The organism is Streptomyces sp. NBC_00078 (assembly GCF_026343335.1).
Classification (GTDB): domain Bacteria; phylum Actinomycetota; class Actinomycetes; order Streptomycetales; family Streptomycetaceae; genus Streptomyces.
Window position 1 is genome coordinate 5,988,718 of the sequence record NZ_JAPELX010000001.1, and the last position, 55,021, is coordinate 6,043,738.

The window sequence follows — 55,021 nt, forward strand, 5'->3', positions numbered from 1 at the left end:
TTGCTTGATGTGCCGACGTACGAATGCTATGCGAGTGGATAATTGGACTGCAAGACATTTGATCAAGGTTTGAGGTGCCGCACGGCGAAAGGCTCTCGATGCTTTGCCCGTACTGTCGGGGAGCATTGCGGGGGCTGTTCCGGGTTTGTGTCCATGCTGTGTTCGAGAGACGGTGCGAGTTATTTCAGGACCACATTGAACTCTGGGTCCCCGACCTGCCCTGCGACACCACAGAATGAGCCCCCGCCAACCTCATTTCCGCTGGTCAACGGGGCTGGTGTGCTGTCTCGGTGAGGTGCTCGCGCTGGTCCGGCCGGAGATCGTTAGCACGTGATCGTCTGCCATGGGCGGCTTCTGGCGTTCGCGGACCGGGACAGCGGACCGCTGCGTAGCCTCCCGGCGGGAGGGATACGCATGACGGACGTGCTGACATGGACGGTCCAGCAACGGCTTGAGTTGGAAGAACGGGCTGAGCTGCTCCGCAAGGAACTGGCCGGAATCGAGTCGCAGTTGACCCGGCTGGAGGCCGCCGAGGTGGTGTTCGGGCAGTGGGCCGAGGCGACCGACGGCGGGCGGCGGTCGCCAGGCATCGTGGAGCCGGAGCCGGAGCCGGAGCCGGAGCCGGAGCGGGTAGCCGCTGGTCCGGGTGCGGGTGGGATGCGGTTGGTCCCGGACCGGGCCGAGGGCATGGGGGCGGAGGTCCTGACCTCGGAGTATCGGCGGATCATGGAGATCGTGGCCGACGCGGACGGTCCGGTGATGGCCAAGGACGTGGCGATCGCGCTGGGCCGTGAGACGACGCCGGGGAAGGTCGAGCCGGTCCGCGGGCAACTGCGCAAGCTGTCCGACCGAGGCTGGCTCGCCCGGACCGGAGCGGGCCGTTACCTGCTGCGCTGACCGGCCGGCATGGCGGCGGACCGGCCGATTCCTGCCGTAACAAGAGGACCCCCGGCGGAAGTTGGGGTGTTTGTGAAGACAACCAGCCCCGCCGAGGACCCTCAGCATGCTGTCTACCAGGTTCAGCTTCCCGTGTCGAAGCGGACTCTCGACCTCGTCGGCAATCTGATACGCCGCGAACGCAACCGGCTGGGCACCCGGTGGCGCAAGGCCGAGCCCGGCACCCAGGCCCTGATCGTGCTCGCCGTCCTCCGCCACGACCAGCGCCTTTCCGACATGGCCGGCGGCAACCAGATCTCCGCCTCCACCGTGCGCCGCTGGGTGCAGGAGGTCCTGCGCCTGCTCGCCGCCCGCGCCCCGCGCCTGGACCGAGCTCTGAAGGAGATCGCCAAGAAGGGAGGAGTCGTCGTCCTGCTCGACGGCACCCTGATCCGCACCCGACGCCGCACCGGGACGGAGAACCGCAAGAACTACAGCGGGAAACATAAGGCCCATGGCCTGCTGTTTCTCGCGCTGACCGACGAGAAGGGCAACCTGATCTGGATCTCCTCGGCCCGGCCCGGCCGGTCCAGCGAGATCACCACCGCCCGCCACGACAAACTCACCAAGCATCTCCGCGAGGCCGGCCTCGGCGCCCTGGCCGACCTCGGGTTCGTCGGCCTGGACGACGAACCCGACGACCACCCCGTGATCATCACCGGCCGCAAGGCCACCCGGAACCACAAGCTCACCGACGCGGAGAAAGAGGCGAACCGCCTGCTCAGCCGCGAACGCGCCGCTGTCGAGCATGGCTTCGCGAACTTGAAATCCTGGCGCATCTTCACCAAGGTCCGCATGAACACCCGCCACGCGACCACCCTCCTGCGGGCCCTGCTCATCCTCGCGAACACCGAGGTCCAGAGGTGACCGACGATCTCCCAATGCCTCGAAGTTAGGGGCTTGAGGTCGCCGTCAAGGTCTCCGGGAGGGTGATCTTGTAGGTGCTGGGGGCGGTGCGGGTCAAGCGGCCGGCTCGGGTCCAGTAACCGAGTTGTGTGCTCAGGCTGTTGAAGGGTTTCCGTCCGGTGATGCCGAGTGCGTGAGCGATCTCCTTGGCCTGCCAGGTGCGGTGGGCGTCGGCGGCCATGATCTGGGAGACCTGTGTCCAGCGGTCCGGTCTCCCTGGCGCTCGCGTCCGGGCCGGCGCGAGGGCCGGTGGCCGGACGGACAGCGTGAGGGCGGTGATCGGGGTGCTGGCGAGGGGCCGGCCATCATGGTTCCAGGTGTGATAGCGGGAGATGCCGCGCTTGACGATGCGGGCGGAGATCCGGGGGCGGCGGGCCGGCAGGGGATGGTGCAGGACGGTGGCGCCGATGTGTCCAGTCAGGTCCGGGCGGCCGTCGGGGCCGGGGAACGGGATGATGCCGTGGGCACGGATGACGGTGTCGCGGGCGGCTTCGAGGGCGATGGTGAAGCCGGCCCGGTCGGGGTCCATGGCGCCCTGGGCCTCGACGGCGGTGACCATGACCGAGCGCAGAGCCTGGTAGAGCACGAGCAGCCCCCAGAGTTCCTGGGTGATGCCCGCGGGGTCCTTCGAGCGCAGGACACGCCCTTTGAGTAAGGTGTGGCGCAGGGCGAGAAAGGCGCATTCGACTTCCCACCGCTCGTGGTAGAGCTTGATCAGCGCGGTTGCGGGGTCGGTGCGGTGGTCGGTCAGGGTGGTGAGCAGCCGGTAGGTGCCGGTGGTGCGGCTGCCGTCGGCGGCGTGCACGATGATGTCCGCTTCGATCACGCGGACGGCCAGGTCACCGAGCCGGGTCAGGTAGGAGCCGTCGGGGAGCAGGGCCAGGACCGGCGGGCGTCGCCTGGACGAGCTGCGGACGAGGAACTGGGCGCCCCGCGCGGCGACGTCGCAGAGCAGGCCGTTGCTGTCGAAGGCCCGGTCGGCCAGGACGAGCATGCTCTCGGTGAGGCGTCCCACCAGTTGCCGGGCGTAGGCGAGTTCGCCCTCGGCAGCGGGCCCGAAGACCGCACCGATCAAGCCTCGGGTCCCCGTCTCGCACAGTGCCATCAGCATCACCCGGGGATAGCTGTTGTCCCCGAACCGGCTGGCGATCCGGCCCAGCCAGGAGCGGTTGCGCTCATGGTCGGGGGCCGAGAGGCTGCTGCAGCCGTCGAAGGCCACGGTCCGCCAGCGCCGGTAGCACACCCCAGGGGTGGAGGGCTGCCCGAGCGGCCCGGCCAGCACCTCGAACAGCCGCTCCAGCGGAGCGGACCCCAAGCGGCGCCGCAGGTCGCGCAAGCCCTTCTCCGACGGCCGTGGCGTCGTGCTGTCCAGGCCCACGATCAGCTTCTCCCAGACCAGCCGGGACCCCAGATGCTCGAACAGACCCAGCGTCAGTACGAAGTACACCCCCACCCGTGACGGCAGATTACGCAGCCGGCGCTCACGCGTACGGGTCTCCTCCAGCACCGCGTCCACCAACTCGACCGGTACAACCTGTGTCAACTCCCCTATATGACCTGGGGCGAAGACATCGACAACGGCTGGAACACCAGCCATGACACACTTGGACACGCGGGGCCTCTGCTTCGGGAAGATCTTGGTCGATCCCCTGAACAGCAGAGGCCCCGCCTCTATGCCCCCACTCCCGTTGACAACGTCGCCGAGCCCCTAACTTCGAGGCATTGGACGATCTCCCCGGAACGATCACGCTCTCGACCGGGGCGAGTACGTCACTCAAGCCCCACACCAGCCCCCTGACCTGCGAAATCAGGATGAAACTCTCTCAATGGGGCTGGCTCCTCGGCTATCGGTCGTACCATGAGGGAGAGCATGGGCGCAGCTGGTGTCTGGATGGCAGGCGCCCCGTCGACGAGGTATCACTTCAGAACTTCGACGGGTTCGAGGTCGAGTTGGTGGCCCGGGAGGTCAGGTAGCGAGCCGAGCCCGCGCCCAGTGACACGCCACCTGCCCCCCCCGCCGCCCTCGTCCAGCACCTCCAGGTCCTCGTTGCGGCACGCCTCCGCCACTCCCGCCGGCTCCGCCTCTCCGCCCACCAGCCCGCGTGCGGTCGGTCGCCATGGTGACCGGTGCATCGATCAACTCGTCGTCCGGAAGACGATGAGCACAGGCGCCTTCATCTTCACCGGAACCGGTCAGGCCAGGTCAGTTTCCCTGCGTCCCGCCGGATTCCTTCACCACCGAGAGCCATCGGTCGCCGTACTCGACAACGATCCGCGCCTGGCGGTGGTCAATGGTGCCCGTGTACCTGTCGACGGTTTGGCCCTCGGGGCCCGTGGAGGCACCCTGTGACGTTAGGCCGCAGCCGGAGAGCGCCTCGCGCAAGCCCGAGAGGGTGGTGGAGAGATCGCTGGGGCCGTCGTATTCGGTGTACCTGTGACTTGCCTTGGCTCCCCGGTCTCCCTGGAAGTACCTGTCGTAGCTCCACCCGCTCGACCGCTGCAGAACCTGGTCCACCGTCGAGCAACCTCCAACCGGCCCGAGGGCCGGGCCATTGCTCTCATGCCAGTGCCACTGCCCGTACAGAGGCAGCGCCTTGGGCGTCTTCAGATCCACCACCCCGTTCTTCTTGTACGGCGTGTTTCCCACCTCGGCCGACTGCGAGGCGGTCGGCGCCTTCGCCGGACGCGTCTCCTGCGCATCGTTCCCCGGCAGGACGGCCAAGGTCACCGCCCCCGCCACAGCAACAACGGCCATGGCCACGGCGCCGGACCGCCGACGGGCGAGCCGCCGGTCACCCCGAGCGCGCAGCTGAGCCGCGGACGGCATGCGCACCGTGACCTCGTCCAACAGTTCCTCGACCTCAGCCATGACTGGCCACCCCCTCGGCGATGAAAGTGGAATCGCTCTCGGCGAGCCTCTCGCCGAGGATCTTGCGGGCACGGCTGAGCCGGGCACGTACGGCACCATTGGAGGCGCCGACCTCCCGTGCGACCTGCTCCACCGGCAGGTCGAGGAGATGGTGCAGGACGACTGCCTGCCGCTGGTCGGGGGTCAGTTCGCGCAGTGCGGCCACCAACGCCACACGGTCGCCCGAGAGTTCGGGCACATCCGTCTGCGGGCCGTGCCGGAAGTGCGCGCGCAGCCGCCCCTTGGTCCGCCGCCAGGTGCTGATCGCCAGCCGCATCGCCACCGTGCGCACCCACGGCAGTGGATCACCCTCCCGCGTGAGCTTCGCCCAGCGCTGCCATGCGCGTACGTATGCCTCCTGCACCGCGTCCTCCGCCTCCCCCAGGTCACCGGTCATCGCATAGACCACGGCAACCATGCGTTTGGCGGTGGCGGAGTAGAACGCATCGAATTCCTCCGGCTGCGCCAGCATCCCCGTCCCCCGTCTGTCGAGCACGTACCCGTGCTGCCTGCTTGCTTCTGCCTTGAACACGCTCGGGGCCGGTGGGATGTTACGCGGAATCCGAACGCATCTGAGTCCGCGTTCGGCTCACAGGCTCGCCGTGACCAGCTCCACCTCGAACCCATCCGTTTTCTCCAGGTACGTGGCGCAGCGGTCAAGGCCGTCGGCGTGTGGGTGGTGATCCGGGAACGGGACGGTCCAGCCGTGTGCGGGGGCCTGCGCCACCAGAGCGTCGAGTTCCATGCGGCCACCAGGGGCGTGGAACGCCAGACGATTCAACCCGGCCTCATCGGGTCGTAGCGCTCACCACCGGCAGCGCCGGTGACTGCTCCACGACGATGTACGTGGCCCCCTGCCACCAGCTGTGTCCCTCCGCCCGGCTCTGGTACGTCACGTATCAGAACCGGGCCGGCAACCATCCCCGCCCCTCGGCCGCCTCCCCGAATCGGGGCACCCACAGCTCGACGTAATGCAGTAACTCCCGTACTGATCCCGCCACTTGAAAGGCCCGATCCTGTCCCGCATCTCCCCAAGGGAACGAGGGTCCGTGCCTCCCCAGGGATGGACCCTCGGCGCTTTTCTCTCGGGTTCACGAGCACGCGCGGATCATGGTGCTCATGGGCTGAGGTCGAGGACCCGCACCGGGCGCCCCTTCCATGTCTCGGGGGTGATCGTGACGATGACAGCCCCGTCCGGCCGCTCGGGCGTCGGCCGGGCGACGTGCTCGACATGTGCTGCGGCCCAGGTGGCGTCACGGGCGACAGCGAGCGCGGCGGACAGATCCAGGTCGAGGACGATGACATTGGGCAGTGCGACGATGTGCTCGGCCGTACCGGACCGTGTCCGGTCGGCCTCCACCAGCGCGCAGGTCGGCGCGTACAGAAACCAACCCTGAGTTGCGTGCGCGCGATGGATCAAGCGCGAGGCCAGAACGTTGCCTGATCCGGCGGCGACCATGGCCGTGTCGTCGAGGATCACGTGGAGAACATTGGTCACGGGGCGGCCGCCTCAGCCAGTCGGCGATCGAGCTCCGCGTCCAAGCCTGCCTGTTCATCGGCGTCGGGGTCGTAGCCATTCCAGTCCTGCAGTACGGCACGAGCGCGTTCGGCACGTTCGGCACGTTCGGCCGGAGTGAGCAGCGAGTCCGCGAGCCGGGCCAGGTAGGAACGCAGCGACAACCCCTCGCCGGCCGCTATTTCGGCAAGCCGGTCACGGGCCTCGGCAGGGATACGGATGTTGGCGTCGGGCATGGTGAGACTCCTTTCACTCACCCGCAGGATACGGGTACGCACCCGTACCCGTACGCACTATCCGTCGAATGATCGCTGAGACCCGCTCCCACACCTTCGCGCTTCTGCCCCTGGTGGGCCGAAGCCCTCGCCGGAGGCGGCACCTCGCGGGACGGCGCCTTGTCGGGGCGCCGACGCTGCCGAGGGAGCGTACCTGCGGCGCACACAAGGCCGCCGTGGTGGCCACGACGAGCAGAGCCGTGCGGCGGCGCGGGCCATTTCACGCCCCCTTCATGGCGAGCCGACCGGCGTCAGGCATCAGTCCGCGCCCGCGCCCAGTGGTAGGCCACCTGCCCCCGGCCGCCCCCGTCCAGCACCTCCAGGTCCTGGTTGCGGCAGGCGTCCGCGACCCCCGCCCGCCCCGCCTCCCCGCTGGCCGGCACCTGACAGCGGGCATGGAAATGGCGCCCGGAAGGAATGGTGTAGGGGTGCGTCGGGTGCTCGTAGCCTGCGATCCGCGGCTGGTCATCGCCGACGAGCCGACCACGGCCCTGGTGCCGCTTCCGCACCCACTGCTGGAAGGCCCAGGACAAGTATGCCGAGGAGTCCCGCTGCTTGCGATTCCGGAGCGCTTCAGGGGCTCGGACTCTCCGGCTGCGCACGAGTCGGCCTGTCACTTCGCGGAGGAGAGGACGTCGTGGGCGCGGCTTGATCCCGTACAGGTACGTCCCTTGGTTCCCGGCGCCGAATCACAGGCACCGGGAACCGGTCTTTCCGGCGGTCCACAGGGATCCTGCGCCCTGGCAGAATCGTTAGCGGTTCAGGTCGACGACACGGACGAACCGCTTCTCGTACAGTTCCGGCCGGACTGTCGCAATGAATGGGGCCTCGTACTCCTCGCCCACCCGATGGGCCGCTTCGATCGCCGCCGCCGTACCGAACGGCACGCCGTCGGCTCGGAGTTGGCAGCAAGAGAGGGCAGCCGGGTAATCGAGGTCGACGGTCGCGATACCGAGCTGCCCGACATGCATCGCAATACCCGCCCTCTCGCGCTCGGCCTCGATGACCGAGAGCACCGGCGTGTGGAGGAACACACCCGGTTCGAGCTGGGCCGCGTGGACGAGGCCGGAGACCTGACGGTGCCCCCCCAGGGCGAGCAGTGTGTCGGAGTCGAGGATGTAGTGCTCCCGGATCACGCGGCACTCTGATCGGCCGCGTGGTGTGCCACAACCTGGCTGCGCACCGCGCGCAGAACCTCGGCGCTGCTCTCGTCCGTGACGGTCACACCGAAGTGCTCGGCGAGGTAGACGGCGGTGTGATCAGCGCGCTCCTTCAGCTCGGCGGGGGTGAGCGTGCTCTCGGCGAACTCCTCGATGAGGGCGCGCATGGTCGTACGATGGGCCTCCGCGAGGACGGCGAGGCGGTCGCGGGTCTTGGAGTCGACCTTGATCGTGGTGTCCATTCGGCGAGTATACCGAGGGGAATACCCCCGGTGAGGGTGCAACTGAAACGTCATGCCGTGAGATTCGCGCCGGTCCGCCCAACGACCTGGGTCCGGGCCCAGTGGCAGGCGACCTGCGCCTCGTCTCCGCCGTGCAGCACCTCCAGGTCCTGGCTCCGGCACTTGTCCGCAACCCCCACCCGCTCCGCCTCCCCACTCGCCAGCACCTGGCAGCGGGTGTGGAAGCGGCAGCCCGAGGGAATGCGGGACGGGTCCGGGGGCTCGCCCGTCAGGACCACCGGGGCGCCCGGGGCCTCCGGGAGGACCGACAACAGGGCCTGGGTGTAGGGGTGTCGGGGCGACGTCAGCACCTGCTCCACGTCGCCCGTCTCGACGATCCGGCCCAGGTACATCACCGCGACCCGGTCGGCGATGTTCCAGGCCAGGCCCAGGTCGTGGGTGACCACCAGCGCGGACAGGCCCAGTTCGGTGCGCAGGCGCAGCAGCAGGGCCAGGATCTCGCCGCGTACGGAGGCGTCCAGCGAGGCCACCGGCTCGTCGGCGACGATGAGTTCGGGTTCGAGGACCAGTGCGCCCGCGATGACGACGCGCTGGCGCTGGCCGCCGGACAGCTCGTGCGGGTAGCGCAGGAAGAAGCGCTCCGGGGGGCGCAGGCCCGCACGGGACAGCGCCTCGGCGACCGCCGCCCGCTCGTCCCCCGCGTGCCCGTGGATCCGCAGCCCCTCGGCCACCGCTTCGTACACGGTGTGCCGCGGATTCAGCGACCCGCTCGGATCCTGCAGCACCAGCTGGACCCGCCTGCGGTACGCCTTCAGGGCCCGGGAGGAGTAGTGCAGTGGCTTTCCGGCGAAGCCGACCCGTCCCTCGGTCGGCTCCACCAGGCCGAGCAGCGCCCGCGCCAGCGTCGTCTTGCCGCAGCCCGACTCGCCGACGAGCGCCACGATCTCGCCGGCCCGGATGTCCAGCTCGACGCCGTCCACGGCCCGTACCGGCGCGGCGCCGTGCCGTCCGGGGAAGGTCACATGCAGTCCCTGGGCGCTGAGCAGCGGCGCTTGCGGGGGTGCTGTCGTCATGTCGCGCTCCTCGCGTCCTCGGCCGCCACGGCCGGTCCGGGGACCGTGGGACCCACGTGCACGCAGGCCGCCTGCCGTCCGGGGCCGGCGTCCCGCAGTGCCTGGTCCTGGGTGGCGCACACGGCCAGCGCCTGCGGACAGCGCGGATGGAAGGCGCAGCCGGACGGCACTGCGGACGGGTCGGGCGGATCGCCGGCCAGGCCGCGCGGGGCGAACCGGGAGGCCGGGTCGCCGATTCTCGGGAACGCCGCCGACAGGGCGCCCGCGTAGGGGTGCCGGGCGTCCTCGTAGACCTGCCGGGCGGGGCCCTCCTCGACGACTCGGCCCGCGTACATCACCGCGAGACGGTCGCAGGTGTCGGCGAGGACCGCGAGGTCGTGGCTGATCATGATCAGACCTACGTCCTGCTCTGCGACGAGCTGTTCGATCAGCCGCAGGATCTGCGCCTGGATCATCACGTCCAGCGCCGTCGTCGGCTCGTCGGCGATGATCAGCCGCGGGTCGCAGGCGAGCGCCATGGCGATCATGACGCGCTGGCGCTGGCCACCGGAGAGTTCGTGCGGATACGCGGAGGCCCGGGACACCGGCAGGCCCACCTGTTCCAGCAGCTCGCCGGTCCTCGTCCGCGCCGCTGCCGCCGTCGCCCGGCGGTGCAACAGGATCGGCTCGGCGATCTGGTCGCCGATCCGGTGCACCGGGTTGAGCGAGTGCATCGCCCCCTGGAAGACGATCGAGGCGCCCGCCCAGCGCACCGCCCGCACCTGCCCCCAGCGCATCGTCAGGACGTCCTCGCCGTCCAGCAGGATCTCCCCGGACACCCGGGCCCGGGCCGGCAGCAGCCTGAGCAGCGAGAGAGCCAGCGTGGACTTGCCGCAGCCCGACTCGCCCGCGACACCGAGCTTGCGGCCGGCGTCGAGGGACAGGTCCACGCCCCGTACGGCCGCCACCCCGCCCGGGTAGGTCACCTCCAGGTTCCGGACCTCCAGCAGCGTCAACGGGCCACCCCCAGCCTGGGGTTGAGAACGGACTCCACCGCGCGCCCGCACAGGGTGAACGCCAGCGCGACCACCGCGATCGCGATGCCCGGCGGCACCAGATACCACCAGTCGCCCGAACTGACCGCGCCCGCCTCTCGCGCGTCCTGCAGCAGGCCGCCCCACGAGATGACCGTCGGATCACCGAGGCCCAGGAATGCCAGCGTCGCCTCGGCGAGGACGGAGGAGGAGATCATCAGGGTCGTCTGGGCGAGGACCAGCGGCATCACATTGGGCAGTACGTGCCGGGTCATGACGTGCCAGTGGCCGCCGCCGAGCGCTCTGGCCCGCTCGATGTACGGCCGGGACTCCACCGCGAGCGTCTGCGCGCGCACCAGCCGGGCCGTCGTCGGCCAGGAGGTGACGCCGATCGCGAGGATCACCGTGCCGAGGGAGCGGGACATCACGGTGGCCAGCGCGATGGCGAGCACCAGCGCCGGCATCACCAGGAACCAGTCCGTGACCCGCATCAGCACGGTCGCGTACGCCCCCCGGAAGTGCCCGGCCGTGATCCCGACGAGCGTGCCGATCACCACCGACAGCACGGCCGCGAGCAGCCCGACCAGCAGCGAGACCCGAGAGCCCCACACCACCAGGCCCAGCAGATTCCGCCCGAACCGGTCGGTGCCCAGCGGGAATTCACCGCTGGGTGATTCCAGCGGGCTGCCCGGCGCATCGGTCACCCCGGCCACGTCCGAGCCGACCGTCAACGGCGCCGTCAGCGCGACCAGCGCGAACAGGGCGAGCGCGGCCAGCCCGACCAGCCCGACACGATGGGTGCGGTACTCCCGCCAGAACCGCAGGGCGGAGCGGCGGCGGCGCTGCCAGGCCAGCGCCCGCGGCCCGGCGGGCCGGGTGCCGGGTACCGGGGGAGGGGCTTCGGTCGTCATCGGCCCACCCTCGGGTCGAGCAGCGGATAGAGCAGGTCGGCCAGTGTGTTCATGACGATCACCGTCGAGGCGAAGAAGAGGAACAGCCCCTGCACCAGGGGCAGGTCGGGCACGCTCAGCGCCTGGTAGAACAGTCCGCCGAGGCCCGGCCAGGAGAAGACGGTCTCGACCAGGATGACGCCGGCGACGGTCCGGCCGAGGTTGACGAAGACCAGGGTGACCGTGGGCAGCAGCGCGTTCGGTACGGCGTGCCGGCGCCGGACCAGGTCGTCCCTGAGCCCCTTGGCACGGGCCGTCGTCAGATAGTCGCTGCCCATCTCGTCGAGCAGCGCCGAGCGGGTGACCAGCAGCGTCTGCCCGTACTCGACCGCGACCAGTGTGATCACCGGCAGTACGAGGTGGTGGGCGACGTCGAGGACGTAGGCGAAGCCCTCCTTGCCGCCCGACTCCATGCCGCCGGTCGGGAACAGCCCGGGGACGGGGCCGAGGCCCACCCCGAACACGATGATGACCAGCAGGCCCAGCCAGAACGACGGGACGGAGTACAGGGTCAGCGCCAGGCCGGTGTTGAGCCGGTCGCCGAGCCGGCCGTGCCGCCATGCCGAGCGGGTGCCGAGGAACATGCCGAGCGCGGTGTAGAGCACGAAGGCGGTGCCGGTCAGCAGCAGCGTGTTCGGCAACGCCTCGGTGATCTTGTCGATGACCGGGGTGCGGAACTGGTACGACGTGCCCAGGTCGCCGGTGAGCGCCTTGCCGCAGTAGTCCGTGAACTGCTGCCACAACGGCAGGTCGAGCCCGAACTCGCGCCGGTACTCGGCCAGTTGCCGCGCCGAGACCGGACGGCCGCCGGTCATGGTCTTGACCGGGTCCCCGGGGATCAGCCGGAACAGGAAGAACCCGGTGACCAGGACGGCGAGCAGCGAGACGGCCGCACCGCCCGCCTTGCCCGCCCCGTAGCGCAGATACGCGGTGGTGGTGCGCGACCGCGGTCCGCGGACCGCGCGAGGGGCGGGAACCGGTACGGCGGCCTTGCCGACCGGTGCGGACGCCGCGTCAGGGGCTGTGGGCTGCATCGGCTACTCGCGGTCGTCGGCGGTGGCGCCGCGGCGCCTGGCGAAGAGGAATACGGCGCCGGCGAGGACCACGACACCCGCGGCGATCCCCACGACGACCCCGGTCGAGCTGCCGCCGGAGGAGCTGCCGGAGCCGGCCGGGACCGCCGACCACCAGCTCCAGTAACCGTCCTGGCCGTAGATGTTGCCCGCGGCCCTGGGCATGGTCTCGATCGACTTGATCTGGTCGGTGCGGTACGCCTCGACGGCGTTCGGATACGCCATGACGTTCATGTACCCCAGGTCGTACAGCCGCGACTCCATCTGCTGGACGATGCCGGCCCGTTTGGCCGAGTCGTACTCGGCGAGCTGCCTCGCGTACAGCTCGTCGTACGTCTTGTCGCAGATGAAGTTGTCGGTCTGGCCGGTGTCCTTCGGGGTCGCGGGCAGGGCGGCGCAGGTGTGGATGGACAGCACGAAGTCCGGGTCGGGGTTGACGGACCAGCCGTCGAAGGCGAGGTCGTACTTGCCGGCGAGCCAGGGGTCGGTGACGTTGTCCAGGCAGTCGAGCGACATGCCGATGCCGAGCTTGGCCCACCACTCCTTGAGGTACTGGCCCACCGCCTTGTCATTGGGGTCCGTGGCGTGGCACAGGACGCGGTAGTCCAGCGGTTTGCCGTCCTCGCCGACCCGCTTGCCGTCGGCGTTCTTCCGGTAGCCGGCCTGGTCGAGGAGCCGGCCGGCCTTCGTGGGGTCGTAGGAGAGCGTCCGGCTCGCCGACGGCTTCCAGAAGTACGTGGAGAAGCGCGGCGGGATGTAGCCCTGGCCCTCGACCGCGTGGCCCTGGAACACCTTGTCGATGATGGTCCTGCGGTCGACGGCCATGAACAGGGCGTTGCGCACGCGCTGGTCCAGCAGGGACGGGTCGCCGTCACCGAACCTCTTGCCGTTCTTCGCCCGGGCGCCCGGGTTGGTGGCGAGGGCGTAGAAGCGACGGCCGGGAGCGTCGTTGACCTTGATGTCCTTCTGGCCCTTGAGGGAGGCGGCCTGAGCCGGTGTCAGGGCCGGCTGGCCCGCCACGAAGGAGACCTCGCCCTTGCGCAGCGCGGCCACGGCCGCGTCCTGGTCCTTGTAGTACTTGAAGACCAGCTCGTCGAACTTGGGCGCCCCGCGCCAGAAACCCTTGTTGGCCTTCAGGCGGACATAGCTGTCGGCCTTGTAGTCGGTGAGGACGAACGGCCCGTCGCCGACGATGGGGAAGGTCTTGTCGTTGTTGAACTTCGACAGGTCCGAGACGTTCTTCCACACGTGCTCGGGCACGATCGGCACGTCCAGGGCGGTCATCGTCGCCTGCGGCTTCTTCAGCTCGACGACCAGTTTGGTGGGGCTGGGGGCCGTCACCTTGCGGAAGTTGCCGACGAAGCTGCCGTTCGCGGTGGCGGCAGCCTGGTCGGTCATCATCTTGTTGAAGGTCCAGGCCGCGTCCTGGGCGGTCACCTTCTGCCCGTCCGACCACTTGGCGTCGGAGCGGATGGTGTACGTCCAGGTGAGCTTGTCGGCGGACGGCGCCCACTTGGTGGCGAGGCCGGGGACCGGATGGGCGTCACCGGGGTCGTAGTCCGTGAGGTACTCGTACGTCAGCCGCAGGATGCTCGTGCTGACCAGACGCACCGCCAGGAACGGGCTCAGCGAGTCGACGCTCTGCGCGACCGCCACGGTGAGGACCTTCTTGCCGCCGGCGGCCTCCGCCCGCTGGGGCGCCGGGTTGAGCGGAGTCGCGAGGCCCGACGAGAACGTCAGAGCGATGGCGCCGGCGGTCGCGACGAGCCGGAGCGTACGGGGTCGAGGGATTCTCGGATGTGAACGCCTGGTGCCGTACTGGTCTTGTGTGCTCATGAATCGTGACCTCGCGTCATCGCTCGCACAGGGACGGCTTGTTCGGACTTCGGAACCGGGTTTTGCCTGGTGGCGCCAGCTGGGTGATGAGTGTGTCTATCAGCGGCGGTCTCGGTGCGTCAACGGCACGGGAAGCCTGCGTGGCCTGCGGAAACGGCGAGTTGATGTTCGAGTCCGCAAATATTGGTCCAGACCGGTGAAGGGGGCCTGGTGGAGCGCTGGCGACGGTCGGCGACCGGTTTTGTCACCGTGCCGCTCCCGCCGGTTCAGCGGACGACCCGCCCGCGCAGCACGATGCGGCGGGGATGGCGCAGCACGGCCGGTTCGCGGCGCGGGTCGGCGTCGTAGACGGTGATGTCGGCGAGAGCGGACTCGGTGAGAGCGGTCAGGCCCAGAAAGGCACGGGCCGTCCAGCTCGCCGCACCGACGGCGGTCTCGGGGGCAGTCCCGCGGCGATCAGGTGCCCGACCTCCGCGGCGACATTGCCGAAGGGCGCGGAGTCGGTGCCGGCGAGGACGGTGACACCGGCGTCATGGGCCTCGCGGACCCGGCGGATCATGGTCGCGTGGCCCGCGTGCCACAGGCGGCCCCGCGAGGTGTCCCTGGTGCGGTGCGGGGCGCTGCGCGCGAAGGCGGTGAGGGTGGGCACGTAGGCCGTGCCGTGTCCGGCCATGAGGTCCACGCACTCCTCGGGCATCCCCATCCCGTGCTCGACGGAGTCGACGCCCGCGCGGGCCGCGTTCAGCGCACCCCGCGCCGACTGGCAGTGCACCGCGATCCGGCCGCCCGCCGAGTGCACGGCGTCGGTCACGGCGCGCAGCACCTCGTACGGCACCGGGGCCGCCTCGAAGTCCCAGTCGCCCACGAGCTTGCACCAGCCGTCCCGGGACCCCGCCTCGGCGACGGCGGCCGCTACGAGGCCGTCGGTGACGGTGTGGAAGGGAGCGCTCCTCGACAACCCGGCCCAGGCCAGCCACCTCCCCGCGCTCACCATGCGCGGCATGTCGGGTGCCTCGCGCAGCCCGGCGGGTATCTCGCCGAGGAGCCCGGGGAAGCGCAACGCCGTCGTCCCCGCGTCCCGGTGCGCGGCGACCTGCGACGCGAACGCCTCGGCGTCGAAGGTGGGTTCCTCCTCGGACGGGGAGCCGGGATGCGTGTGCACGTCGACCAGGCCGGGCAGCAGGAAGCCCCCGTCGGCCACGGTGTCGGCCGGTCCCGAGGGCCGCTCGAAGGTGATCCGGTCCCCGAGCGTCCAGACATCGCGGACCGTGCCGTCGGGAAGCACGGCTCCGCGCAGGTGAAGGGCCATGGGGCCGGAGTGTCACCGAAGGGCACCTGGACCGCAAGACGGCCTGCCGGGGGAGCGGGGGCCGAGCCCTGCCCGCCCTCCCGGCGACGGGCCCTCGTGCTCTCGTGCCTTGAGGGAGCCCCCATACGGGTGGGCCTGTCCTGCGTACGGGTTGCCTGGAATGCGCTGTATGCGTGTTGTGGCGATATTGGCCGATAACGGATCAGTGCTCCGGCGCTGGGGCCACAGCGCGTATCTGCGCATTCATGAGGAGGCACGCCATGCGTGGAGCCACGCACGCCAAATGGGCCGCATGCGCGGCGGCGGTCGCGCTCGCCGCGACCGCCTGCGGCGGCGACAGCGGCAGCGGGAGCAGCGGTGGTGACAGCAGCGCTGTGCTCAGCTCCTCCTGGGGTGATCCGCAGAACCCGCTGGAGCCCGCCAACACCAACGAGGTGCAGGGCGGCAAGGTCCTCGACATGATCTTCCGCGGGCTGAAGAGGTACGACCCCAAGACCGGCGCCGCCAAGGACATGCTCGCCGAGAAGATCGACACCACGGACTCGCAGAACTTCACCGTCACCGTCAAGGCGGGCTGGAAGTTCAGCAACGGCGAGGCCGTCACCGCCAAGTCCTTCGTGGACGCGTGGAACTACGGCGCCGGCCTCAAGAACAACCAGAAGAACGCGTACTTCTTCGGCTACATCGAGGGCTACGACAAGGTCCACCCGGAAAGCGGCACACAGACCGCCGACACGCTCAGCGGCCTGAAGGTCACCGGCGACAGGACCTTCACCGTCAAGCTGACGCAGAAGTTCTCGACCTTTCCGGACACCCTCGGCTACCCGGCGTTCGCGCCCCTGCCCCAGGCCTTCTACACCGACCACGCCGGGTGGATCAAGAAGCCGGTCGGCAACGGCCCGTACACGGTGCAGTCGTACACCAAGGGCTCGAAGATGTCCCTGCGGAAGTGGGACGCGTACCCCGGCACCGACAAGGCGCAGAACGGCGGCGTGGACCTCAAGGTCTACACCGACAACAACACCGCCTACACCGACCTGATGGCCGGCAACCTCGACCTGGTCGACGACGTCCCGGCCGCCCAGCTCAAGAACGTCAAGAGCGACCTGGGCAGCCGCTATCTCAACACCCCCGCCGGCATCATCCAGACGCTCGCCTTCCCCTTCTACGACAAGGACTGGAACACGAGCGGCGCGGTGAAGGTCCGCCAGGGCCTGTCCATGGCGATCAACCGCCAGCAGATCACCGACACGATCTTCCAGAAGACCCGGACGCCGGCCACCGACTGGACCTCCCCGGTCCTCGGCACGAAGGGCGGCTTCCAGGACGGGCTGTGCGGGAGCGGCTGCGAGTACAACCCCAGCGAGGCCAAGAAGCTGGTCAAGGAGGGCGGCGGGCTGCCCGGCGGCCAGGTCAAGATCACGTACAACGCGGACACCGGCTCGCACAAGGAGTGGGTGGACGCCGTCTGCAACTCCATCAACAACGCGCTCGGCAACGACAAGGCGTGCGTCGGCAACCCGGTCGGCACCTTCGCCGACTTCCGCACTCAGATCACCCAGAAGAAGATGTCCGGTCCGTTCCGGGCCGGCTGGCAGATGGACTACCCGCTCATCCAGAACTTCCTCCAGCCGCTCTACTACACCAACGCCTCCTCCAACGACGGCCACTGGTCGAACAAGGACTTCGACAAGCTGGTCAACCAGGCCAACACCGAGACCGACACCACCAAGGCGATCGGCATCTTCCAGAACGCCGAGAAGGTCGTCCGCGACAACATGGCCGCCATCCCGCTCTGGTACCAGAACGGCAGCGCAGGCTGGTCCGACCGGCTGTCGAACGTCGCGCTGAACCCGTTCAGCGTCCCGGTCTACAACGAGATCAAGGTCGGCTGAGCCCCCATGGGCAGGTACGTGGTCCGGCGTCTGCTCCAGATGATCCCGGTGTTCATCGGGGCCACGCTGCTGATCTTCCTGATGGTGAACGTGATGGGCGACCCCATCGCGGGCCTGTGCGGCGAGCGGCAGTGCGACGCGGCCACAGCCGCCCAGCTGAAGAAGGAGTTCGGGCTCGACAAGCCCGTCTGGCAGCAATACCTGACCTACATGGGGAACGTCTTCACCGGCGACTTCGGCACGGCGTTCAACGGCCAGAAGGTCACCGAGCTGATGGCGACCGCGTTCCCCGTGACCATCCGGCTGACGATCGTCGCGATCCTCATCGAGGTCGTCATCGGCATCACGCTGGGTGTCGTCACGGGTCTCAGGCGCGGGCGCCCCGTCGACACCTCGGTCCTGCTTGGCACCCTCGTCGTCATCTCCGTACCGACCTTCGTCACCGGTCTGCTGCTCCAACTCCTCCTCGGTGTCGAGTGGGGGTGGATCAAACCGTCGGTCTCCACGGACGCCACCTTCGGCGAGCTGATCGTGCCGGGCCTGGTCCTCGCGTCCGTCTCGCTCGCCTACGTGACCCGGCTGACCCGCACCTCCATCGCGGAGAACCGGCGTTCCGACTACGTCCGCACGGCCGTCGCCAAGGGCCTGCCCCGACGCCGGGTGATCATCCGGCACCTGCTGCGCAACTCCCTGATCCCGGTGGTCACCTTCATCGGCACGGACATCGGCGCGCTGATGGGCGGGGCGATCGTCACCGAGCGGATCTTCAACATCCACGGCGTCGGCTACCAGCTCTACCAGGGCATCCTCCGGCAGAACACCCAGACCGTCGTCGGTTTCGTGACCGTCCTCGTCCTCGTCTTCCTGGTGGCCAACCTGCTCGTCGACCTCCTGTACGCCGTACTCGACCCGAGGATCCGCTATGCCTGAGCAGTACGAGTCCGAGGGCGCCATCTCCTCCGCGGGCACGGGCGGCGCGATGGACCTCGCGGTGACCGAGGCGGAGACCCTGGAGAAGACGCCCGGCGGCCCGGAAGGCACGGGCCCGGCGGACAAACCCCGCTCCCTCTGGTCCGACGCCTGGCGCGACCTGCGCCGCAACCCCGTCTTCATCATCTCGGCGCTGGTGATCCTCTTCCTGGTCGTCATCTCCATCTGGCCGTCGCTGATCGCCTCCGGCAACCCCCTCAAGTGCGACCTCGCCAAGGCCCAGGAGGGCTCACAGCCCGGCCACCCCTTCGGCTACGACGGTCAGGGCTGCGACGTCTACACGCGCACCGTGTACGGGACCCGCGTCTCCATCAGCGTGGGCGTGCTGGCCACCCTCGGCGTCGCGCTCCTCGGCTCGGTCCTGGGTGGCCTCGCCGGGTACTTCGGCGGCGGCTGGGACTCGCTGATGTCCCGGATCACCGACATCTTCTTCGCGATCCCGGTCGTGCTCGGCGGTCTCGTCCTGCTCTCCGTGGTGACCAGCAACACGATCTGGCCGGTCATCGGGTTCATCGTGCTGCTCGGCTGGACGCAGGTCTACCGCATCGCCCGCGGCTCGGTCATCACCGCCAAGCAGAACGACTACGTGCAGGCCGCCCGCGCTCTCGGCGCCTCCGACTCCCGCCTGCTGCTGCGCCACATCGCACCCAACGCGGTCGCGCCGGTGATCGTCGTGGCGACCATCGCGCTCGGCACGTACATCGCGCTGGAGGCGACCCTGTCGTACCTCGGCGTCGGCCTGAAGCCGCCGACGGTCAGCTGGGGCATCGACATCTCCGCGGCCTCCGCCTACATCCGCAACGCCCCCCACATGCTCCTGTGGCCGGCCGGAGCCCTGGCGGTCACCGTGCTCGCCTTCATCATGCTGGGCGACGCGGTCCGCGACGCCCTCGACCCGAAGCTGAGGTGAGCCGCCGTCATGCTGCTCGAAGTGCGGGACCTGCACGTGGAGTTCCGGACCCGGGACGGGGTCGCCAAGGCCGTCAACGGGGTCACCTACAGCGTGGACGCGGGGGAGACCCTCGCTGTGCTGGGCGAGTCCGGGTCGGGGAAGTCGGTCACCGCGCAGGCCGTCATGGGCATCCTCGACATCCCGCCCGGGAAGATCACCGGCGGTGAGATTCTCTTCCAGGACAGGGACCTGCTGAAGCTCAAGGAGGACGAGCGGCGCAAGGTCCGTGGATCCGGGATGGCGATGATCTTCCAGGACGCGCTGTCCGCCCTCAACCCCGTGCTCTCCGTGGGCGACCAGCTCGGCGAGATGTTCGTCGTGCACCGGGGCATGTCGAAGAAGGACGCGCGGGCGAAGGCCGTCGAGCTGATGGAGCGGGTGCGGATCCCCGCGGCCAGGGAGCGGGTCAGGGACTACCCGCACCAGTTCTCCGGCGGTATGCGCCAGCGCATCATGATCGCGATGGCCCTCGCCCTGGAGCCGGCCCTGATCATCGCCGACGAGCCCACCACCGCCCTCGACGTCACCGTGCAGGCCCAGGTGATGGACCTGCTCGCCGAGCTGCAGCGCGAGTACCACATGGGGCTCATCCTCATCACCCACGACCTGGGCGTGGTGGCCGACGTCGCCGACCGGATCGCCGTCATGTACGCGGGCCGGATCGTCGAGTCGGCCCCGGTGCACGACATCTACAAGCTGCCCGCGCACCCGTACACCAAGGGCCTGCTGGAGTCGATCCCACGGCTCGACCAGAAGGGCCGGGGGCTCTACGCCATCAAGGGCCTGCCGCCCAACCTCATGCACATCCCACCGGGCTGCGCCTTCAACCCCCGCTGCCCGATGGCCCAGGACGTGTGCCGCACCGACGTACCGCCCCTGCACGAGGTGGACGGTCCGGACTCGGCCCGGCACAGCGCCTGCCACTTCTGGAGGGAGTGCCTGAATGGCTGAGTCGATTCTGCAGGTCAGCGGGCTCGTCAAGCACTACCCGCTCACCCGGGGGATTCTCTTCAGGAAGCAGGTCGGCGCGGTGAAGGCCGTCGACGGCGTGGACTTCGAACTCGGCCGCGGCGAAACCCTCGGCATCGTCGGCGAGTCCGGCTGCGGCAAGTCCACGGTCGCCAAGATGCTGGTCAACCTGGAGAAGCCGACGGCCGGGGAGATCCGCTACAAGGGCGAGGACATCGCCAGGCTCTCCGGCAAGGCCCTGCGGTCCGTGCGGCGCAACATCCAGATGGTCTTCCAGGACCCGTACACCTCCCTCAACCCCCGGATGACCGTGGGCGACATCATCGGAGAGCCGTACGAGATCCACCCCGAGGTGGCGCCCAAGGGAGACCGGCGCCAGAAGGTCCAGGAGCTGCTGGACGTCGTCGGGCTCAACCCCGAGTACATCAACCGCTATCCGCACCAGTTCTCCGGCGGCCAGCGCCAACGCATCGGCATCGCACGGGGGTTGGCGCTGCGCCCCGAGATCATCGTCGCCGACGAGCCGGTCTCCGCGCTGGACGTCTCCGTCCAGGCCCAGGTGATCAACCTTCTCGACCGGCTGCAGAGCGAGTTCGAGCTGTCGTACGTCTTCATCGCGCACGACCTGTCGATCGTCCGGCACATCTCGGACCGGGTCGGGGTGATGTACCTCGGGCGGATCGTGGAGACCGGCAGGGACCAGGAGATCTACGAGCATCCGACGCACCCCTACACCCAGGCGCTGCTGTCGGCCGTTCCCCTGCCCGATCCGGAGGCACGTGAGCACCGGGAGCGGATCATCCTCGCCGGTGACGTGCCGTCGCCGACGAACGTCCCCTCCGGATGCCGCTTCCGCACCCGTTGCTGGAAGGCGCAGGAACGGTGCGCGCTGGAGGTGCCCGCGCTGGCGGTGCCCGCGGAGTTCCGGTTCGCGAGCGGGCCGGCCGCCCACGACTCCGCCTGCCACTTCGCCGAGGAGAAGGTCGTCGTGCCACCGAAGGAGCCGAAGGGACCGGCGGGACCGGCGGGGCAAAGCAACGGGCCGGGGTGACATGGCGACACCCCGGCCCGTTTACGGCACCCGCACGGCCGTACGCTGATCAGCCTCGCGCGTCCGTATATCGGTATCGCTTCCTCGAAGTTGCCTGCTTGTTAACGCGGTTCATGCAGATTTGCGCGGCTGTGCGAGCGAACGCCGCAGGAAATCCAGCTGGAGCAGCAGCAAATTCTCGGCGACCGACTCCTGCGGAGTCATGTGGGTGACGCCGGACAGGGGCAGCACCTCGTGCGGCCGGCCGGCGGCCAGCAGGGCCGAGGACAGGCGCAGGGAGTGGGCGACCACCACGTTGTCGTCGGCGAAGCCGTGGATGACCATCATCGGACGGTGCTGCTCGGCCGGATCGACCAGCCCCGCGTCGTCGATGAGCGAGTTGCGCCGGTAGACCTCCGGCTGTTCGCCCGGGTGGCCGAGGTAGCGCTCCTGGTAGTGGGTGTCGTACAGGCGCAGGTCGGTGACCGGGGCGCCCACCACGGCCGCATGGAAGACGTCCGGGCGGCGCAGCACCGCGAGCGCCGCCAGATAGCCGCCGAAGGACCAGCCGCGGATCGCGACCCGGCTCAGGTCCAGCGGGAAGTCGGCGGCGAGCGCCTGGAGCGCGTCCACCTGGTCCTCCAGGACGACCGCCGCGAGGTCGTCGCGGACCGCCTTCTCCCAGGCCGGGGAGCGGCCCGGGGTGCCGCGCCCGTCGGCGACCACCACCGCGAACCCCTGGTCGGCGAACCACTGCGAGGTCAGATGCGGATTGTGGGCTGCGAGCACCCGCTGTCCGTGCGGACCGCCGTAGGGATCCATCAGGACGGGGAGCGGGGTCGCACCGTCGTGATCGCGGGGGAGCAGGACGGCGCACGGGATGCGCCGTGCGCCCCCCTCGGTGAGGATCACGCGCGGGGACATACCGGGATCTTCGGCATACGAGGTGATGGTCACCGTGCTTCCCGAGCCTCCGGCCGGGGGGATCCCCGTCTCCCTTCGGCCGCCGTCACGAAGGACCCGCACACGGGTGCCCGGCCGGTCGAGCGAGGCGGACACCAGCACGGTCACGCCTCCCGCCCGCACCGCCGAGTGCACGCCGGGCTCCTGCGACAGGCGCTCCAGGCCCAGTTCGTTGACGCGATAGACGTGCACCTCGCCGGTCTCGGGGGCCTCGGTCTCCGCGCCGGCCGACGCGGAGACCAGCACGTCGTCCGATGTGACGTCCAGCACGGCGCGAACATGCAACTGCGGGCCCGTCAGCGGGCGTTCACCGACCGCGAGGACCCGCGCGCCCCCCTCGTCGGCAATGCGCACGAGCTGCCCGGACGGACTCCAGCAGGGCACCCCGGGGAAAAGATCAAGCCAAACCCGATCTTCGTCCGCGTGTACGAGCCGGGTCTCGCCCGTCTCCGGGGACACCGCAAGGAACAACTGACTGCGCTGGTCGCGCGCCTGTACGAGCAGCAGTGGCGCACCCGCGTCCGACCAGTGCACATGGGCCAGGTACGGATAGCGCGCCCGGTCCCAGACGACCTCCGTGCGCACCCCGTCCAGGCCGATCACGAACAGCCGCACCTCCGCGTTGTCGGTGCCCGCCGCCGGGTAGGCCACCTGCTGTGGATCACGCTCCGGCCGGGCCGGGTCGGAGATCCACCAGCGCGCTACCGGCGTGTCGTCCACGCGTGCCACCAGCAGCCGGTCCGACTCCGGCGACCACCAGAAGCCGCGCGAGCGGCCCATCTCCTCGGCCGCGATGAACTCGGCCAGTCCATAGGTGGCGTTGGCCGACTCCGGCTCGGCGAGCGCCCGTTCGTCCTTGCCCTCGGCGCCCACGACCCGCAGTGCACGGTGTGCGACATAGGCGACGTGCCGGCCGTCGGGGGAGGGGCGGGGGTCGATCACCGGTCCGGCGGCGGGGAGTTCACGTGCCGTGCCGGCCCGCAGTTCGGCCGCGAAAAGCCGCCCCGACAGCGCGAAAGCCGCCAACTCCACGGCCGCGTCGGTGGCGTAGCCGACGATGCCGGCGCCGCCCTCGCGGCTGCGTTCGCGGCGCGCCCGCTCCTCGGGCGGGAGGTCCTCGGAGGCGCCACCCAGCAGGGCGCGCGGGTCGGCCGCCACGCGCTCCCCACCCTGCGCCGCATCGAGGACCCACAGGGAACTCGCCCTGTCCGTACCGGAGGTGGAGCGCAGGAACACCACACGGGCGCCGTCGGGTGACACGGTGAAAGCGCGCGGCGCGCCCAGCGTGAAGCGCTGGGTGCGGGCGTGCCGGCGGGGGAAGGTATCGGACCTCGTCGTCATGGACCGACCATATTGGCCATGCGCCCCCTTGTGCGGCCGTGCGCCGAGCGATGCGCGCGTTCGGATAGTTATGATCACTAGCGCATAGTGGGTATGAACCTGCTGGTTATCGCATGGATTTATCTGCCCCCTCAGTCCGACCCCGCGCCCTTGGGACCTTTGGAGGTGAGCCGCCGTGGCACTCTCGATTTCGGCGGTGGTGCTGCTGGCGATCGTCGTCTTCCTGTTGGTCAAGAAGTCCGGCTTGAAGGCGGGCCATGCGATCGTCTGCATGCTGCTCGGCTTCTATCTGGCCTCCTCGACCATCGCTCCCACGATCAGCGAGCTGACGACGAACATCGCGGGGATGATCGGCAGCCTCAAGTTCTGACCCCCGGGCTGCGTGGTGCTGTCAGTGCCGCCTCGTAGGGTGGGGTCCATGACGGAACTGCCCGCCCGGCGTCTGCTACTGGTGCACGCGCACCCGGACGACGAGTCGATCAACAACGGCGCGACCATGGCCGCGTATGCGGCCGGGGGTGCTCGCGTGACCCTGGTCACCTGCACCCTCGGCGAGCGCGGCGAGGTCATCCCGCCGGAGCTTCAGCACCTCACCGGCGCCGCCCTCGGTGAGTACCGGCTGCGCGAGCTCACGGCCGCCATGCGTGAGCTAGGCGTCGAGGACTTCCGTCTGCTCGGCGGCCCCGGCCGCTACCGGGACTCCGGGATGATGGGCCTCGCCGACAACGACGACCCGGCCTGCTTCTGGCAGGCCGACGTCGACGAGGCGGCCAGGCATCTCGTCGAGGTGATCCTGGAGGTGCGCCCCCAGGTCCTCGTCACCTACGACGACAACGGCGGATACGGCCACCCCGACCACATCCAGGCCCACCGCGTCGCCATGCGCGCCGCCGAGCTGGCCGCCGAGGCGGGCCGGCCGATCCCCAAGATCTACTGGAACCGGGTGCCCCGGTCCGTCGCCGAGGGCGCCTTTGCCCGGATTGCGGAGGAGCTGCCCGCTCTGCCGTTCTCCAAGGCCGCCGTCATCGACGACGTGCCGGGTGTGGTTCCGGACGAGCGGATCACCGCCGAGATCGACGGCACCGCGCACGCCGCCGCCAAGGCCGCCGCGATGCGGGCGCACGCCACACAGATCGAGGTGGCGGAGCCGTACTTCGCACTCTCGAACAAGCAGGCGCAGCCCCTGTTCACCACTGAGTACTACGAGTTGGTGCGCGGGCCGGACGGGACGTCGCCCCGGGAGACCGATCTGTTCGCCGGGACCGGGGAGGCGTCATGACCGAGCGGGGCTCCCTGCTCGCCCAGCCGCTGCAGCGGCCCTCCGCCGGGCGGATGCTGTTGTACGTGGGTCTCTTCGTGCTCGGCCTGCTCGTCGGCGCGGCCGGTGCGCTGGTGCAGGCCGGCTGGTTCCCGGGCGGGCTGCTGCTCGCTCTCGCGGGCGAGGCGGGCCTGTGCCTCGGCGGCGGACGGGCCGCCGGCAGCCGGGGCGGGTCCATCGCGCCCGCCGCCGGCTGGATGATCGCCGTCATCCTGCTCACCGCCAGCAGACCCGAGGGCGACTTCCTCTTCGGCGCGGGAGGCGGCTCCTATCTCTTCCTGCTCGGAGGAATGGCCGTGGCTGTGATCTGTGCCACCCTTGGACGGGGGCGGCAACCAAGTGGCCGTGACGTCCGACTTGGCAAGTGACGTACTACTTCGCCATTAAACGCGCGTGCGAGTCCCGTGTGGGTTTCCCCGGCGGTCATGGGATACGCGCCAGAGGTGGCCAGTATGGTGGTGCGCGCCGCCGAGCCGCCCGTGAGGTTGTGTCGGGCGGCGGAGCCAACCGGGAGAACCTGCCTTGAGTCGTGAAACTGACACTCCGTCCTCCGGGCCCAACGGGCGCGGCGGAGCCGCATACCCGTCGGGCACGCCGCCGTACGGGACACCCACGGCTTCCGACGCCGGTACGGATGCGGGCCGTTCGGCCCCGCAGCCGGAGGACCGCAAGACCGAGACCACACTGACGACCCGGATCCGGATCAACATCCCCGGGTCGCGGCCCATTCCGCCCGTCGTCGTGCGTACGCCCGTCGCGGACACCGAGGGCTTCGAGGAGACCTCGCAGTCCGAGGGCCAGGCGCCGGGGGCGACCCAGGCCATGGGTACCGTCGAACCGCCGGGCGAGCCCGCTCCGTCCGCCGAGGGTCCGGCGAGCAACTGGTTCGCGCCCCGCAAGCCGGCTCCCGCCAAGGGCGGTCAGGGCGGCGGCGCCACCAACGGGGCCGGTCTGCCCGGCGGTTCGGGTGCACAGGGCGCGCCCGCCGCGGGGGCCGGGGCTCCTGGCGCGGGCGCCGCTGGCGGCGGTGCACGGCCGGGCGCCGGTCGTCCCGGCGGCGTGGTCGGCTCCATGAGCGTGCCGGGCGGCTCCCGCCCCGGTGGCGCGAACGGCGGCGCTCCCCGCCCCGGCGGGACGAACGGCGCCGGGCTGCCCGGTGCGACCGGCGGGCCGGTGGCTCCCGGGCACGGCGGCGGCACCGGTTCCTTCGACGTCACCGAGGCGCTGGCCGCGGGACCGCTCGGAAACGGCGCGCGTCCCGGCGGCGAACCGCGCCGCGACGACCTGCCGTACTTCTCGGAAGGGGAGCACGGCGTCCCGAACGGGCCGGGCGGCCAGGGCGGCTACGGCGGCGCGAGCGGCTTCAACGGCCCGGGCGGCCACGGCGGCGCGGGCGGCGCCCAGGGTCCCGCGGGCCCGACCGCCGGACCGGTCATGGGCGACAGCCCCCTGACCGCACCCCTCGGCGGCGCACCCCTCGGTGGCGCCCCTGCCGGACCCGGCTCACATGCCGGACTCGGCGCACCCGCAGGCCCCGGCGGCATGGGCGGCCCGCACGGCGCCGGTCTCGGCCCCGGTGGCGGCCTCAGCGACGACACCGCGATCCTCACACCGCAGAAGCCGGCCCCGGCGCCGGGCACACAGGGCTACCCGGCCCCGGACAACGTCTCCGGACACACCGTCACCAGCAGCATGCCGGTCGTGCCCACCGACGCCAACTCGCCCTTCGGGCCCGGCGCCCACACCGACGGCCCGCTGCCGCACACGCCCCCGAAACTGCCCGAGCCGGTCGCACAGAACGTGCCGGCGTCATCCGCACCCAAGAAAAAGAAGAAGGGCCGCAACAAGCTGGTGCTGGTCGGCACCGGCGTGTTCGTCCTCGGCGGTGTCGCGTACGGCGCCGGGCTGCTGATGAACCACTCCGACGTACCCAAGGGCACCACCGTGCTCGGCGTCGACATCGGCGGCGGCACCCGCGACGACGCCGTCAGGAAGCTCGACGAGGCCTTCGGCGACCGGGTGAACAAGCCGCTGAAGCTGTCGGTCGGCGGTGACACCGTCACCCTCAAGCCGGATCAGGCGGGGCTGCAGTTCGACGAGCAGGCCACCGTCGCCGCGGCCGCGCAGAGCGACTACAACCCGGTCTCCGTCATCGGCTCGCTCTTCGGCAACCACCGCGTCGTCGACCCGGTGATGCCCGTCGACGAGGAGAAGCTCAGCGCGGCCCTGAAGACCTCGGCCGGCGGCTCCGGATCGATGACCGAGGGCACGATCGAGTTCAAGTCCGGCAAGGCCGTCGCCGTCTACGGCAAGGCGGGCAAGGGCATCGACGTCCCCAAGTCGACCGAGGCGGTCAAGGAGGCGTACCGCAACCAGGTGGAGACCAACGCGACCTCCCCGGTGACGGTCGCGACGACGACCCAGCAGCCGTCGGTGACCAATGCCGAGGTCGACCGCGAGATGAAGGCGTTCGCCGAGCCGGCGATGTCGGGGCTCGTCACGGTCAAGACGGACACGGGTGTCTCGCTGCCGCTGAGCCCGCAGAACTCCCTGTGGAAGTTCCTCAGGGTCGAGGCCGTCAACGGCAAGCTCGTCGACAAGCCGGACCTCACCGCGCTCAAGGAGCTCTACGGCGGCCAGTTCAACGGCGTCCTGATCACCCGGGGCACCGGCAAGAAGACGGCCGTCACCCCCCAGGACGTCTATGTCGCCCTGCGCCAGGCACTCCTGAGCAAGACCAACAGGGTCGGCGTCATCGAGTCGAACCCCAGCTAGCGGCACAGCCGCACGAGAGGGCACCCGGCACCCGCCGGGTGCCCTCTCGTCGTATGTCACCGCCGTCGGCATGACATCTGTCATCCGGCGGTCAGGACCGCCGACACTGCCGCGACAGCGGCCAGAGCGGCCACGATGGTGCACATGACGACGACAGCGACAACGACCGCCACCCCGGTGGTCGGATTCGAGCAGGTGAGCAAGACCTACGGGAACGTGCGGGCCGTGGACGGGCTGACACTCGCCCTGCACCCGGGGGAGACCGTGGCCCTGCTGGGGCCCAACGGGGCCGGCAAGTCCACCACACTCGACCTGCTGCTGGGCCTGAAGCAGGCCGACAGCGGCACAGTCAGTGTCTTCGGCACCAGCCCGCGCGAGGCCATCGTCGCCGGCCGGGTGGGGGCCATGCTGCAGAGCGGCGGGCTGATGGACGAGGTGACGGTCGCCGAACTGGTGAAGCTCGCCTGCGACCTGCACCCCAAGCCGTACAAGAGCGGTGACGTCCTCGCCCGCGCCGGTGTCGCGCAGATCGCCGACCGCAAGGTCAACAAGCTCTCCGGAGGCCAGGCCCAGCGTGTCCGCTTCGCCCTGGCCACCGCCGGCGACAGCGACCTGATCGTCCTCGACGAGCCCACCACCGGCATGGACGTCTCCGCCCGCCAGGCCTTCTGGGCCACCATGCGCGAGCAGGCGGACCAGGGCCGGACCGTCCTGTTCGCCACGCACTACCTGGAGGAGGCGGACGCGATCGCCGACCGGGTGCTGGTGCTGCACCGGGGGCGGCTGCTCGCCGACGGGACGGCGGCCGAGATCAAGGCGAAGGCGGGAGCGAGGCGGGTCGCCTTCGACCTGGAGGGCCCCATCGACGAGGCACCTCTGCGCGCCCTTCCCTTTCTCACCTCCCTCGCCATCAGCGGCCAGACCGTCCGCATCCAGTCCGCCGACGCCGACGCGACCGTGCACGCCCTCTACGGCCTCGGCGTCTACCCCCGCAACCTCGAAGTCGCCGGGCTCGGCCTGGAGCAGGCCTTCGTCGCCATCACCGCCGCCGAGGAGGCCAAGCAGTCATGCTGAATACATTTGCTTCGCGGAGCCTGATCAAGCTGGAACTGGCGCGCGCCCTGCGCAACCGCAAGTTCCTGTTCTTCTCGGTGATCTACCCGTCGGTCATCTTCCTGCTGGCCTCCAGCCAGACGGGCACCGTCGACGGCACCGGCCTGAGCGTCGCGGCGTACGTCATGGTGTCCATGGCCTCCTTCGGCGCCCTGACGGCGGTCCTCATGGGCAACAGCGAGCGCATCGCCAAGGAGCGCGAGAGCGGCTGGGTACGGCAGCTGCGGCTGACCACGCTGCCGGGGAGCGGCTACGTCCTCGCCAAGACCGCCAGTGCCGCCGTCGTCAGCCTGCCGTCCATCGTGGTCGTCTTCGTGGTCGCCGCGGCCGTCAAGGACGTACGCCTGGACGCCTGGCAGTGGCTCGCCCTCACCGGCGCGATCTGGGCCGGCAGCCTGGTCTTCGCCGCACTCGGCGTCGCCATCGGCTACCTCGCCTCCGGGGACGCGGTCCGCCCGATCACGATGATCATCTACTTCGGTCTGTCGATCCTCGGCGGCCTCTGGTTCCCCTCCACCAGCTTCCCGGCCTGGCTGCAGGACATCGCCAGGTGGCTGCCCACGCACGCGTACGCTGCCCTGGGGCGCGCCATCGAACAGAGTCAGGCCCCGCACGCCCAGGACATCGCCATCCTCGTCGCCTTCTTCCTGCTCTTCGCGGGAGGCGCGGCCTGGCTGTACCGGAAGGACACGCTGAAGGCGTGAGCACGATGACGGACGACGGGCTGCCCGACGAACTGCGGGCCGAGAACACGATCAGGATCGGCCAGGAGCCCCGCAACGGCGGCGAGGCGCTGCGCAAGATGGTCTGGATCCTGCCCTGGCTGATCTTCCTCGGGGCGCCCATGCAGGACCTGGCCTCCGGCCGCCACACCCCCGCCGCGACCGCGGCCGGCTGGGTGGCCCTGGCGACCTTCACCGGCCTCTATCTGACGCTGGTCTTCCGGAACATGGGCCGCCCGTGCTCGGGCCGGACCGTCGGCGTCTTCGTCGGCCTGCTCGGCACGCTCGCGATCGTCCTGGGCCTCACTCTCGGCTACCCGTGGATCGGCCTATTCGTCTACGTCTCCGTCACCTGCGGCGCCACACTGCCGATGCCGGTGACGTACTGGGGGATCGGGCTGAACGCCCTGGCGATGCTCCTGGTGGGCCTGCGCAACGGCAAGTTCGACTGGAGCCTGCTGATGGTGGTGGTGCTCCTCGGCTTCGCGATGACGGGCGTGAAGCAACTGGTGCGCACCACCGTCGAGTTGCGCAAGGCCCGCGCCACGGTCGCTCAACTGGCCGCCAACGAGGAGCGGTTGCGCCTGGCCCGTGACCTCCATGACCTGCTCGGCCACTCCCTGTCGCTGATCACGCTGAAGAGCGAGCTGGCGGGCCGTATGCTCCCCGGCGACCCCGGCAAGGCGGCCCAGCAGGTCGCCGACATCGAACAGGTCAGCCGCCAGGCCCTGGTGGACGTCCGCGAGGCGGTCACCGGCTACCGCCGCCCCCGGCTGTCCGGGGAACTCGCGGGCGCCCAGGTCGCCCTGGCGGCGGCCGGCATCACTGCCGACGTGCCCGCCGAACCGGACCTGGCCGGCGTCCCCGAGGAGAGCGAGTCGGCCCTGGCCTGGGCGCTGCGCGAGGCGATCACCAACGTGGTGCGCCACAGCGGTGCCGGACGGTGCACGGTGGAGGTGCTCAGGCGGCAGACCCTGGACGGGCAGACGCTCGAACTCTCCGTCGAGGACAACGGCTCCGGCGGCTCGGGCAAGGAGCCGGGCAACGGCCTGACCGGCCTGACCGAGCGTCTGGAGAAAGCGGGCGGAAGCCTGGAGGCGGGGCGTACGAAGCACGGGTTCCGGCTGGTCGCCCGCGTCCCCGCGGGCTCGCCGCCGGCCGTAGGATCCGGTGCATGAGCCCTACGATCAAGGTTCTGCTCGCCGAGGACCAGTCGATGGTCCGCGAGGCGCTGGCGGCCCTCCTCGGTCTTGAGGACGACATCGAGGTCGTCGCCCAAGTGGCGCGCGGCGACGAGGTGGTGGCGGCCGCCCGCGAGCACGAGGTGGATGTGGCCCTCCTCGACATCGAGATGCCGGGCTGCACCGGCATCGAGGCGGCGGCCCTGGTCCACAAGGAACTCCCGGCGGTGAAGCTGGTCGTCCTCACCACCTTCGGCCGCCCCGGCTACCTCCGCAGCGCCATGGAAGCGGGCGCCGACGCCTTCCTGGTCAAGGACGCCCCGGCCGCCCAACTGGCGCAGGCGGTACGCAAGGTACTGGCGGGAGAACGGGTCATCGACCCCACTCTCGCCGCCGCGGCCCTGGCAGGGGGCGCGAACCCCCTGACCGACCGCGAACGGGAGATCCTGCGCGCGGCGGCCGGCGGTTCCACGAACGCGGAACTGGCGAAGGCCCTTCATCTGTCGCAGGGCACGGTCCGCAACTACCTTTCGACGGCGATCCAGAAACTGGCCGTACGCAACAGGGCCGAGGCGGTGCGGATCGCGAGGGAAAAGGGCTGGCTGTAACGGCCTCGGGGGTGCGGGGCCGTATCGATGTGCGGCTCCGCCGCGCGTGCGCGGCACGCCGCAACGCACCGTCACTCGCCCACGCACCGAACGTCATGCCCCTTGGGCGAACTCAGTTGAGCAGTGCCCGAGCCGCTCGCGCCTGCCCCCGCACCCGCTCCGCGGCCCCTTCGTCGACCACCCTGATCAACTCCGCGTACTCCTCCAGCTCCACCGCACCGTCGACGAAGTCCCCCCGCTGTACGAGCAACTGGGCCCGCTCGTACCGCAGCCGCGCCGGATGCGAGGGCACCAGCAGCGCCAGCTCCACCGCCCACAACCCCACGTCCGACCGCTCGGGCCGCGCGGCAGCCCACGCACGGACGTTGTTCAGGATGCGCGACACCACCTCCAAAGGCGTCGCGGGCACCAGCATCGACGGATCCAACGGCGCCCCCGTGGCCCCGGCCACCAGCAACTCCGCGTCGCCCCCGCCGAGCACCCGCCCCCCGTCGAACGGATCGACGAGCACCTGTTCCTCCGCAGGCCCGAAACCGACGACGAAGTGCCCGGGCAGCGCGACCCCGTACACCGGCGCGCCCGCCCGCCGCGCGGCCTCCATCCACACCACCGACAGCAGGATCGGCAGCCCGCGGCGCCGCCGCAGCACCTGGTGCAGCAGGGACGACTCCAGGCGCTGGTAGTCGGCGGGGGAGCCGCGGAAGCCGTGCTGGACGCCCAGCAGGTGGTGCAGCGCCGTCGCCCAGGACAGCGACCCGCCCGGCCGGAACGGCAGCTGCCCCGCCAGCCGGTCCAGCTCCACCTGCGCGGCGTCCATGCCCGCCTCGTCCAGCGCCCCGTCCGCCGCGGCCCCCACCAGCAGGCACAGCGTGGACAGGTCGGGCCGCTCGGAACGTGCTTCCTCGGCGAACCGCCGCCGCAGTTCGGCGGACCGCTCGGGCGGGGGTGGGTATGGGGGACGCATGGCAGGCTCGTGCCCTCTCACGGCGATCGGTACTACTGGCCGCCGCCGGGAGCCGCCGGCTCCCGGTAGTGGTGGTACGTGTGGTGCGCGGCGAAGCCCAGGCCGGCGTACAGCGCCCGCGCGCCCGCGTTGTCCTCCTCGACCTGCAGCCAGGCGGCCGAGGCGCCCTCGTCCAGGGCCCGCCGGGCCAGCGCGGCCATCACGGTGCTCGCCAGCCCGCGCCGCCGCATCGCCGGGTCCACCTCGACGGCCGCGAAGGACGCCCACCGCCCGTCCACGACACACCGGCCGATCGCGGCAGGGGCCCCGGCACCGGGAACCGTCGCGAACCACACGGACGGCCCGCTCCCGAGCACCTTCAGCGCCACCTCGCTCACGCCCTTGCGCTGGTAGCGCGCAAGCCACGCCTCGTCGGCCTCCCGGGTCAGCACCACGCCCGCGCCCTCCGCCCGGTCGGCGACCGGCGCCAGCGCCCCGGTCCACAACTCGGCGGTCACCTCGCGCACCCACCCGCGCCGCTCCAGTTCCGCGCACAGCAGCTCCTGCGTGCCCTCGGCGCCGGTCGCGGTCTGGACGTACGCGGGCAGCCCACGGTCGCCGTACCACTGCCGTACGGCGCTCAGCGCCTCGTCGAGCGGCACACCGGGGTCGCCCAGCGGCAGCACGGAATTGGCCCGCCGGGTGAAGCCCGCCTGTCGCCCGGCCGCCGCCCCCCGCGGACGCTCCCCCGGTGCCGAAAGCCTGGGGGGACCCCCATCGCGCGGCACGTTCTGGACTGCGGCCCGCAGTTCCCACCCGCCGAGCCGCTCGCTCTCGACCGGCTGCCACGCGCGCGCGGCGACGCGGGCGAGTTCCTCGTACGAGGCGGCTGGGCCCCTGCGCCGGGCGGGCGCCGCGGGCACGACCTTCCCCGCGACCAGCGAGGACTCCAGAATCCGGACGCTCTCGCCGCTCTTACGTGTGATCAGCAGCACACCGTCGTCCCATGATGTGAGAACACCCACCGTGTCGGTGAACTTCTCTTCCGGGACTCCGGCGTCGGTCAAGCGCCGCACGGAGACTCGTTTCCCCACGTCAGCAGCGGTGATACGAACCTCAAGACGTCCGCCGGCCGAGATTTCCACAGGTCAGTTCACCCCTCCTGTTCGGATCATGCCCAAGAACGGAGATACTAGGGGCGGGCATCGACGACGCCGCGCTCCCGCGCGCCAGGCGGCGGAGCCTGAGGAGGCCCGCCGGCGCCCTAACGAGGAGGAACGACAGCGTGACCTACGTCATCGCGCAGCCTTGTGTCGACTTGAAGGACAAGGCGTGCATCGAAGAGTGCCCGGTCGACTGCATCTACGAGGGCCAGCGGTCCTTGTACATCCACCCGGACGAATGCGTCGACTGTGGGGCCTGTGAGCCGGTCTGCCCGGTGGAGGCCATCTTCTACGAGGACGACACTCCGGAGGAGTGGAAGGACTACTACAAGGCGAACGTCGAGTTCTTCGACGAACTCGGCTCCCCCGGCGGTGCCAGCAAGCTGGGCCTGATCGAGCGGGACCACCCCTTCATCGCCGCACTGCCGCCGCAGGCCGAGTAATCACGCAAGCGGCCCGCATACACGTGCCGCCTCGGTCCCGTACGGCCTGATCGCCGTACGGGGCCGGGGCGTTTGCCGTTCCCGGGCCTTACGCCGTACCAGAAAGTGAGCCAGATCCCGTGTCCGCAGTCTCCGACCGCCTGCCCACCTTCCCCTGGGACAAGCTGGAGCCGTACAAGAAAGCGGCCGCCTCCCACCCGGACGGCATCGTCGACCTCTCCGTCGGCACCCCGGTCGACCCGGTCCCGGAGCTGGTCCAGAAGGCCCTCATCGACGCGGCGGACTCCCCGGGCTACCCGACCGTCTGGGGCACCCCGGCCCTGCGCGACGCGATCACCGGCTGGCTGGAGCGCCGCCTGGGCGCCCGCGGGGTCACCCACAGGCACGTCCTGCCGATCGTCGGCTCCAAGGAACTCGTCGCCTGGCTGCCGACCCAGCTGGGCCTCGGCCCCGGCGACACGGTCGCCTTCCCGCAGCTCGCGTACCCGACGTACGAGGTCGGCGCCCGCCTGGCCCGCGCGGACCACGTGGCCTACGACCCGGAGACCTTTGCGGCTGCCCCGGCGGGGGCCGGACTCGACCCGGCGAACCTGAAGCTCCTCTGGCTCAACTCGCCGTCGAACCCGACCGGCAAGGTGCTGAGCAAGGACGAGCTGACCCGGATCGTCGCCTGGGCCCGCGAGCACGGCGTCCTGGTCTTCTCCGACGAGTGCTACCTGGAGCTGGGCTGGGAGGCCGACCCCGTCTCGGTCCTGCACCCGGACGTGAACGGCGGCTCGTACGAGGGCATCGTCTCCGTCCATTCGCTGTCGAAGCGCTCGAACCTGGCGGGCTACCGCGCGGCCTTCCTGGCCGGTGACCCGGCCGTCCTGGGCCCGCTGCTGGAGATCCGCAAGCACGGCGGAATGATGACGTCGGCGCCCACCCAGGCGGCCGTGGTGGCGGCCCTGGGCGACGACCAGCACGTCCATGAGCAGCGGGAGCGGTACGCGGCCCGCCGTACGGTCCTGCGCGAGGCGCTCCTCGGCCACGGCTTCCGCATCGAGCACAGCGAGGCGAGCCTCTACCTGTGGGCGACGCGGGACGAGTCCTGCTGGGACACGGTGGCTCACCTCGCCGAGCTCGGCATCCTGGTCGCGCCGGGTGACTTCTACGGCCCGGCGGGCGAGAGGTTCGTACGGGTGGCGCTGACGGCGACGGACGAGCGGGTGCGGGCGGCCGTGGCGCGTCTGTAGGTCCGGCGCGGGCGGCCGTGGCGCGTCTGTAGGTCCGGCGCGGGAGCGGAAGCCGCCTCACGCACGATCAGGGGGCCCGGGAAACTGTCCCGGGCCCCCTTCGTCGTACAGCTTGCTCAGCCGCCGATCGGCAGGCCCTTCACGGGCAGGGTGCCGGTCGCCGGCAGGCCGCCCTTGGTCAGCGAGTCCGTCGGCAGGCCGCCGCCGCTCTTGGCCGCCGTCTGCGTGGTGGCGCCGACGATCTCCCCGACGGAGCCGGCCGCGGCCCCCGCGGCCTTCTGCGCCGCCGGTGCCGCCTTCCTCGCGACACCGCCGCTGGTCTTGCCCGCGTTCGGCACGGCGTTCTGGACCGCGTTGGCACCGGTGGCGCCCGCGAGCCCGGTGACGTTCTGCGCCGCACCGTCGACGGTGTTGCCGACGCTCGCCCCGTCCAGCGCGGTCAGGCCGCCCACGTTCGGGGTGGCGGGCAGTTCGGGGGCCGCGCTCGCGGAGCCGGCCGCACCGACCCCGGCAGCCGCTCCCGCTGCGACGAGCAGCGCGGCACGGGCGATCCGACGGGTCAGGGGGAGGGACATGATGCTCCTTCGATGGATGTGATCGTCCGGGTCGGACGCTGTAACTACCGCTCGAAGGCCCCGAAGGTTGCGGCGGCCAAAAGTAAAGAGTTGGCAATGCGTCGCATTATCAGCTGCGGATAAAAACGGGCAAAAGGTGCGCGGTCGGAAAGTGTGCGGAATCCTTACAGCTCTTTGTTTCCAAGGGCTTTTACGGATCCAGGGGTGAGGGCGCGAAAACCTGCCCACTCCACGCCCCGCGCATGCCCCAGGTAACCCGTGCGGGTGAGGGCCCGTACTACTGGCCGGTGACGATCCGTACCGCGCCCGCGGTCGTGCGCGCCCCCTCGGCGGCAGTGCGCCACTCGCTGTCGGTGTTCCCGGCGATCCACTCCCGCCCGCCGTAGGAGACCCCTTCGATGTGCAGCGCCGAGGAGTTGGCCACCGCCCAGTGGGCGAGCTGCCAGCCGCGCTGCCGCACGCTGCGGCCCTTGGCGGGGCTCGCGTCCTGGTCGACGGGGAGCGTGACGGTCCGCGCGGGGGCCCGCGTGCTCGGGGCCGCCGAAGGCGTCGGCGTCGTCGCGGCGCCCACTTCCGCGCCGGCCGGCTGCAGCGCGTCGCGCCCGAAGTCCCGTACCAGCGCGGCCCGTACCGCGTCCGGGCCCGCCGCCCGGGTTCCGGCCGGGCGGCCGTCACAGGTCAGCGTGGCGGCCGAGTGACCGGTGAGGGCGGCCGAGAGCAGGGTGGCGTCCATCTCGTGCCTGGCGTACGCCTCCGGAAAACCGCTGCGCTGCACCCGCTGCGCGGCCACCGTGAGGGGGAGCTTCGGGTAGTCCCGCACCTTGGCCAGGTGCTGGTAGAAGACGCCCGCCGCGTACGTCGGGTCCAGGATCTGCTTCCTCGTGCCCCAGCCCTGCGAGGGCCGCTGCTGGAACAGGCCGATCGAGTCCCGGTCGCCGTGCTCGATGTTGCGCAGCCCCGACTCCTGCAGCGAGGTCGCCAGCGCGATGGTCACCGCCCGCTCGGGCATGCCGCGGCCGGTGCCCACGGCGGCGATCGTCGCCGCGTTCACCGCCTGCTCGGGCGTGAACTCGAACGTCGTCCCTCCGGCCTCGTCCGAGACCACCTTGCAGCCCGGAGCGCCGCTGCCTCCGGTGACGTACTGCACCGCGAGATAGCCCGCGACGGCGAGGAGGACGACGAAGGCCGCCCCGATGCGGAAGAGGCGGCCACGGCGTCTGAGGGTGGGTGACGGCTCTGGCACGCCGTCCAAGGTAGCGGAGGCCGCTGTGTCCCACGTGCCCGGTGTGGACAGTGGGCCGAGGCATGGGCGGGTTAGGGTCGACGGCATGGCCGACACCCCGCTTGACCTCACTCTGGACGCTGCCGAGCTCACCGCCCAGCTCGTCGACCTCCCGTCCGAGAGCGGTACCGAGAAGCCCCTCGCCGACGCGATCGAGACCGCCCTGCGCGCCCTGCCGCACCTGACGGTCGAGCGGTACGGCAACAACGTCGTCGCGCGGACGAACCTGGGCCGCTCGCAGCGGGTGATCCTGGCCGGCCACATCGACACGGTGCCCATCGCGGACAACGTCCCCTCCCGGCTGGACGAGGACGGCGTCCTGTGGGGCTGCGGGACCTGCGACATGAAGTCGGGTGTGGCGGTGCAGCTGCGCATCGCGGCGACGGTGCCGGCCCCCAACCGCGACCTGACCTTCGTCTTCTACGACAACGAAGAGGTGGCGGCGGAGCTCAACGGCCTCAAGCACATGGCCGAGGCGCACCCCGACTGGCTGGAGGGCGACTTCGCGGTGCTCCTGGAGCCCTCGGACGGCGAGGTCGAGGGCGGCTGCCAGGGCACCCTGCGGGTGCTGCTGAAGACCAGGGGCGAGCGGGCCCACTCGGCACGCAGCTGGATGGGCTCCAACGCGATCCACGCGGCCGCGCCGATCCTGGCCCGCCTGGCCTCGTACACGCCCCGTTACCCCGTGATCGACGGCCTGGAGTACCGGGAGGGCCTGAACGCGGTGGGCATCTCCGGTGGCGTGGCGGGCAATGTCATCCCCGACGAATGCGTCGTGACCGTCAACTTCCGCTATGCGCCCGACCGCACGGAGGAAGAGGCGATCGCCCACGTCAGGGAGGTCTTCGCGGACTGCGGGGTGGACGAATTCGTGGTGGACGACCACAGCGGCGCCGCGCTGCCGGGCCTGGGCCGTCCGGCCGCTGCGGCCTTCATCGAGGCGGTGGGCGGCACCCCGCAGCCCAAGTACGGCTGGACGGACGTGTCCCGCTTCTCCGCCCTCGGCATTCCCGCCGTCAACTACGGCCCCGGGAACCCGCACTTGGCGCACAAGCGGGACGAACGGGTCGAAACGGCGAAGATCCTGGCGGGCGAGGAACGACTGCGGGCCTGGCTGACGGCTTGACAGCGGGCCGGTGCGACCGTCGTGCCGGTGCCTCTTCACGGCGGACATGCCCACGTCCCCCGTCCGTAACCCGTGTGGATCTACGCTGAGACGGAAACACCCCGCAAGCGGAGGGAGCGCACATGGCTACCGGGAACCCCGAGGGCAAGAAGCAGCCACCGGACGAACAGCGCCTTGGACCGGTCCTCCGGCGGCGGAACCAGGTCACGGCGAGCACGACGGACCAGCGGCTGCTGGACGCGGGCGGCCCGTCGGACTGGGTCCACACGGACCCCTGGCGCGTACTGCGCATCCAGTCGGAGTTCATCGAGGGCTTCGGCACACTCGCCGAACTGCCGCCCGCGATCAGCGTGTTCGGCTCGGCGCGCACCAAGGTGGACTCACCGGAGTACGAGGCGGGAGTGCGGCTCGGGCGTGGCCTGGTGGACGCCGGCTGGGCGGTCATCACGGGCGGCGGCCCCGGTGCCATGGAGGCGGCCAACAAGGGCGCCCTGGAGGCGAAGGGCGTCTCGGTCGGGCTGGGCATCGAGCTGCCCTTCGAGCAGGGGCTGAACCCCTACGTCGACATCGGCCTGAACTTCCGCTACTTCTTCGTCCGCAAGATGATGTTCGTGAAGTACGCGCAGGGCTTTGTGGTCCTGCCCGGCGGCCTGGGCACCCTCGACGAACTCTTCGAGGCCCTCACCCTGGTCCAGACCCAGAAGGTCACCCGCTTCCCGATCGTGCTGTTCGGGAGCGAGTACTGGGGCGGCCTGGTGGACTGGCTGAAGAACACGCTGGTCGCCCAGGGCAAGGCCTCGGAGAAGGACCTGCTCCTGTTCCACGTCACGGACGACGTGGACGAGGCGGTCGCCCTGGTCTCCAAGGAGGCCGCCCGGTAACACGGGCCTACGCGAGCCCCCGGCGGCCGACCGCCGGGGGCCGGTGACCCGCGATCGACGCCACCATGTCCAGCACCTGGCGGGTCTCGGCGACCTCGTGCACGCGGTAGACCTGCGCGCCGAGCCAGGCCGAGACCGCCGTGGTGGCGAGCGTCCCGACCACCCGCTCCTTCAGCGGCTTGTCCAGGGTCTCGCCCACGAAGTCCTTGTTGGACAGGGAGACGAGCACGGGCCAGCCCGTCCCGACCATCTCCCCGAGCCGCCGCGTCGCCTCCAGGCTGTGCCGCGTGTTCTTCCCGAAGTCGTGCCCGGGATCGATCAGCACGGACTCCCGGGGCACCCCCAGCGCCACCGCCCGCTCGGCCAGCCCGAGCGTCACCCGCAGGATGTCGGCCACGACGTCGTCGTACGTCACCCGATGGGGACGGGTCCGCGGCTGCGCCCCACCCGCGTGCGTGCACACCAGTCCGACGCCGTACCGCGCCGCGACCTCCGCAAGGCCGGGGTCGACACCGCCCCACGCGTCGTTCAGCAGATCCGCCCCCACCTCGCACACGGCCTCGCCGACCTCGGCCCGCCAGGTGTCCACACTGATGACGACATCCGGGAAGCGCCGCCGCACCTCGGCCACGAAGCCGACCGTCCGCCGCGCCTCCTCCTCGGCCGACACCTCGTCCCCCGGACCGGCCTTGACCCCGCCGACGTCGATGATGGCGGCGCCCTCCGAGACGGCCTGCTCCACGCGCGCGAGGGCGGGTTCGTCGCGGAAGGTCGCTCCTTGGTCGTAGAAGGAGTCCGGGGTCCGGTTCACGATCGCCATGATCACCGGCTCGTGCGCCTCGAATTCGCGCCTGCCCAGCCTGAGCATGCCCTGTGACCTCTCCTAGTACGTCCTGGGTGTCCCGGCCTTCAGGCCGCCTGCGACCCTAACTGTCAGAGTCGCATGGCACGATCGGACCCTGACAGATTCAGCTTCCGGACATCGAGCGTGGGGACCACAGCGATGGTTATGTTCTTGTTCCTGGTCATCGCTCTCGCCGTCGTGGTCGCCGCGGTGACACTCGCCGTGGTCGGCGGCGGAGAGGGCGAGGGCCCGCTGCCCGAGGTGGCCCCCGAGCGACTGCAGGACCCGCTGCCGCCGGACCGCCCGGTGGGCCGCGCCGACGTCGACACCCTGCGCTTCCCGCTCGCCGCCCGCGGCTACCGCATGTCGGACGTCGACGACGCCCTGAACCGGCTCGGCGCCGAACTCGCCGAGCGCGACGCCCGCATCGCCGACCTGGAATCCGCGCTCGCGGGCGCCCAGGCCGCCGCCCACCACGTCTCCGTCGACAAGCCGGCGCAGCACGGCCGGGAGGAACAGCAGTGAGCGACGGCACCGCCCTCGCCGGCCCCGACGGGGGGCTGCGCTGCCCCTGGGCCCTGTCCACCGAGGACTACGTGGCGTACCACGACGAGGAGTGGGGCCGCCCGGTCCACGGCGACGACGCCCTCTTCGAGCGCCTCAGCCTGGAGGCCTTCCAGTCCGGTCTGTCCTGGATCACGATCCTGCGCCGCCGCCCGGGCTTCCGCGCCGCCTTCGCCGACTTCCGGATCGAGAAGGTCGCCGCCTTCACGGACGCGGACCGCGACCGCCTCCTCGCCGACGCGGGCATCATCCGTAACCGCGCCAAGATCGACGCCACAGTGGCCAACGCGCGCGTGCTGGAGGAGTGGGCGCCGGATGAGCTGGACACCTTCATCTGGTCCTACGCCCCGTCCCCGGGTCCGGCCCCCAAGACCCTGGGGGACGTCCCGGCGGTCACCCCCGAATCGACGGCTCTGTCCAAAGCCCTCAAGAAGCGGGGCCTGCGCTTCGTCGGCCCGACAACGGCGTACGCCCTGATGCAGGCGTGCGGACTGGTCGACGACCACTTGGAGGCATGCGTCGCCCGGAGGGCCGCTTAGGGCCGCGAGGCCGTGTCCATGTGCGGCTGCGCCGCGTGGGGGGCGAAGGCCACGACGAACCCGCCCCCCGACGGCGCTCACCGCCCCAGATATTTCGGCTTCTCCTTGTTCACGAACGCCTGCACCGCGATCACATGGTCCTCCGAGGACCCCGCCCGAGTCTGCAGCTCGTCCTCCTTGTCCAAGGTCTCGGAGAGCGAGTGCGAGAGCCCGTAGGCCACCGCTTCCTTGATCGCCGCATACGCCACCGTCGGTCCCTCGGCCAGCGCGCGAGCCACCTTCGCGGCCTCGGCAGGCAGCTCAGCGGCCGGCACGAGACGATTCGCGATACCCAGATCGAAGGCCTCCTGGGCCTTGATGCTCCGCGGGAAGAGGAGCAGGTCGGCGGCCCGTCCCGGCCCGATGACCCGCGGCAGGCTCCATGAGATGCCGGAGTCGGCGGTCAGCGCGACACCCGCGAACGACGTGTTGAAGGCGGCCGTGTCCGCCACCACCCGGTAGTCCGCGGCGAGAGCGAGCCCGAAGCCGGCCCCGGCCGCAACCCCGTTCACCCCGGCCACCACGGGCTTCGGCATCCCCGCCAGGGCCCGCACGATCGGGTTGTAATGCTCCTTCACCGTGCTCATCGTCTGCCCGGACCCCGTCTCCCGGTCCTGCACGAGCAGCCCGATGTGCTCCTTGAGGTCCTGCCCCACGCAGAACGCCCGCTCTCCGGCGGCGGTCAGCAGCACCGCCCGTACCGCGTCGTCCTCGGCCGCGGAGCGAACCGCCTCCCGCAGGGCGACCTTCGTCGCGATGTTCAGCGCGTTCATCGCCTCGGGGCGATTGAGCGCGATCGTCGCGAGTCCGTCGCTCACCTCGTAGAGCACGGTGTCCGCCATGGTGTGTTCCCCTCCGCCGTCGCGGCTCGGGCGTACCGGCCGGTACGCCCCTGTCCGTAGGACAGCATGGCGGAGATCACCGCCGGGAGACCTGAGTGGACGTGTGACCTGCGTCAAAGAATTCTGGGCGGATTCCGGTCCGTGGAGGTCCGTGCGGCGGCGCAGTATCGCAGTCACATCGCCGAATTGGGTGGTTTTGCTCGCGCGCGTTGCCCAAGCGATGCCGACTGATGTTGGTCATCGGGTCCTGAGATGCGGGATAATGGCTTGGAAGCAATGTGTTCGACGCCGGTGTCGCGTGTCTCACGCTAGACATGCGTGCCCTCCCAGGGCCGTCGGCTTTGACGATGAGCTGGTTTCAGGAAGGGGAACGAGCATGGCGGCCATGAAGCCGCGAACGGGCGATGGCCCGCTCGAGGTGACCAAGGAGGGGCGGGGCATCGTCATGCGTGTTCCGCTCGAAGGCGGCGGTCGGCTCGTCGTCGAGCTGACCCCTGACGAGGCCGACGCGCTCGGCGATGCCCTCAAGAAGGTCGTCGGCTGACGCGGAAGCGACGATACCCTTTCGACAACCCCGGCATCCAAAACGGTGCCGGGGTTGGTGTTTGTGCAGTTCACCGCCGTGCGGGGCCCATCTTCGTGCGGGGCTCAGCGTCGTGCGGAGTTCATCGCCGTGCAGGGCTCAGCGTTTGACGGCGCACAGCAGCCCGTCGCCGACCGGCAGCAGGGACGGCACCAGTTCCTGGGTCTCGCGCACCGCACGCAGCAGCTCCCGCAGCCGCAGGACCTCGGTGGGCTGCGGTCCCGAGTCGACGGTACGGCCGTTCGCGAAGACCCCCTCGAAGACCACCAGGCCACCCGTACGCAGCAGGCGCAACGATTCAGCGAGGTAGTCCATGACCTCCTGCCGGTCGCCGTCGCAGAAGACGAGGTCGTAACCGGCGTCCGCGAGGCGAGGCAGGACGTCCAGGGCGCGGCCCGGGATGAAGCGGGCGCGATTGCTGGCGAAACCGGAGGCACGGAAGGCCTGGCGGGCGAACTGCTGGTGCTCGGGCTCGGGGTCCACCGTGGTCAGCACCCCGTCCGGGCGCATGCCGTGCAACAGATGGATGCCGGAGACGCCGGTGCCGGTACCGATCTCCGCCACCGCCTTGGCGTCCACCGAGGCGGCCAGCAAGCGCAGCGCGGAGCCCGTGCCGGGCGACACCGAGCGCAGCCCCGCATCACGGGCCCGGTCACGGGCCCAGTGCAGTACTTCGTCCTCGGCGACGTAGGCGTCGGCGAACGCCCAGCTCGTCTGCCGGTTGCCGGTAATGACCCTCTCCTGTCCCCGTGGTTGCCTCGGCGTGACTGTATCCGTTGGGCCCGGGAACCTGCTGATGGGACCGGGCGTTTAGAGGGGTGGGAACGATGGCGGGGGGACACAGTTGGATCACGATGAGGGGCAGGCGCCCGAGCAACTGCTGACGCAGCGGTCCGAGCGGTATCAGCCCAGATCAAATTCTCGTAAAACCGCTTATCCGGAGCTAACGGGCGAGGTGGCTATGGTAGGGGCTCCACTGGACACCACCAGAGCCGATAGGGGAGGTGCGGCTGCGCCTGTGGATCGGGGAGGAGTGCTGCGGCGCTTCCTCGGATCGGCGGGTAGGCCGAAATCCGTGAACGACACCGCTGCTGACCCCAGCCACGCCGCTGACCACGCCCAGACCGCGACTTTCTCCACCGACGCGGACGGGCAGGCGTGGACTCCGCCCACCTGGGAGGAGATCGTCAGCACGCACAGCGGCCGTGTATACCGCCTCGCATACCGCCTGACCGGCAACCAGCACGACGCCGAGGACCTCACACAGGAGGTCTTCGTCCGCGTCTTCCGCTCGCTGTCGACGTACACGCCGGGCACCTTCGAGGGCTGGCTGCACCGCATCACCACCAACCTCTTCCTGGACGTGGTCCGCCGCAAGCAGCGGATCCGCTTCGACGCGCTCGGCGAGGACGCGGCCGAGCGGCTGCCCAGCCGGGAGCCCTCGCCCCAGCAGGTCTTCAACGACGCGCACTTCGACGCCGACGTCCAGCAGGCCCTCGACACCCTCGCACCCGAGTTCCGTGCCGCGGTCGTCCTGTGCGACATCGAAGGACTGTCGTACGAGGAGATCGCCGCGACCCTGGGCGTCAAGCTCGGCACGGTCCGCTCCCGGATCCACCGCGGCCGTTCGCAGCTGCGCAAGGCCCTCGCGCACCGGTCGCCGGAGGCCCGGGCGGCCGAGCGGCGCTCCTTCGTGCCGCGTGTGGCCGCACTGGGGGGAGGGGGCGCGAGCGCGTGAGTGGATCACCACCCAGCCCCGCCGAGAGGCGTCTGGCCGAGCAGCACCTGGGAGACCGACTCTCCGCCCTGGTGGACGGAGAGCTCGGCCATGAGTCGCGCGAGCGAGTCCTCGCGCACCTGGCCACCTGTGCCAGGTGCAAGGCCGAGGCGGATGCGCAGCGACAGTTGAAGAACGTGTTCGCGGAGGCCGCCCCGCCGCCGCCCTCCGAGAGCTTCCTGGCTCGTCTCCAGGGGCTCCCTGCCGGAGGTGACGATTCGGACGGCGGCTCGCCGTACGGCGGGGGAGCACTCCCCGGTTCGGCCTCCGGGAAGTTCGGCACCACCGGCGTCTTCGGCATGAAGCGGGGCGACCGCTTCGAGTTCGGCTACGTCCCCTCCACCCCGCACACCCCCTCTTCCGCGCTCCCCGAATCCGGCCGCGGTTTCCACATACACGACGTCAGCCGCCACGAGGCCGAGCGGTCGGCCTCGCGCGGGATGCGGTTCGCGTTCGCCGCCGCCGGTGCGGTGTCGCTCGCCGCGATCGCGCTGGGCGGCGTCACGACGGTCAGCCCGACCGACACCGCGGACGCGCGCGGTGGCACGGGCGCGGGCAGCAATGTGACTCCGACGCGTACGCAGGGGACGGGTGCCGCGACGGCTCCCGAGAACCAGCGACGCCGGGGCCCGCTGCTCGCGCAGGGCCGGCAGTCGTTCGGTGAGGCCCCGGTGGCCCCGACCGAGGTGTCCGCGCCGCTGCTGCCGGGCGCTGCGAGCCCCGTGGGCGCGCTGCGAGTCGGGCAGCAGGCCATGCACATGCTGACGACCCCCGTGATGGCGGGCGCCGCCGTGATGTCCCCACTGATACGCCCGCTTTCCACCACCCCTCCGCTCACCCTGACCTCGTGGTCCACAGCCCCCGAGGCCTCGTCCCCCGGCCTTCTCGCCGCCCCCCTCCCCGACTCGACCACCGCTCCCTCCTCACCTCACACCTCCCGCTGACCGGCCTCTGCGCGACGGCCTGCGAACCTGGTTGAATCCAGGGTGGGCCGCGCCCACGGCAGGCAGCCGCGCGCGGAGTCGACAACTGAGGCCACGGCTGCCGAGCTGTGCCGTGCCGTGGCCAGCTGTGGGGAGAGCATGAACGAGGGGAAGCCCACGAAGCCGAAGTGGTGGAACCGGCCACGCCTGCAGGATCCTGCGGGGCAGGCGGAGGGGGCCGCGCCCGCGCCGCGCCCCGGTGAGGTGGGCCCGCCGGACGCCGAGTACATCTCCGACGGTGACTTCGAGCTGGCGCGCCCGGACGGTGTGGACAGCGGGCCCGTGACCGCCTCCGGGGGCGACTACGAGTTGGGACGCCCGGACACCGGCAAGGGCACGGCTGTTTCCGACGGCGCCCCCGCGGTGGACCGGCCGGACGGCGTCGTGACCGAAAGCGCGGCCTCCGCAGAGGGCGCCGGGACGAGGCGTTCCGCAGACGCCGGTCATGGGCAGGGAACCCTGCCCGAGGGCGACTTCGAGTTGCGGGCGCCACGGGCTCCGGAGGATGTGGCCCGTGGGCAGGCGGACAGCGGCACGGCTGTCGGTTCGGCCGCCGAGGCGGCGGGCGGCCCGGTGAGCGGCTCCAAGACGGCGGTGTCGGGCGCGCCCCGTGCCGACGGTGACTTCGAGCTGGACAGGCCCGCGGCGACGGCGTCCGTCACCCAGGTGGACCCGGCTCAGGCCTCCGCCCCCACCGGTGAGCGCCCCAGGCCCCTGCACGACCCCGACCCCTACAGCACCCCGCCCTACGGCGAGCCCGGCCCCTGGGCCCCCGCCCCGCCGGTGCAGCACCCTGCGGCGACAACCGCCCAGGGGACGACGGCGATACCGGCACCGGCCGCCCACCACGGTGCGGCGATACCGACGGCTCCTGCGCCACACGGCACGCTGCCCCAGGTACCGGCAACGGCTCAGGGCGCGGCGCCGACGCCGGTCTCCGGCACCTCCGCCCCGGCGGAGGTGCCGCACGCTTCACCTGCTGAGGCTCCCGTGGCGGCTCCGGAGCCGGGCATGCCCGCCCCCGGCGTACCGTCCTCCTTCGCCGGCCCCTCTCCCCAAAGCCCGGCAGCAGCCTCCTCCCCACCCCCCTCCCAGTCCTCCTCCACGCCTTGGCAGAACTACGACCCCTGGGCTCCCGCCCCCCTTCAGCAGAACGGGGCGGTCGTCGAAAGCAAGGACAAGCGGCGCAGGCGGCTGAAGAGGGCCCTTGTCGGGGGTGCCGTGGCGCTTGCGCTGGTGTCCGGGGGCGTCGGTGGCGTCATCGGGACCTACCTGGAGCGCAACGGCGGTGTGGGAGCCGTAGAGCTGCCGCAGGCCGGTAAGGAGCCCGCGGGGCGGGCGCCGGACAGCGTGGCCGGGATCGCCGCAAGGGCCCTGCCGAGCGTCGTGACCCTGCATGTGACCGGAGCCGAGGAGTCCGGCACCGGGACGGGCATCGTGCTGGACGACCTGGGGCACATCCTCACCAACAACCACGTCGTCGAACCGGCCGCCGGCTCCGCCGGCCAGATATCCGTGACCTTCGACAGCGGGGACACGGCCAAGGCCACCGTCGTCGGACGGGACAGCGGTTACGACCTCGCCGTCGTGAAGGTCAGCCATGTGCGCGGGCTCAAGCCCATGCCGCTGGGCAACTCCGACAACGTCCGGGTCGGCGACCCCGTCGTAGCCATCGGCGCTCCCTTCGACCTGGAGGGCACCGTCACCTCGGGCATCATCAGCGCCAAGGAACGGCCCATCACAGCCGGCGGTGACAGCTCAGGCGGAAGCGATGTGTCGTACGTCGACGCGCTTCAGACCGACGCGCCGATCAATCCCGGCAACTCCGGCGGGCCCCTCCTCGACTCCGAGGCCCGTGTCATCGGCATCAACTCCGCCATCCGTTCCGCCGACGACGGCGCGGACTCGGGCGGTGGCCAGGCGGGTTCGATCGGTCTCGGGTTCGCCATTCCCGTCAACCAGGCCAAGCGAGTGGCCGAGGAACTCATCAACACCGGCAAGGCGGCCCACCCGGTCATCGGCGTCACGCTCGACATGGACTACACGGGCGACGGCGCCCGCGTCGGCGCCAAGGCACAGGGCGGCGGCCCCGCAGTGAACGCCGGCGGCCCGGGCGACAAGGCCGGCATCAAGGCGGGCGACGTCATCACCGCGGTGGACGGCCGGCGCGTGCACTCCGGCGAGGAACTGATCGTCAGGACGCGCGCCCACCGCCCCGGCGACCGCCTGGAGCTGACGGTGCTGCGCGACGGCAAGGAGAAGAGGATCTCGCTGGTGCTCGGCTCCTCGGACGGCGGCTGAGGAAGGGTGGCGAGATTCAGGGGATACGCGGCGAGACTCAGGCAAAGTTCACAGAAAACGTCAGCGGGAGCCCCTGCCGCCGCTTCACCTGGTGCCGCACAAGGCAAACAACCCCCAAAACCACCCACGAAGACCCACTCGGAGCCCCCGGGACAGTACCGGTCGTACGGGATGGCCGGGTACCGTGGATCCGGCCCGGACCACGGAAGACCGGCACAGACCACCGAGGGCCGAGGACCGAGGACATCGCAAGGAGCTTCAGGTGTTCAATGACATAGGACCGCTCGAGCTGGTCACGCTCGTTGTCCTTGCCGTACTCGTCTTCGGTCCGGACAAGCTCCCGAAGCTCATTCAGGACGTCACGCGGACCATTCGCAAGATCCGTGAGTTCTCGGAGAGCGCCAAGCAGGACATCCGGTCCGAACTCGGCCCGGAGTTCAAGGACTTCGACTTCGAGGACCTCAACCCCAAGACGTTCATCCGCAAGCAGCTGGACAACGACGACCTGGGGCTCAAGGAGATCCGCAACGGCTTCGACCTGAAGAAGGAGATGGCCGAGGTCACGGACGCGGTCCACAGCCGCGAGGCGGACTCGCCGTCGTCGGCCTCGTCGTCCTCCGACTCCACCCGCGGCCGAGTCGACATGACGAAGAAGCCCGAGGAAGACGACCGCCCGCCCTTCGACGCGGACGCCACCTGAGCCGTACGCCCGGGCCGCTCACCCCCGTCGTACGTGACGCGTTTCATACTCGGTGATGCCTCCGCGGGGCCCGAACCGGGCCTCTGCGCGACCCACGTGGCGGGCGGTTTCCCTGCTGTCTTGAGTGGGGTGGCTATGCTGCCGAGTTGTTGTGCGGACCGTACTTCAAGGAGTAACGCCGCCCGAAGGGGGGCGGGCCGCTCCGGTCCGACGAGAACGAGGAGGCGTCCGGGCACATGGAGACGACGAGTCAGGCAGTCGCGCAGGCGGCGGCCGCAGAGGGCGGACAGCAGCTTCCCTCCGCCCGGCGCACGGTCGACGGCTACCTGCTGGCGCCCTTCCCTTGGTACGGCCTCGACGAGGCCTTCACGGGGCCGCGCTGGCTGATGCAGGTCGGGACGGCGGCCGACGGAGCCGTCGAACACGGTTCGATCGGACACGGCGACGAGCCCTCCGTGAAGAACGAGTACGCGGCCGGCTCCGGTGAGCCGCGGGAGAAGTTCGCGGTCGTGGTGACCGTCGCGGCGAGCCCCGTACGGCGCAGTGCCGACGGCACGGGGCTGCTGGAGGCCACGTCGGTGTCCTCGGCGGCCTGGCTCGCGGGTGTGGGGCTGCTGTCCTTCACCTGGCCCGGGCAGATGGACCACTCCCTGCGGGACGACTGGCTGGAGCAGCAGACGGAGACGGCGTGGGCCCTGGCCGACGACCTGTCCGGCCCCGAGTGGTCGACGCTCTCCCTCCCCGTGGACGGGGTGCCCACGCCGTTCCACTACCGCGAGTCCGAGTTCGGCTGGGTCCTCGCGGGGTCCACGGGCGAAGGGCTGCACGTGGGGGCGTACGGAAGAGGCATGAGCGCGTACGGCCTCGGCTTCGCCATGATCAAGGACATCAGCACGTACGCCTAGCAAGGCGTGACGACTGTGGGGCGCCGTCCCACCGGGACGGCGCCCCACAGTCGTGTCCAGTCCTGGGCCGGCCCCGGAACTGCGTTGGAACTGCCCTAGAACTTGTTCTTCGGCGTGATCCCCAGCGACAGCCCCGAAAGGCCGCGCTGCCGACCGCCGAGCTTCCCCGCGATCCCGCGCAGGGCCGAGCCCGCGGGGGAGTCGGGGTCGGTGAGGACGACCGGCCTGCCGTCGTCCCCGCCCTGGCGCAGACGGACGTCGATCGGGATGGAGCCGAGGACGGGGACCGTCGCGCCCGTCGTGCGGGTCAGGCCGTCCGCCACCGACTGGCCGCCGCCCGTGCCGAAGACGTCGACCATCTCGCCGCAGTGCGGGCAGGGCAGGCCGGACATGTTCTCGACGACGCCGACGATCTTCTGGTGGGTCTGGACGGCGATGGAACCCGCGCGCTCGGCCACTTCCGCGGCCGCCTGCTGAGGCGTCGTCACGACCAGGATCTCGGCGTTCGGGACCAGCTGGGCGACCGAGATGGCGATGTCGCCGGTGCCGGGCGGGAGGTCCATCAGCAGGACGTCCAGGTCGCCCCAGTACACGTCCGCGAGGAACTGCTGCAGGGCGCGGTGGAGCATCGGGCCGCGCCACACCACCGGGGCGTTGCCCGGGGTGAACATGCCGATGGAGATGACCTTCACGCCGTTCGCCGACGGCGGCATGATCATGTTCTCGACCTGGGTCGGGCGCCCGTCCGCGCCCAGCATGCGCGGCACGGAGTGGCCGTAGATGTCGGCGTCGACGACGCCCACCTTCAGGCCGTCGGCGGCCATCGCCGCCGCCAGGTTCACCGTCACCGAGGACTTGCCCACGCCGCCCTTGCCGGACGCGACCGCGTACACGCGCGTGAGCGAGCCCGGCTTGGCGAAGGGGACCTCTCGCTCGGCCGTACCGCCGCGCAGGGCGGTCGCCAGTTCCTTGCGCTGCTCGTCGCTCATCACGTCGAGCGTGACGTCGACGCGGGTGACGCCCTCGACGCGGGAGACCGCCTCGGTCACGCGCTGGGTGATCGTCTCGCGCATCGGGCAGCCGGAAACCGTCAGGTACACGGTGACCGCGACCGTCCCGTCCGCGCCGATCTCCACCGACTTCACCATCCCGAGTTCGGTGATGGGCCGGTTGATCTCGGGGTCGTTCACCGTCGCCAGTGCCTCGCGCACCGCGTCTTCGCTAGCCATAAGGACGATGGTACGGCTCCGCGAGGTGCCCCCGGGATGCCGGTCAGCGGTCTTCTACGTCACGTCTGCGCGACCGTTCTGCCGGGAATACGGCATGTTCGTGGTGACCGTCCTGCCGTTCTTCCAGCTCCTTGACCAGGTCCTGCAGCTCGGAGCGGATCCAGTCGCGGGTGGCGACCTCGCCGAGGCCGATGCGCAGGGAGGCGATCTCACGGGTCAGGTACTCGGTGTCGGCGATCGACCGCTCGTTCTGCTTGCGGTCCTGTTCCAGATTGACCCTGTCCCGGTCGTCCTGCCGGTTCTGGGCGAGCAGGATCAGCGGGGCCGCGTAGGAGGCCTGGAGCGACAGCATCAGGGTCAGGAAGATGAACGGGTAGTTGTCGAAGCGCAGGTCACGCGGTGCGAAGATGTTCCACAGCACCCACGCGATGATGACGACCGTCATCCAGACGATGAACCGTCCGGTACCCAGGAAGCGCGCGATGCGCTCCGAGAACCGTCCGAAGGCCTCCGGGTCCCACTCGGGCAGGATCCGACGGCGCGCCGGCCGGGGCTGGTCCAGCCGGGCACGCGTGCGCGAGGACGCCGTCGCCCCCGCAGGGGTGCGCTCGCGGCCGATGTCGCGCTCAGGAGCCATGGGCCTTCGCCCCCTCGGCACCCTCGCCCTCGTCCAGGTGGAACTCGGTCTCCCGCCAGTCCTCGGGCAGCATGTGGTCCAGTACGTCGTCCACCGTCACCGCGCCCAGCAGCGACCCGGCCTCGTCGACGACGGGCGCCGCGACCATGTCGTACGTCGCGAAGAACCCGGCGACGACGGGCAGCTGGGCATCGGGGTCCAGGTGTTGCAGGTCGTCGTCGATGATCGAGCTGACCAGGGTGTACGGCGGGTCGCGCAGCAGCCGCTGGAAGTGGACCGTGCCGAGGTACTTGCCGGTCGGTGTCTCGTCGGGCGGGCGGCAGACGTAGACCTGGGCGGCGAGGGCGGGCGACAGGTCGCGGTTGCGCACGCGGGCGAGGGCGTCGGCGACGGTGGCGTCGGGGCGCAGGATGATCGGCTCGGTCGTCATCAGACCGCCGGCCGTGTGCTCCTCGTACGACATCAGGCGCCGCATGTCGGCCGCGTCGGAGGGCTCCATCAGGCTCAGCAGCCGCTCCTTGTCCTCCTCGGGGAGTTCGGAGAGCAGGTCGGCGGCGTCGTCCGGGTCCATGGCCTCCAGGACGTCGGCGGCGCGTTCCTCCTTCAGCTTGCCGAGGATCTCGATCTGGTCGTCCTCGGGGAGCTCTTCGAGGACGTCGGCGAGGCGGTCGTCGTCGAGGGCCGCGGCCACCTCGGCGCGGCGCTTGGGGGAGAGGTGGTGCAGGACGTTCGCCAGGTCGGCGGGGCGCAGCTGCTCGAAGGTGGCCAGCAGGCTCTCGGCGCCCTGTCCGTGCTCCTCCAGGGAGAAGCCGGTGACGGCGGACCACTCGGCGGTCAGGGTCTCGCCCTTGGCCCGGCGGAAGGTGCCGCTCTTGCCCTTCCGTACGAACACCCGGCCGATCTCCCAGTCCCGTCGGGCCGGCAGCTGCTGCACCGAGATGTCGAGGACGGTGACCTCCTCGCCGGTCTCGACGAGTGTGACGCGCCGGTCGAGGAGCTCACCGAAGACCAGGCGCTCGGTGGGCCGCTGCTCGAAGCGGCGGACGTTGACCACCCCGGTGGTGATGACCTGGCCGGACTCGATGCCGGTCACCCGGGTCATGGGGAGGAAGATACGGCGCCGCGTGGAGAGTTCGACGACCAGTCCGAGCACCCTGGGAGGCCGTCGCCCGACCCGCAGCATCACGACCAGATCGCGCACGCGGCCCACCTGGTCGCCGCTCGGGTCGAAGACGGGGACGCCGGCGAGGTGCGAGACGAAGATCCGGGGGGCGCCCGCTGCCATGGCTGCGCCTCCTTTTCGTACGGGTGTTCCGGGATTGCAGTGCGTGGAGTTGCTGTGCTTCTTTTCCGAATTGCCCGCTCAGGTGGGCTTCAGGCTAGCCCGTGCCGATCGGCTCCGCCCTGGTGGGGGGTCCGGACGGACTGCCTCCGTTCGGTCTGTGCGACCCCGGTACGCTGCGGTAGCCGTTGGGGCCCTTTCGGCCCGCGTTCCTCGACAGAAAGGCAGCCCCACCTGTGACTGTGATGCGCCAGGGCCGGATCCGTCGGACGACGCTGGTGGGTGCGGTGTGCGCTCTGGTGGTGACGGGGACGGGGCTGCTCGCGGGGTGCAGCGAGGATGCCGACGCGGGCACGAACGGGGTCGGCAAGCTGCCGGCCGACACGATCCAGTCGAAGACCAGGGCGGCCGCCGACTCCGCCGAGGCGGTACGGCTCTCCGGAACCGTGGTCACCAACGGGCGCACGTACAAACTCGACATGCGCCTGAAGCCCGGCGGCGGCAGCGGCACGGTCACCTCCGAGGGGGCGGCCTTCGGGCTGCTGCGCATCGGGAAGCAGCTGTATCTGAAGGCCGACGCGCGGTTCTGGAACCACACGGACGGCGACAGCGACGCAGCCACCTCGGGCACGCTCGACGGCAAGTACGTCAAGGTGCCGCAGGGCGACCCCTCGTACAAGAAGTTCAGCGGGTTCACGGACAAGGACGTCCTCCTCGACGGCCTGCTGACCCTGCACGGTGCGCTGGCGACGGACGGCCACCACGAGCAGGCGGGTACCCGCACCATCCGCATCACCGGCGACAAAGGTTCCGGGGGCACGCTGGACGTCTCCCTGGAGGGTCGGCCGTACCCGCTCCGCCTGGAGCGCGCGGGCGGCGCCGGCACGCTGACCTTCTCGTCCTGGGGCAGGGACTTCGCGCTGACCGAGCCGAAGAAGAACGAGACGGTGGACTACGGCAAGCAGCTGCCGTCGTCGTAGCCCGCTCGTCGGCACCGTCAGCGGCGTTTGCGCTTCTTGAGCAGCAGGCGCGGCAGCCCCGCGGGCATCGGCTCGCGGGTCGTGGCCGGTGAGGGCAGGGGTGCCTCGGCCAGGCTGCCGTCGGGCAGCGGCGCCGAGGCCCCGGCCGGCTCCAGGCGCAGCACCCGGCACTCGCGGGCCCAACGGTCCGGCATGGCCTCGCCGTCGGGGGCGTTGAGGCGCTTGCCCTTGAGCTCGGCGACCGTTGCCTCCCACACCTCGGAACCCGGCGCAAGCTCCACGACCTTCGCCGGCCAGGACACCAGTCGGCCGCCCTTGTCCTTGCTGCGGACGGTCACCTCGGCCGCGGCCCCGTCGGCCAGTCCCGGCAGCGGCTGCTCGCCCGGTCCGTCGCCGATCACGCACGCGGCACCCTCGTGCCACACGTGCCACAGCGCCCGGGCCGGGACGCCGGGACCGCTGACCCAGATGAGGCCGGACTTCTTGGTGGCCTCCTCGACGAGGGCCTGGTCGAGCAGCTCGCTTGTCATGCGCCCAGCCTATCCAGGAGCCCTCACAGCCAGCCGTTGCGCTTCAGGGCGCGGTGGATGCCCAGGCAGAGCACCACGGTGACGCTCATGATCACCGGGTAGCCGTACTTCCAGTGCAGCTCCGGCATGTACTTGAAGTTCATCCCGTACACCCCGCACACCATCGTCGGTACGGCGATGATCGCGGCCCAGGACGTGATCTTCCGCATGTCCTCGTTCTGTGCGACGGACGCCTGCGCGAGGTTGGCCTGGAGGATCGAGTTGAGCAGCTCGTCGAAGCCGATGACCTGCTCGTGGACGCGGGCGAGGTGGTCGGCGACGTCCCGGAAGTACTTCTGGATATCGGGGTCGATCAGCCGCATCGGCCGCTCGCTCAGCAGCTGCATGGGGCGCAGCAGCGGCGAGACGGCCCGCTTGAACTCCAGCACCTCGCGCTTGAGCTGGTAGATCCGCGCCGAGTCCACACCGCGCGAGACGCCACCCCGGCGCCCCGGCGAGAACACCTCGGTCTCGACCTCGTCGATGTCGTCCTGGACGGCGTCGGCGACCGCGACATAGCCGTCGACGACGTGGTCGGCGATCGAGTGCAGCACCGCCGAGGGGCCCTTGGCGAGCAGCTCGGGGTCGTCCTGCAGCCGGTGCCGCAGCGCACGCAGCGAGCCCTGGCCGCCGTGCCGGACGGTGATGAAGAAGTCCCGTCCGGTGAAGCACATGACCTCGCCGGTCTCGACGACCTCGCTGTTGGCGGTGAGCTGGTCGTGCTCGACGTAGTGGATGGTCTTGAAGACGGTGAAGAGGGAGTCGTCGTACCGCTCCAGCTTGGGCCGCTGGTGGGCCTGGACGGCGTCCTCCACGGCCAGCGGGTGCAGTCCGAACTCGCCCGCGATACCGGCGAATTCGGCCTCCGTCGGCTCGTGCAGGCCGATCCACACGAAGCCTCCGTCGCGACGCACCAGGCGCATCGCCTCCTGTGGGGTCATCGGCTTGCCACTGTCGACGCGGGCGCCGTCGCGGTAGACCGCGCAGTCGACGACGGCGGAGGGAGTCGCGGGGTCGCGGGTCGTGTCGTACGCGCCCGTGTCCTTGCGCAGTGAGGTGCGGGACGGCCGGACGGCGGCCCGGAGGTCACGGATCATCGACATGGCTGGCTCCTTCGTGGCAGGCAACGAAAGGGCACCGACGAGGGGTGGAACTACCCGGAATGGGGACGTCCTGCATGCGGGTGTTTGGCACGTCCACAAAGCGGGGAGCACCGCACCGTCGCGGTGGCGAGCTTCGCTGCTGAGTCAGATCAGACAGATCAGGCAAAACGAAACGAAGTGCTCTTCCGCGAGAAGACGTGAGCGTGAAAGGCGGCAGTCAGCCAGAGCCGGATCAGCGATATCAGCGGCAGGAAGAGCGAGTGGTACTGCACGGGTGACTTCGATCCATGACAGCCCCACCTCCTCCGGCCGGTCCCTCGTAAGGGACGGTTCAATCCCGTAAGGGAGTCTCAATGGCGTCGGGACTCGATCGCGACGCTTCTGCGTGCTGCCCCGAACGACCGGGCCAGAGTATCAGCCGCCCAAACTGTCAAGGCACTGC

Annotated in this window: 56 protein-coding genes and 1 pseudogene; 29 read left to right on the top strand and 28 right to left on the bottom strand. The window is 70.6% G+C overall.

What is annotated here, in order from left to right:
• The first annotated feature begins 414 nt into the window (after nt 1-414).
• Nucleotides 415-897: a hypothetical protein gene (locus OOK07_RS28230; protein WP_266799250.1), complete on the top strand. Its 483-nt coding sequence runs from the start codon at nt 415-417 to the stop codon at nt 895-897.
• Nucleotides 898-1,029: 132 nt separating this feature from the next.
• Nucleotides 1,030-1,803, top strand: a complete 774-nt coding sequence (locus OOK07_RS28235) for a transposase family protein (RefSeq protein ID WP_266799252.1) — start codon at nt 1,030-1,032, stop codon at nt 1,801-1,803.
• 25 nt (nt 1,804-1,828) lie between these two features.
• Here the strand turns inward: OOK07_RS28235 and OOK07_RS28240 are convergent, their stop codons facing one another.
• From OOK07_RS28240 to OOK07_RS43755, 7 genes are all read right to left on the bottom strand, one after another.
• The gene (locus OOK07_RS28240) at nt 1,829-3,439 is read right to left on the bottom strand and encodes an IS4 family transposase (RefSeq protein ID WP_266799254.1); all 1,611 of its coding nucleotides are present in this window, start codon (nt 3,437-3,439) and stop codon (nt 1,829-1,831) included.
• A gap of 606 nt (nt 3,440-4,045) precedes the next feature.
• A complete protein-coding gene (locus OOK07_RS28245; RefSeq protein ID WP_266799256.1) occupies nt 4,046-4,711 on the bottom strand; it encodes a hypothetical protein in 666 nt (221 codons plus the stop codon).
• Nucleotides 4,704-5,222, bottom strand: coding sequence for a SigE family RNA polymerase sigma factor (locus tag OOK07_RS28250; RefSeq protein WP_266799257.1), 519 nt, complete (start codon nt 5,220-5,222; stop codon nt 4,704-4,706). The genes OOK07_RS28245 and OOK07_RS28250 overlap by 8 nt, the downstream gene beginning before the upstream one ends.
• Before the next feature lie 117 nt (nt 5,223-5,339).
• Nucleotides 5,340-5,495, bottom strand: a complete 156-nt coding sequence (locus tag OOK07_RS43315; protein ID WP_323182994.1) for a VOC family protein — start codon at nt 5,493-5,495, stop codon at nt 5,340-5,342.
• 372 nt (nt 5,496-5,867) lie between these two features.
• The gene (locus OOK07_RS28260; RefSeq protein ID WP_406313371.1) at nt 5,868-6,209 is read right to left on the bottom strand and encodes a hypothetical protein; all 342 of its coding nucleotides are present in this window, start codon (nt 6,207-6,209) and stop codon (nt 5,868-5,870) included.
• A gap of 35 nt (nt 6,210-6,244) precedes the next feature.
• Complete coding sequence (locus OOK07_RS28265; protein ID WP_266799261.1) at nt 6,245-6,502, bottom strand: Arc family DNA-binding protein; 258 nt, start codon at nt 6,500-6,502, stop codon at nt 6,245-6,247.
• 290 nt (nt 6,503-6,792) lie between these two features.
• Nucleotides 6,793-7,074 (bottom strand): hypothetical protein, encoded by a 282-nt coding sequence (locus tag OOK07_RS43755; RefSeq protein WP_524540324.1) that lies wholly within the window; start codon nt 7,072-7,074, stop codon nt 6,793-6,795.
• Between OOK07_RS43755 and OOK07_RS28275 the strand changes: the two are divergent.
• Nucleotides 7,031-7,193, top strand: a pseudogene (locus OOK07_RS28275) (peptide ABC transporter ATP-binding protein); the annotation flags it as partial. The gene OOK07_RS43755 and the pseudogene OOK07_RS28275 overlap by 44 nt on opposite strands.
• A gap of 100 nt (nt 7,194-7,293) precedes the next feature.
• On the opposite strand, the gene OOK07_RS28280 reads toward OOK07_RS28275, so the two are convergent.
• The 8 genes from OOK07_RS28280 to OOK07_RS28315 all read right to left on the bottom strand — a co-directional run bounded on the left by OOK07_RS28280 (nt 7,294) and on the right by OOK07_RS28315 (nt 15,197).
• Nucleotides 7,294-7,677 (bottom strand): PIN domain-containing protein, encoded by a 384-nt coding sequence (locus tag OOK07_RS28280; protein ID WP_266799263.1) that lies wholly within the window; start codon nt 7,675-7,677, stop codon nt 7,294-7,296.
• Entirely contained in the window at nt 7,674-7,943 is a 270-nt protein-coding gene (locus tag OOK07_RS28285) for a hypothetical protein (protein WP_266799264.1), read from the bottom strand. Before OOK07_RS28285 ends, OOK07_RS28280 begins: the two co-directional genes overlap by 4 nt.
• A gap of 50 nt (nt 7,944-7,993) precedes the next feature.
• Nucleotides 7,994-9,016 carry an oligopeptide/dipeptide ABC transporter ATP-binding protein gene (locus OOK07_RS28290; protein ID WP_266799265.1) on the bottom strand — a complete coding sequence of 341 codons (1,023 nt, stop codon included), beginning with the start codon at nt 9,014-9,016 and terminating at the stop codon, nt 7,994-7,996.
• Nucleotides 9,013-10,011, bottom strand: a complete 999-nt coding sequence (locus tag OOK07_RS28295; protein WP_266799266.1) for an ABC transporter ATP-binding protein — start codon at nt 10,009-10,011, stop codon at nt 9,013-9,015. The genes OOK07_RS28290 and OOK07_RS28295 overlap by 4 nt, the downstream gene beginning before the upstream one ends.
• Nucleotides 10,008-10,940 (bottom strand): ABC transporter permease, encoded by a 933-nt coding sequence (locus OOK07_RS28300; RefSeq protein WP_266684478.1) that lies wholly within the window; start codon nt 10,938-10,940, stop codon nt 10,008-10,010. The genes OOK07_RS28295 and OOK07_RS28300 overlap by 4 nt, the downstream gene beginning before the upstream one ends.
• Entirely contained in the window at nt 10,937-12,013 is a 1,077-nt protein-coding gene (locus tag OOK07_RS28305) for an ABC transporter permease (protein ID WP_266684483.1), read from the bottom strand. The genes OOK07_RS28300 and OOK07_RS28305 overlap by 4 nt, the downstream gene beginning before the upstream one ends.
• 3 nt (nt 12,014-12,016) lie before the next feature.
• A complete protein-coding gene (locus tag OOK07_RS28310) occupies nt 12,017-13,888 on the bottom strand; it encodes an ABC transporter substrate-binding protein (protein WP_266799269.1) in 1,872 nt (623 codons plus the stop codon).
• Nucleotides 13,889-14,273: 385 nt separating this feature from the next.
• The gene (locus OOK07_RS28315; protein ID WP_266799270.1) at nt 14,274-15,197 is read right to left on the bottom strand and encodes an amidohydrolase family protein; all 924 of its coding nucleotides are present in this window, start codon (nt 15,195-15,197) and stop codon (nt 14,274-14,276) included.
• A gap of 260 nt (nt 15,198-15,457) precedes the next feature.
• Here OOK07_RS28315 and OOK07_RS28320 point away from each other — a divergent pair, with 260 nt between their 5' ends.
• Genes OOK07_RS28320 through OOK07_RS28340 form a run of 5 tightly spaced genes read left to right on the top strand, consistent with a single transcriptional unit; the run spans nt 15,458 to nt 21,054 of the window.
• On the top strand, nt 15,458-17,092 hold the full coding sequence (locus OOK07_RS28320; RefSeq protein WP_266799272.1) for a peptide ABC transporter substrate-binding protein: 1,635 nt from the start codon (nt 15,458-15,460) through the stop codon (nt 17,090-17,092).
• A gap of 6 nt (nt 17,093-17,098) precedes the next feature.
• Nucleotides 17,099-18,022: an ABC transporter permease gene (locus OOK07_RS28325; RefSeq protein WP_266684491.1), complete on the top strand. Its 924-nt coding sequence runs from the start codon at nt 17,099-17,101 to the stop codon at nt 18,020-18,022.
• Nucleotides 18,015-18,992 (top strand): ABC transporter permease, encoded by a 978-nt coding sequence (locus OOK07_RS28330; RefSeq protein WP_266684493.1) that lies wholly within the window; start codon nt 18,015-18,017, stop codon nt 18,990-18,992. Before OOK07_RS28325 ends, OOK07_RS28330 begins: the two co-directional genes overlap by 8 nt.
• Before the next feature lie 9 nt (nt 18,993-19,001).
• Nucleotides 19,002-19,985 (top strand): ABC transporter ATP-binding protein, encoded by a 984-nt coding sequence (locus OOK07_RS28335; protein WP_266684495.1) that lies wholly within the window; start codon nt 19,002-19,004, stop codon nt 19,983-19,985.
• Nucleotides 19,978-21,054, top strand: a complete 1,077-nt coding sequence (locus OOK07_RS28340) for an ABC transporter ATP-binding protein (RefSeq protein ID WP_266799275.1) — start codon at nt 19,978-19,980, stop codon at nt 21,052-21,054. The genes OOK07_RS28335 and OOK07_RS28340 overlap by 8 nt, the downstream gene beginning before the upstream one ends.
• 111 nt (nt 21,055-21,165) lie before the next feature.
• On the opposite strand, the gene OOK07_RS28345 is transcribed toward OOK07_RS28340, so the two are convergent.
• Nucleotides 21,166-23,337: a S9 family peptidase gene (locus OOK07_RS28345; RefSeq protein WP_266799276.1), complete on the bottom strand. Its 2,172-nt coding sequence runs from the start codon at nt 23,335-23,337 to the stop codon at nt 21,166-21,168.
• A gap of 175 nt (nt 23,338-23,512) precedes the next feature.
• Here OOK07_RS28345 and OOK07_RS28350 point away from each other — a divergent pair, with 175 nt between their 5' ends.
• The 8 genes from OOK07_RS28350 (at nt 23,513) to OOK07_RS28385 (ending at nt 31,054) form a co-directional block, all read left to right on the top strand.
• On the top strand, nt 23,513-23,707 hold the full coding sequence (locus tag OOK07_RS28350) for a hypothetical protein (protein WP_266684501.1): 195 nt from the start codon (nt 23,513-23,515) through the stop codon (nt 23,705-23,707).
• A 48-nt stretch (nt 23,708-23,755) separates the two neighbouring features.
• Entirely contained in the window at nt 23,756-24,616 is an 861-nt protein-coding gene (gene mshB / locus OOK07_RS28355; protein ID WP_266799278.1) for an N-acetyl-1-D-myo-inositol-2-amino-2-deoxy-alpha-D-glucopyranoside deacetylase, read from the top strand.
• A complete protein-coding gene (locus tag OOK07_RS28360; RefSeq protein WP_266684503.1) occupies nt 24,613-25,023 on the top strand; it encodes a DUF6113 family protein in 411 nt (136 codons plus the stop codon). Before mshB ends, OOK07_RS28360 begins: the two co-directional genes overlap by 4 nt.
• A gap of 154 nt (nt 25,024-25,177) precedes the next feature.
• Entirely contained in the window at nt 25,178-27,430 is a 2,253-nt protein-coding gene (locus OOK07_RS28365; protein WP_266799280.1) for a hypothetical protein, read from the top strand.
• Between the two features lie 144 nt (nt 27,431-27,574).
• The gene (locus OOK07_RS28370; RefSeq protein ID WP_266799282.1) at nt 27,575-28,504 is read left to right on the top strand and encodes an ABC transporter ATP-binding protein; all 930 of its coding nucleotides are present in this window, start codon (nt 27,575-27,577) and stop codon (nt 28,502-28,504) included.
• Nucleotides 28,498-29,247, top strand: a complete 750-nt coding sequence (locus OOK07_RS28375; protein ID WP_266684508.1) for an ABC transporter permease — start codon at nt 28,498-28,500, stop codon at nt 29,245-29,247. The genes OOK07_RS28370 and OOK07_RS28375 overlap by 7 nt, the downstream gene beginning before the upstream one ends.
• Nucleotides 29,248-29,252: 5 nt before the next feature.
• Nucleotides 29,253-30,443: a sensor histidine kinase gene (locus tag OOK07_RS28380; RefSeq protein WP_266802048.1), complete on the top strand. Its 1,191-nt coding sequence runs from the start codon at nt 29,253-29,255 to the stop codon at nt 30,441-30,443.
• Complete coding sequence (locus tag OOK07_RS28385; RefSeq protein WP_266684509.1) at nt 30,440-31,054, top strand: response regulator transcription factor; 615 nt, start codon at nt 30,440-30,442, stop codon at nt 31,052-31,054. Before OOK07_RS28380 ends, OOK07_RS28385 begins: the two co-directional genes overlap by 4 nt.
• A gap of 112 nt (nt 31,055-31,166) precedes the next feature.
• Here the strand turns inward: OOK07_RS28385 and OOK07_RS28390 are convergent, their stop codons facing one another.
• Both OOK07_RS28390 and OOK07_RS28395 read right to left on the bottom strand, forming a co-directional pair.
• Nucleotides 31,167-32,018: a transglutaminase family protein gene (locus OOK07_RS28390; protein WP_266799283.1), complete on the bottom strand. Its 852-nt coding sequence runs from the start codon at nt 32,016-32,018 to the stop codon at nt 31,167-31,169.
• 32 nt (nt 32,019-32,050) lie between these two features.
• A complete protein-coding gene (locus tag OOK07_RS28395) occupies nt 32,051-33,142 on the bottom strand; it encodes a GNAT family N-acetyltransferase (RefSeq protein ID WP_266684515.1) in 1,092 nt (363 codons plus the stop codon).
• Nucleotides 33,143-33,282: 140 nt separating this feature from the next.
• Here OOK07_RS28395 and fdxA point away from each other — a divergent pair, with 140 nt between their 5' ends.
• Complete coding sequence (fdxA, locus tag OOK07_RS28400) at nt 33,283-33,603, top strand: ferredoxin (RefSeq protein WP_266684516.1); 321 nt, start codon at nt 33,283-33,285, stop codon at nt 33,601-33,603.
• Between the two features lie 119 nt (nt 33,604-33,722).
• The gene (locus tag OOK07_RS28405; protein WP_266799285.1) at nt 33,723-34,838 is read left to right on the top strand and encodes a bifunctional succinyldiaminopimelate transaminase/glutamate-prephenate aminotransferase; all 1,116 of its coding nucleotides are present in this window, start codon (nt 33,723-33,725) and stop codon (nt 34,836-34,838) included.
• 116 nt (nt 34,839-34,954) lie between these two features.
• Here OOK07_RS28405 and OOK07_RS28410 read toward each other — a convergent pair whose 3' ends face one another.
• The gene (locus OOK07_RS28410; RefSeq protein WP_266799286.1) at nt 34,955-35,413 is read right to left on the bottom strand and encodes an ATP-binding protein; all 459 of its coding nucleotides are present in this window, start codon (nt 35,411-35,413) and stop codon (nt 34,955-34,957) included.
• A 277-nt stretch (nt 35,414-35,690) separates the two neighbouring features.
• A complete protein-coding gene (locus tag OOK07_RS28415) occupies nt 35,691-36,656 on the bottom strand; it encodes a heavy metal transporter (protein WP_266799287.1) in 966 nt (321 codons plus the stop codon).
• 85 nt (nt 36,657-36,741) lie between these two features.
• On the opposite strand from OOK07_RS28415, the gene dapE reads away from it, so the two are divergent.
• Complete coding sequence (gene dapE, locus OOK07_RS28420; protein ID WP_266684521.1) at nt 36,742-37,821, top strand: succinyl-diaminopimelate desuccinylase; 1,080 nt, start codon at nt 36,742-36,744, stop codon at nt 37,819-37,821.
• Between the two features lie 122 nt (nt 37,822-37,943).
• Nucleotides 37,944-38,702 (top strand): LOG family protein, encoded by a 759-nt coding sequence (locus tag OOK07_RS28425; protein WP_266684522.1) that lies wholly within the window; start codon nt 37,944-37,946, stop codon nt 38,700-38,702.
• Between the two features lie 7 nt (nt 38,703-38,709).
• On the opposite strand, the gene folP is transcribed toward OOK07_RS28425, so the two are convergent.
• Nucleotides 38,710-39,570 carry a dihydropteroate synthase gene (folP, locus tag OOK07_RS28430; protein WP_266684524.1) on the bottom strand — a complete coding sequence of 287 codons (861 nt, stop codon included), beginning with the start codon at nt 39,568-39,570 and terminating at the stop codon, nt 38,710-38,712.
• Between the two features lie 141 nt (nt 39,571-39,711).
• On the opposite strand from folP, the gene OOK07_RS28435 reads away from it, so the two are divergent.
• The gene (locus OOK07_RS28435; protein ID WP_266802049.1) at nt 39,712-40,071 is read left to right on the top strand and encodes a DivIVA domain-containing protein; all 360 of its coding nucleotides are present in this window, start codon (nt 39,712-39,714) and stop codon (nt 40,069-40,071) included.
• Nucleotides 40,068-40,649, top strand: a complete 582-nt coding sequence (locus OOK07_RS28440) for a DNA-3-methyladenine glycosylase I (RefSeq protein ID WP_323178132.1) — start codon at nt 40,068-40,070, stop codon at nt 40,647-40,649. Before OOK07_RS28435 ends, OOK07_RS28440 begins: the two co-directional genes overlap by 4 nt.
• A 77-nt stretch (nt 40,650-40,726) precedes the next feature.
• On the opposite strand, the gene chcB is transcribed toward OOK07_RS28440, so the two are convergent.
• Nucleotides 40,727-41,530, bottom strand: coding sequence for a 2-cyclohexenylcarbonyl CoA isomerase (gene chcB, locus OOK07_RS28445; RefSeq protein ID WP_266799289.1), 804 nt, complete (start codon nt 41,528-41,530; stop codon nt 40,727-40,729).
• A 376-nt stretch (nt 41,531-41,906) separates the two neighbouring features.
• Between chcB and OOK07_RS28450 the strand changes: the two genes are divergently transcribed.
• Nucleotides 41,907-42,074, top strand: coding sequence for a DUF3117 domain-containing protein (locus tag OOK07_RS28450; protein WP_003966491.1), 168 nt, complete (start codon nt 41,907-41,909; stop codon nt 42,072-42,074).
• A 138-nt stretch (nt 42,075-42,212) separates the two neighbouring features.
• Here the strand turns inward: OOK07_RS28450 and OOK07_RS28455 are convergent, their stop codons facing one another.
• Nucleotides 42,213-42,911 (bottom strand): O-methyltransferase, encoded by a 699-nt coding sequence (locus OOK07_RS28455; protein ID WP_323178164.1) that lies wholly within the window; start codon nt 42,909-42,911, stop codon nt 42,213-42,215.
• A 235-nt stretch (nt 42,912-43,146) separates the two neighbouring features.
• On the opposite strand from OOK07_RS28455, the gene sigE reads away from it, so the two are divergent.
• The 5 genes from sigE to OOK07_RS28480 all read left to right on the top strand — a co-directional run bounded on the left by sigE (nt 43,147) and on the right by OOK07_RS28480 (nt 48,779).
• Entirely contained in the window at nt 43,147-43,851 is a 705-nt protein-coding gene (gene sigE / locus OOK07_RS28460) for an RNA polymerase sigma factor SigE (protein ID WP_266802052.1), read from the top strand.
• A complete protein-coding gene (locus tag OOK07_RS28465; protein ID WP_266799291.1) occupies nt 43,848-44,834 on the top strand; it encodes an anti-sigma factor family protein in 987 nt (328 codons plus the stop codon). The genes sigE and OOK07_RS28465 overlap by 4 nt, the downstream gene beginning before the upstream one ends.
• Nucleotides 44,835-44,972: 138 nt before the next feature.
• Nucleotides 44,973-47,174, top strand: a complete 2,202-nt coding sequence (locus tag OOK07_RS28470) for a trypsin-like peptidase domain-containing protein (protein WP_266799293.1) — start codon at nt 44,973-44,975, stop codon at nt 47,172-47,174.
• A gap of 262 nt (nt 47,175-47,436) precedes the next feature.
• Nucleotides 47,437-47,874 carry a sec-independent translocase gene (locus tag OOK07_RS28475; RefSeq protein WP_266684532.1) on the top strand — a complete coding sequence of 146 codons (438 nt, stop codon included), beginning with the start codon at nt 47,437-47,439 and terminating at the stop codon, nt 47,872-47,874.
• Between the two features lie 236 nt (nt 47,875-48,110).
• On the top strand, nt 48,111-48,779 hold the full coding sequence (locus OOK07_RS28480) for a hypothetical protein (RefSeq protein WP_266684534.1): 669 nt from the start codon (nt 48,111-48,113) through the stop codon (nt 48,777-48,779).
• 95 nt (nt 48,780-48,874) lie between these two features.
• On the opposite strand, the gene OOK07_RS28485 is transcribed toward OOK07_RS28480, so the two are convergent.
• Genes OOK07_RS28485 through OOK07_RS28495 form a run of 3 tightly spaced genes read right to left on the bottom strand, consistent with a single transcriptional unit; the run spans nt 48,875 to nt 51,930 of the window.
• The gene (locus OOK07_RS28485) at nt 48,875-50,008 is read right to left on the bottom strand and encodes an Mrp/NBP35 family ATP-binding protein (protein ID WP_266799295.1); all 1,134 of its coding nucleotides are present in this window, start codon (nt 50,006-50,008) and stop codon (nt 48,875-48,877) included.
• A gap of 43 nt (nt 50,009-50,051) precedes the next feature.
• Nucleotides 50,052-50,645, bottom strand: a complete 594-nt coding sequence (locus OOK07_RS28490) for a DUF1003 domain-containing protein (protein WP_266684538.1) — start codon at nt 50,643-50,645, stop codon at nt 50,052-50,054.
• Entirely contained in the window at nt 50,635-51,930 is a 1,296-nt protein-coding gene (locus OOK07_RS28495) for a magnesium transporter MgtE N-terminal domain-containing protein (protein ID WP_266799296.1), read from the bottom strand. The genes OOK07_RS28490 and OOK07_RS28495 overlap by 11 nt, the downstream gene beginning before the upstream one ends.
• 242 nt (nt 51,931-52,172) lie before the next feature.
• Here OOK07_RS28495 and OOK07_RS28500 point away from each other — a divergent pair, with 242 nt between their 5' ends.
• On the top strand, nt 52,173-52,907 hold the full coding sequence (locus tag OOK07_RS28500; protein WP_266802053.1) for a hypothetical protein: 735 nt from the start codon (nt 52,173-52,175) through the stop codon (nt 52,905-52,907).
• Between the two features lie 17 nt (nt 52,908-52,924).
• On the opposite strand, the gene OOK07_RS28505 is transcribed toward OOK07_RS28500, so the two are convergent.
• Together OOK07_RS28505 and OOK07_RS28510 are read right to left on the bottom strand one after the other, a co-directional pair.
• Nucleotides 52,925-53,437: a hypothetical protein gene (locus tag OOK07_RS28505; protein WP_266684540.1), complete on the bottom strand. Its 513-nt coding sequence runs from the start codon at nt 53,435-53,437 to the stop codon at nt 52,925-52,927.
• Nucleotides 53,438-53,460: 23 nt separating this feature from the next.
• Nucleotides 53,461-54,579 carry a magnesium and cobalt transport protein CorA gene (locus OOK07_RS28510; protein ID WP_266684542.1) on the bottom strand — a complete coding sequence of 373 codons (1,119 nt, stop codon included), beginning with the start codon at nt 54,577-54,579 and terminating at the stop codon, nt 53,461-53,463.
• Between the last annotated feature and the right edge of the window lie 442 nt (nt 54,580-55,021).

What these genes read in the sequence shown, in the direction of transcription:
- OOK07_RS28370 (WP_266799282.1), top strand. Translation starts at nt 27,575, where the DNA reads ATGACGACGACAGCGACAACGACCGCCACCCCGGTGGTCGGATTCGAG.
- folP (WP_266684524.1), bottom strand. Translation starts at nt 39,570, where the DNA reads ATGCTCAGGCTGGGCAGGCGCGAATTCGAGGCGCACGAGCCGGTGATC.
- OOK07_RS28245 (WP_266799256.1), bottom strand. Translation starts at nt 4,711, where the DNA reads ATGGCTGAGGTCGAGGAACTGTTGGACGAGGTCACGGTGCGCATGCCG.
- OOK07_RS28510 (WP_266684542.1), bottom strand. Translation starts at nt 54,579, where the DNA reads ATGTCGATGATCCGTGACCTCCGGGCCGCCGTCCGGCCGTCCCGCACC.
- OOK07_RS28230 (WP_266799250.1), top strand. Translation starts at nt 415, where the DNA reads ATGACGGACGTGCTGACATGGACGGTCCAGCAACGGCTTGAGTTGGAA.
- OOK07_RS28315 (WP_266799270.1), bottom strand. Translation starts at nt 15,197, where the DNA reads ATGGCCCTTCACCTGCGCGGAGCCGTGCTTCCCGACGGCACGGTCCGC.
- OOK07_RS28335 (WP_266684495.1), top strand. Translation starts at nt 19,002, where the DNA reads ATGCTGCTCGAAGTGCGGGACCTGCACGTGGAGTTCCGGACCCGGGAC.
- OOK07_RS28500 (WP_266802053.1), top strand. Translation starts at nt 52,173, where the DNA reads ATGCGCCAGGGCCGGATCCGTCGGACGACGCTGGTGGGTGCGGTGTGC.
- OOK07_RS28260 (WP_406313371.1), bottom strand. Translation starts at nt 6,209, where the DNA reads ATGGTCGCCGCCGGATCAGGCAACGTTCTGGCCTCGCGCTTGATCCAT.
- OOK07_RS28360 (WP_266684503.1), top strand. Translation starts at nt 24,613, where the DNA reads ATGACCGAGCGGGGCTCCCTGCTCGCCCAGCCGCTGCAGCGGCCCTCC.
- OOK07_RS28330 (WP_266684493.1), top strand. Translation starts at nt 18,015, where the DNA reads ATGCCTGAGCAGTACGAGTCCGAGGGCGCCATCTCCTCCGCGGGCACG.
- OOK07_RS43315 (WP_323182994.1), bottom strand. Translation starts at nt 5,495, where the DNA reads ATGGAACTCGACGCTCTGGTGGCGCAGGCCCCCGCACACGGCTGGACC.
- OOK07_RS28450 (WP_003966491.1), top strand. Translation starts at nt 41,907, where the DNA reads ATGGCGGCCATGAAGCCGCGAACGGGCGATGGCCCGCTCGAGGTGACC.
- OOK07_RS28305 (WP_266684483.1), bottom strand. Translation starts at nt 12,013, where the DNA reads ATGCAGCCCACAGCCCCTGACGCGGCGTCCGCACCGGTCGGCAAGGCC.
- OOK07_RS28385 (WP_266684509.1), top strand. Translation starts at nt 30,440, where the DNA reads ATGAGCCCTACGATCAAGGTTCTGCTCGCCGAGGACCAGTCGATGGTC.
- OOK07_RS28320 (WP_266799272.1), top strand. Translation starts at nt 15,458, where the DNA reads ATGCGTGGAGCCACGCACGCCAAATGGGCCGCATGCGCGGCGGCGGTC.
- OOK07_RS28505 (WP_266684540.1), bottom strand. Translation starts at nt 53,437, where the DNA reads ATGACAAGCGAGCTGCTCGACCAGGCCCTCGTCGAGGAGGCCACCAAG.
- OOK07_RS28325 (WP_266684491.1), top strand. Translation starts at nt 17,099, where the DNA reads ATGGGCAGGTACGTGGTCCGGCGTCTGCTCCAGATGATCCCGGTGTTC.
- OOK07_RS28485 (WP_266799295.1), bottom strand. Translation starts at nt 50,008, where the DNA reads ATGGCTAGCGAAGACGCGGTGCGCGAGGCACTGGCGACGGTGAACGAC.
- OOK07_RS28390 (WP_266799283.1), bottom strand. Translation starts at nt 32,018, where the DNA reads ATGCGTCCCCCATACCCACCCCCGCCCGAGCGGTCCGCCGAACTGCGG.
- OOK07_RS28470 (WP_266799293.1), top strand. Translation starts at nt 44,973, where the DNA reads ATGAACGAGGGGAAGCCCACGAAGCCGAAGTGGTGGAACCGGCCACGC.
- dapE (WP_266684521.1), top strand. Translation starts at nt 36,742, where the DNA reads ATGGCCGACACCCCGCTTGACCTCACTCTGGACGCTGCCGAGCTCACC.
- OOK07_RS28340 (WP_266799275.1), top strand. Translation starts at nt 19,978, where the DNA reads ATGGCTGAGTCGATTCTGCAGGTCAGCGGGCTCGTCAAGCACTACCCG.
- OOK07_RS28380 (WP_266802048.1), top strand. Translation starts at nt 29,253, where the DNA reads ATGACGGACGACGGGCTGCCCGACGAACTGCGGGCCGAGAACACGATC.
- OOK07_RS28240 (WP_266799254.1), bottom strand. Translation starts at nt 3,439, where the DNA reads ATGGCTGGTGTTCCAGCCGTTGTCGATGTCTTCGCCCCAGGTCATATA.
- OOK07_RS28410 (WP_266799286.1), bottom strand. Translation starts at nt 35,413, where the DNA reads ATGTCCCTCCCCCTGACCCGTCGGATCGCCCGTGCCGCGCTGCTCGTC.
- OOK07_RS28250 (WP_266799257.1), bottom strand. Translation starts at nt 5,222, where the DNA reads ATGCTGGCGCAGCCGGAGGAATTCGATGCGTTCTACTCCGCCACCGCC.
- OOK07_RS28495 (WP_266799296.1), bottom strand. Translation starts at nt 51,930, where the DNA reads ATGGCAGCGGGCGCCCCCCGGATCTTCGTCTCGCACCTCGCCGGCGTC.
- OOK07_RS28345 (WP_266799276.1), bottom strand. Translation starts at nt 23,337, where the DNA reads ATGACGACGAGGTCCGATACCTTCCCCCGCCGGCACGCCCGCACCCAG.
- mshB (WP_266799278.1), top strand. Translation starts at nt 23,756, where the DNA reads ATGACGGAACTGCCCGCCCGGCGTCTGCTACTGGTGCACGCGCACCCG.
- OOK07_RS28285 (WP_266799264.1), bottom strand. Translation starts at nt 7,943, where the DNA reads ATGGACACCACGATCAAGGTCGACTCCAAGACCCGCGACCGCCTCGCC.
- OOK07_RS28490 (WP_266684538.1), bottom strand. Translation starts at nt 50,645, where the DNA reads ATGGCTCCTGAGCGCGACATCGGCCGCGAGCGCACCCCTGCGGGGGCG.
- OOK07_RS28290 (WP_266799265.1), bottom strand. Translation starts at nt 9,016, where the DNA reads ATGACGACAGCACCCCCGCAAGCGCCGCTGCTCAGCGCCCAGGGACTG.
- OOK07_RS28310 (WP_266799269.1), bottom strand. Translation starts at nt 13,888, where the DNA reads ATGAGCACACAAGACCAGTACGGCACCAGGCGTTCACATCCGAGAATC.
- OOK07_RS28265 (WP_266799261.1), bottom strand. Translation starts at nt 6,502, where the DNA reads ATGCCCGACGCCAACATCCGTATCCCTGCCGAGGCCCGTGACCGGCTT.
- OOK07_RS28480 (WP_266684534.1), top strand. Translation starts at nt 48,111, where the DNA reads ATGGAGACGACGAGTCAGGCAGTCGCGCAGGCGGCGGCCGCAGAGGGC.
- OOK07_RS28435 (WP_266802049.1), top strand. Translation starts at nt 39,712, where the DNA reads ATGTTCTTGTTCCTGGTCATCGCTCTCGCCGTCGTGGTCGCCGCGGTG.
- OOK07_RS28375 (WP_266684508.1), top strand. Translation starts at nt 28,498, where the DNA reads ATGCTGAATACATTTGCTTCGCGGAGCCTGATCAAGCTGGAACTGGCG.
- OOK07_RS28425 (WP_266684522.1), top strand. Translation starts at nt 37,944, where the DNA reads ATGGCTACCGGGAACCCCGAGGGCAAGAAGCAGCCACCGGACGAACAG.
- OOK07_RS28300 (WP_266684478.1), bottom strand. Translation starts at nt 10,940, where the DNA reads ATGACGACCGAAGCCCCTCCCCCGGTACCCGGCACCCGGCCCGCCGGG.
- chcB (WP_266799289.1), bottom strand. Translation starts at nt 41,530, where the DNA reads ATGGCGGACACCGTGCTCTACGAGGTGAGCGACGGACTCGCGACGATC.